The following is a 57,671-nucleotide window of genomic DNA, read 5'->3' as shown; positions in this document are numbered from 1 at the left end:
CAGCAGCCGGACGCTCAAATCGCAATTATCGATGCTGTTGTAGATGCTCCAAACGTAGCTAGCGTATTGTTCAAAGAGCAAGAAGGTGCATTCCTTGCGGGTGTAGCTGCAGCTCTTATGACAGAAACTGGCAAGATCGGTTTCGTTGGCGGAATGGAAATTCCGGTAATCGAGCGTTTTGAAGCTGGATTTCTAGCGGGCGTTGAAGCTGCAGATCCTGCAGTTGAAGTCGATGTACAATATACAGGTGCTTTTGATAAAGCGGAATTAGGTAAAACAACTGCTAACCGCATGTACTCTGCTGGAGCGGATATCGTATTCCACGCAGCTGGCGGAACAGGAAACGGTGTATTCACGGAAGCAAAAGAACGCAAAGAAGCTGATCCAGATACGAACATCTGGGTTATCGGTGTAGATGCTGACCAATACGACGAAGGTCAAGTTGGCGATGCAAACGTAACACTTACTTCAGTTCTTAAAGGTGTAGACCAAGCGGTAATCGATATCTCAACTCAAGCAATGGAAGGAAACTTCCCTGGCGGCGAAACATTGACTTACGGTTTGGCTGAAGACGGTGTTGGCCTTGCGGATTCACGCGGAGCAATCTCAGAAGACGTTATGGCTAAAATTGATGAGTACAAAGAGAAAATCGCAAGCGGCGAAATCGTCGTTCCTGAAACTCTAGAAAACTAAGCATTACTCAATACGGTCATCATAAAGGCCGGTCTTGCCGGCCTTTATGATTTTTTTTCGCCTATTTTTAATGAATTATTAGATGAAAGGCTTTTCTAAGTAAAAGCCTTTCATGTATTAATTTTAAAAATTTTAAGTTACCAGTTTTCGAAGGAGTGAAAACAATGGAATATGTAATCGAGATGCTCAATATTCGCAAAGAATTTGGGACATTCGTTGCCAATGACAATATAACGCTTCAACTCAAAAAAGGCGAAATTCATGCGTTATTGGGAGAGAATGGAGCAGGAAAATCAACTTTAATGAACGTGCTGTTCGGGCTATACCAGCCTGAAGGCGGCGAAATCCGGGTCCGCGGAGAAAAAGTGGACATTTCAGACCCGAACGTAGCAAATGATTTAGGAATCGGCATGGTGCACCAGCACTTTATGCTAGTCGAGAATTTCTCGGTAACAGAAAACATCATCCTGGGCAGTGAACCTACTAAATACGGGGTGACCAACAAAAAAGACGCAGCCAAAAAAGTTCAAGCCCTATCTGAACAATACGGGTTGAATGTCGATCCATATGCAATCATCGAAGATATTTCGGTTGGCATGCAGCAACGTGTCGAAATTTTAAAAACTTTGTACCGCGGTGCAGAAATTTTGATTTTCGATGAGCCGACTGCTTCCTTGACGCCTCAAGAAATTACAGAATTGATCCAAATTATGAAACGCTTGATCGCGGAAGGTAAATCCATCATTTTGATTACGCATAAACTAAAAGAAATCATGGATGTTTCGGATCGCGTAACCGTTATCAGAAAAGGGCAAGGCATAGGAACAGTCATTACGGCTGAGACCAATCCGCAAGAACTGGCTTCATTAATGGTCGGCCGCCAAGTTGAATTTAAAACAGTAAAAAGCCCAGCTTCTCCTAAAGAGAACATTCTAAGCGTCAAAGATTTAGTAGTTGACGATTACCGCGGGGTAGCAAAAGTCAAAAAGCTGAACTTGGATGTCCGTGCAGGTGAAATTGTCGGAATTGCCGGTATAGACGGAAATGGACAGTCGGAATTGATTGAAGCGATCACGGGGCTGCGCAAAGTGAAGAGCGGAACAATTTCGCTTCACGGCAAGAACATTACCGGATTAAAACCGCGTAAAGTAACTGAAGCGGGTGTTGGCCATATTCCTCAGGATCGGCATAAACACGGTTTAGTGTTGGATTTCCCAATCGGGCATAATATTTCATTGCAAACTTATTATCAACAGCCGATTTCAAAAAATGGCATCATCGATTACAACAAGATTGATGAAAAAGCGAAAGCTATTATTGCAGCGTATGATGTCCGTACTCAAGGACCGCATGAACCTGCACGGGCATTATCAGGCGGTAACCAGCAAAAAGCGATTATCGGCCGTGAAGTTGACCGGAATCCGGAATTGTTGATTGCGGCATTGCCGACGCGTGGTTTAGACGTAGGGGCAATCGAGTTTATCCATAGCCGTTTGATTGAACAGCGGGATAATGGAAAAGCAGTCCTTTTGATCTCGTTCGAATTGGACGAAGTCATGAACGTATCCGACCGTATTGCCGTTATCCATGACGGTGAAATTGTGGATACGGTGCTTCCAGAAGAAACGACAGAACAGGAACTGGGCTTGCTGATGGCAGGGCATGCCGTTCGGGGTTCTGAACATAAGGAGGATCAGCATGTCGACTAAAGCAACAAATATACTGGTCCCCGTCATTTCCGTAATTCTCGGTTTAATAGTCGGAGCAATTATCATGTTGGTCAGTGGCTATAATCCGATCGAGGGCTATGCCGCTTTATGGAACGGGATTTTCGGTGACCTATACACAATCGGAGAAACAATCCGCCAAATCACGCCGTATTTACTTGCAGGGCTTGCGGTAGCATTTGCTTTCCGTTCGGGCTTGTTCAATATCGGTGTTGAAGGGCAATTGATCGTTGGATGGTTCGCTGCCGCGTACGTCGGAGTAGCTGTTGAATTGCCAATGATTATCCATTTGCCGCTAGCGATTTTAGCAGCGGCAGCAGCAGGAGCGATTTGGGGATTCATTCCGGGTCTCTTAAAAGCGAAATTCCATGTGCATGAAGTTATCGTAACGATTATGATGAACTATATTGCACTTCATACAACGAATGCGTTGATTAAAACAGTATCTGGCGGCGGAGACCGAACAGAATCCATTTTCGCCAGTGCATCTTTGCGGTCAGAGTTCCTTGAGAACTTGACTGAATTCTCCCGTCTGCATTTCGGCATCGTCATTGCCCTAGTGATGGTTGGGGTGATGTGGTTCATTCTCGAAAAAACCACACTTGGTTTTGAGTTGAAAGCGGTAGGTTTCAACCACAACGCTTCTCAATACGCCGGAATGAATGTAAACAAAAACATCATTTTAGCAATGGTTATTTCAGGGGCATTTGCCGGCCTTGGCGGTGCAATGGAAGCTCTTGGAACGTTCGAATATGTATCTTCTAAAGCTGGATTTACGGGTATCGGTTTTGATGGTATCGCTGTAGCCTTGCTTGGAATGAATACTCCGCTCGGCGTCATTTTCGGAGCAACTCTATTCGGTTCTTTGAAATATGGAGCACTCAACATGCCGAATGCTGCGGGCATTCCGCTTGAAATTGTAGAAATTGTAATTGCCGTGATTATTTTCTTTGTAGCATCAGGGTATATCATTCGTCTATTCCTGCTGCGCGCGGCTAAGAAGAAGGAGGCGAAGTAATATGAGTTTCTTGGAAGTTTTGTATTTCATCGTTCCTTCAGCGATATTTTATGCAGCTCCGCTTATTTTAGTTGCAATCGGCGGTGTGTTTTCCGAGCGATCGGGCGTTATTAATATCGGCCTCGAAGGTTTGATGGTCATTGGCGCATTCGTAGGCATTTTGTTCAACTTATTATTTGCGGATACTTTCGGCAATGCGACTCCTTGGATTGCGTTAATCGCTGCCATGGTTGCAGCGCTCTTGCTTTCATTGGTTCACGCGGTCGCTTCTATTTCTTTCCGTGCGGACCAAACGGTTTCAGGTGTTGCCATCAACTTGCTGGCAATCGCTTTGTCTCTTTACCTTGTTAAGAAGATCTTCGGAAAAGGGCAGACGGATTTCATCACGGAGCGTTTTACGCGCTATGATTTCCCGGTGTTGTCGGACATCCCGTTTATCGGGCCGATGTTCTTCACGAAAATTTATAATACTTCTTTCTTGGCAATCATCATTGCCATCATTGCCTGGTTTGTCATCTATAAAACGCCGTTCGGCTTGCGCCTCCGTTCAGTCGGGGAACATCCAATGGCTGCAGATACGATGGGGATCAATGTAAACAGAATGCGTTATATTGCCGTTATGATTTCAGGTGCACTAGCTGGAATCGGCGGTGCGATCTATGCACAGACGATTTCCGGAGATTTCGGGCATGCAACTATCAATGGACAAGGGTTCATGGCACTCGCTGCAATGATTTTCGGTAAATGGCATCCGCTTGGTGCAATGGGGGCCGCTTTATTCTTTGGTTTAGCCCAAGCATTGAGTATCGCCAGTTCGTCCATTCCTGTTATTCAAGACATCCCGAATGTCTTCTTGCTGATTCTTCCATACGTTTTGACTATTTTTGCTCTAGCTGGCTTCATCGGCCGTGCAAATGCGCCGAAAGCGAACGGAATCCCTTATATCAAAGGGCAGCGCTAATGATAAAAAAGAATCGCCCAAGAGGCGGTTCTTTTTTATTTTGGCCCCAAGGGAATTCTTCATTATTTGCATTTAGTTCCAGGGGTTCGGTATAGTTAGAATAAGAAAGCTGAGAGGGGATTTACTGATGTTTCAATCTATTAATATCGCAAAAGGCGTGAATGTCCACGTAAATGAAACAACTCAATTTAAGACGATAAATTTTTCTTTTAAATTCAAGGATCGCCTAACACCTGAAAAGGCATCTGCCCGTTCCATTTTGGCAAATGTGCTTCAGCACAGCAATGAGGTGTATCCATCTCATACGGCGCTGCGCATGGTGCTGGACGATTTGTACGGCACATCCCTCTACATAGATTCTTCTAAACGGGGCAATGAACACATCGTGACTTTGAATGTAGAAACGGTGAACGACCAGTATTTATCCGAAGAAGGGGTATTGGAAAAAGTCCTGAACTTGATGTATGTCGTTCTGTTCAAGCCGAATATGGAAAACGGGCTTTTCAAAGAATCCATTTTCCTGCGTGAAAAGCAGACGATTAAAGAACGGATTGAGTCAATCTTTGATGAGAAAACCCGCTACGCGCAGCAGCGTATGATGGAACTTGCATTGCCAGGGCATCCTGCTTCCATCCAAGCGAATGGTTCGCTGGAAGAATTGGAAAAAGTGACGAACGATCAGCTGCTGAAAGAATACCAAACATTATTGAACAATAATGAAATTGAAATTTATGTGGTCGGCGACATCAAGCCGGGCATGATTGCTTCCTATATAAAGGAATACTTCCATTTCGAAGACCGCGAACAGGCAGTGGAAGGGCCGTCAACTCAATTGACCTCTCCTGAAACTTCACGGGTTATCGAATACGAAGACATGAAACAAGGGAAATTGCACATGGCTTTCTTTACGCCGATTACTTTCCGCGACGAAAAGTTCCCGGTTATGCAATTGATGAATGGAGTTCTTGGCGGATATGCCCATTCGAAATTATTCGTCAATATCCGAGAGAAAGAAAGCATGGCTTACTATGTTTCAAGTTCGTACGCTTCGCAGTTCGGTTTGATGTTCGTGCTTGCCGGCATTGATTCGAAACTGGAAGGCAAAGCTGTGAAGCTCATACTTGAACAATTGGAAGAAGTGAAAAGAGCCAATATTTCGGACGTAGAACTGGATCAGACGAAAGCGCTTTTGATCAATCAATTAAAAGAAGCTTTGGATTCAGCAAGAGGCCAAATTGACATTTACGATCAATACATGGAACTCGATAAAGCATTTGAACCTGATTATTTGATCTCTAAATGGAATGCTGTGACTAAAGAGGATATTGCCGAAGCGGCTCAACTATTATCATTGGAAATGACGTATTTCCTAGCTGGCAAGGAGGACGATTCAGTTGAATAAAGTTCAATTTGAACAATTAGATGAAACGCTGTACCATGAAAAACTGGCCAACGGGCTTGAAGTATATATTTTGCCGAAAAAAGGGTTTTCAAAGACATTTGCAACGTTCACGACCAAGTATGGTTCAATCGACAATCATTTTGTGCCTTATGGTGAAGAAGAGCCGATTAAAGTGCCGGACGGCATTGCCCATTTCTTAGAGCATAAAATGTTTGAAAAAGAAGACGGCGATATCTTTCAGCAATTCAGTAAACAAGGTGCTTCTGCCAATGCGTTCACTTCCTTTACCCGTACCGCTTATCTGTTCTCTGCGACCGGTCAAATCAATGAAAATGTTGAAACGCTGCTGGATTTTGTCCAAAGCCCATATTTCACGGAGAAAACGGTGGAAAAGGAAAAAGGCATTATCGCACAGGAAATCACGATGTACGACGATCAGCCGGACTGGCGTTTGTATTTCGGCATGATTGAAAACCTGTATAAGAACCACCCGGTGAAAATTGATATTGCCGGGACAGTCGATTCCATCCAGGATATTACAGCGGAACATTTATACACATGCTACAACACGTTCTACCATCCATCTAATATGGTGCTGTTCGTTGTCGGGGCTGTGGATCCGGAGCAAATGATGGAATTCATCAAAGCGAATCAGGACCAAAAGACCTTTGAAGAGCCGAAAGAAATCAAACGGATTTATCCGGAAGAGCCGATTGAAGTGGCGATCAAAGAACGGACGCTTGAAATGAGCGTGCAAAAACCGAAAATCTTTGTCGGCATTAAGCCGGAAGTGCTCGATTACTCCGGAAAAGCGATGCTGAAGCACGAGTTGGCGGCTGAACTAGCTTTCGAATTGCTGTTCGGGCGTACTTCAGACTTCTACCATCATGCTTACGAAAGCAATTTAATCGATGAGTCCTATTCATTTGATTATTCACTCGAAAACGGTTTTGGCTATGCGTTGATCGGTTCTGATACAAACGAACCCGAGAAACTAATAAGAGAAATCAACCATACACTCGATCAAGCAATGGAAAAATGGCCATTCGGACAAGCAGATCTTGACCGGATCCGCCGCAAGAAAATTGGCTTTTTCCTGAGAGCATTAAATTCGCCTGAATTTATCGCTAACCAATTCACGCGGTATGCCTTCAACGATATGAATTTATTTGATGTTGTACCAATGCTCGAAGAAATAGAAGTGCCGGATCTGCAAGCCGCTTTTGCAACAGTGAGCTTAGACAGCCAGCGTTCGACCTTTACCATTGTGCCGCCGAAGAAGGATGGCAAGTGAAACGATTTGCCGTCATAATGGGAGCTTCCGGAGCAATTGGCGAAGCGATCGCCAATCAACTGGCGGGTGATGGCTGGTCACTTTATCTCCACTGGAACTCCACTCCCGTAAATGGGCTTGTGGAAGAACTGAGCAGGAAATTTACAAAGCAGGAGTTTATTGCTGTACAAGCCGATTTCACCCGTACAGACGGGGCGGAGCGGCTGGCAACTCAAGTTTATGATGCCGCTTGCATCATTGTAGCGAGCGGCCATGCCTTGCAGAAAATGTTGATTGATACGGAAGATGCAGAAATGGAAGCTTTGTGGAATGTCCATGTCAAAAATCCGATTTCGGCAATCCGCAGAATTTCACCTTATTTTCATCGCTATCCGGCAACTTATGTCGTCTTTATCTCGTCTATATGGGGGGAGATAGGGGCTGCTCTTGAAACCGTCTATTCTTCTGTAAAAGGGGCGCAATTGGCATTTGTCAAAGCCTATGCCAAAGAAATGGCCGCTTCCGGTACACGGGTAAATGCAATTTCTCCTGGTTTCATTCAAACCAAAATGAATGAGAATTTTACAGAAGAAGAACTCACTATGATACAAGAGGAAATTCCGCTCGGATTAGGGTTGCCTCGCCATGTAGCTGATGCGGTCGACTTTTTAGTGAACGGCAAAGCGGATTATATGACAGGACAAGTTCTCCGGGTAAACGGTGGATGGCATATGTAAGTGGCAGCTTTTTAAATTTTACTTAATTATCCATCTAGTTGCTCCGTTAGCTTCATTAGAGAGGAGTTGTTCCCATAGGTTTTGGGCCAACTCCTTTCTTATTGCCCCTTTTCTTAGTGCAGTAAATCAGCTATCATAAGAGTTAGGAACTTTTTGGTCAAATATTGACAATGAAAGGTCGGATGATGAATGAGAGAATGGTATTTTGAATACGAAATTCAAGTGAATCGTCCGGGTTTATTAGGGGATATAGCTTCTCTCCTTGGTATGCTCAGAGTAAATATCGTTACCATCAATGGCGTAGACCAAGGCAGGCGAGGAATGCTTTTGCGCGCAGAGCATGATGTTCAATTGGAACGCTTCGAACAGATTGTTTCCACTATCGAGACAATTGCAGTGAAGAAATTCCGTGAACCGAAACTCCGTGATATTTTAGCAGTTCGCCATGGCCGTTATATACAAAGAGATGCGGATGATCGCAAGACATTTCGTTTTGTCCGTGATGAGCTCGGATTATTAGTAGATTTTATGGCTGAAATTTTCAAGCAGGAAGGCCATAAATTAGTCGGTTTGCGCGGAATGCCGAGGGTTGGAAAAACGGAATCGATCGTCGCAGCGAGTGTAAGTGCTAATAAAAAATGGATTTTCCTATCTTCAACGATGATCAAGCAGACAGTGAGAAATCAGTTGATGGGAGATGAGCATAACGCGAATAATATCTTCATACTGGACGGCATCGTCACACGCCGTTCCGGAGATGAGCGCCATATGCAGCTGGTTCGAGAAATGATGCGCATGCCAACGATTAAAGTTGTGGAACATCCCGATATGTTTGTCCAGCAATCTGAGTACAGCATCGAAGATTTCGATTATATTATCGAATTGCGCCATCATCCAGAAGAAAAGATTACATATGAAGTGTTGGAAAAAAACCACTTCATGGGCGACCAAAATCAAGCGGATATGTTCGGCGGATTTAACTTTTAAGTGGGCAGGTGATCGTATTGAGTGAATTAGGTACTCGGTTGAAAGAGGCGAGAATCGCCAAAGGGTACAGTTTGGAAGATTTACAGGATGTGACAAAGATACAAAAACGCTATTTAGCGGGAATTGAAGAAGGCAATCATAGCATGATGCCCGGACCTTTTTATGTTCGTGCGTTCATTAAACAATACGCGGAAGCGGTAGGATTGAATTCGGATGAATTGCTCGAGCAGCATAAATCCGAGGTTCCGGTTTCAGTGAAAGAGGAAGTTCGGCCGACGCTTACGCCGCCAACTCCTTCCCGGCGCCAAACTTTAGCAAAAAGTTCTTCTAATGGCCTTGGCGAAATTATGCCAAAAGTGATTGTCGCTTTATTTATTGTTGTCATATTAGCAGTTGTTATTTTCTTTTATAATAATTTGGCAACCAATGATCCATTGGAAGATGCGACAGATGAAGAAGGCGTTCCGTACGAAGAACCTAACGGTGGAGATGAAGAAGCGCCGCCAGCTGAGGAAGAACCGGAAGAAGTCCCGGCTGAAGAGCCAGAGGAACCTGCAGAACCGGAAACCAGCATTTCTGTAGTAGGTACCGAAGGAGAAACGACTACGTTTGCTTGGCAAGGTCCGGCTACACGGGAATTGAAAATTGAAGCGAGCGGCCCGTCTTGGGTGTCGGCTACTGGCCCGAATCAGCAGGAGTTGATGCAGCCAGCACGTACAATGCAGGCGAGCGACAGTGAAACGATAGACGTTTCAGGTGTTGCACAAGTGCGTGTAAGGCTTGGAGCGAGCTCGAATGTTAAACTTACTGTAAATGGCGAACCGATTGAATATACGCAAGACTTGATCACACAAAATATTGTTATTCAATTTACGGACGCAGAATAGCCATCTTTTGATGGCTATTTTTCTTGAGAAAGGAAAGGGGCAAACAAATGAATATTCCAAACCGTATTACGATATCGAGGATATTATTGATCCCGATATTCATGTTGATCATGCTAGTCGATTTTAATTGGGGTACGATGACGTTATTCGGTGCAGAAATGCCGGTTTCTCATTTTATCGGAGGGCTGATTTTCATCATTGCATCATTGACCGACTGGATTGACGGATATTATGCGAGAAAGTACAATCTTGTCACGACCTTCGGCAAATTTTTGGATCCGCTTGCAGATAAACTGCTGGTGTCGGCAGCTTTGATCATCTTAGTGGAGCTTGGCTTCGCTGCATCATGGATTGTCATCCTCATCATCAGCCGTGAGTTTGCTGTTACAGGATTGCGGTTAGTGCTTGCTGGTGAAGGTGAAGTGGTCGCTGCCGGGAGCTTAGGCAAAATTAAAACCACGGCACAGATCCTAGCGATTTCAGCATTATTGCTCCACGATACCATCTTTGTTCTGATGGGTGTGCCATTTGGCGAAATCATGCTCTATATTGCATTGATTTTCACTATATGGTCAGGCTGGGATTATTTCTATGCCAACCGCAAAGGCTTGATGGCTTCTAAATAAGAGTTTTCAAAAAACGTTCAAGGGGTGAAGCTGGATGAATGCTGAAATTATTGCTGTAGGATCTGAACTGCTGCTCGGGCAGATTACAAATTCAAATGCCCGCTTTTTATCGAACCATTTAGCAGAGCTTGGAATTAATGTATATTACCATACGGTAGTCGGGGACAATTCAGAGCGTTTGAAAGAAACAATCAAAATTGCCGAAAGCCGTGCAGATTTAATCATTTTCACTGGCGGCTTAGGACCGACGAAAGATGATTTGACGAAGGAAACGATTGCCCGCCATTTGGGGACAACTTTAGACATGGACCAGGAAGCGCTTGATTCCATTGTGGCTTTTTTCGAACGGGCTGGGAGAGCAATGACGGAAAACAATAAAAAGCAGGCATTGGTTTTAAAAGACAGCGACGTATTGGTCAATAACCACGGAATGGCACCCGGGATGCTTTACAAAACCGAAACGCATACGTATATGCTATTGCCAGGGCCTCCTAAAGAAATGGAGCCGATGTTCCAGTATGAAGCGAAACCGAAACTTGCGAAAATGCTGAACCAAGCTGACGTCATTGTTTCACATGTTTTGCGTTTTTACGGCATCGGAGAAGCGGAACTTGAAGACCGCATCCAAGATATTCTGGAGCAGCAGACGAATCCGACTATCGCTCCGCTTGCTTCTGACGGGGAAGTAACGCTGCGTATTACAGCGAAGACCAATACAGAAGAGCAGGCTTGGAAGTTGATAGAAGAGGCGAAAGCATCTCTTCTTGAGCGTGCAGGCGACTATTTGTACGGTTATGACAACGATTCGCTGGCTTCGAAAGCGATTGAGTTGCTTCGCGAACAGCAGAAGACAATCTCAGCTGCCGAGAGTTTGACTGCCGGGCTATTCCAATCTGAATTGGCTGCTGTAGCAGGAGCCAGTTCAGCGCTCGCTGGCGGCGTCATCACCTATAATGAAGAAATGAAAATCAGCCAATTGGGCATTTCAAGTGAACTGCTTGCCGAGTACGGTGTTGTCAGTGAAGAAACCGCTATTGCGATGGCTGAAGCGGTCCGCATGAAATTCAACACGGACATCAGTGTCAGTTTAACGGGGGCTGCAGGTCCGGACGCTCATGGCGACCAGCCTGCCGGGACTGTATGGGTCGGGATTTCAACAGAAGAAGAAACGAGAGCCTACCGGCTGCAATTGTCCGGGATGCGCAACACGAACCGTCTCAGAGCAGTGAAATTGGCGCTGTCGTATATAATACGAACACTGACTGACGGAAATGCACGCAAAATTTAATTTTGCGTGTTTTTTTATGCTCAAAAAGGGAAAATGAGCTGTATAAGCCGATCAAAAATCATTTTTAAGATGCGAACACGAATAAACGTTCGCATTTTCCTTGCGTATTTCTCAATGAGCAAGTATACTAGAGACAGGTAGAAAAATTGGTTTTAATTAGAGGAGGATTTCTTTTGAGCGATCGTAAAGCAGCGTTAGACATGGCGTTAAAAAGTATAGAAAAGCAGTTCGGTAAAGGATCTGTAATGAAATTAGGCGAGAAAAGCGACCGTAATGTATCATCGGTTTCGAGTGGTTCATTGGCACTTGATACGGCACTAGGAATAGGCGGATATCCGCGCGGGCGTGTTATTGAAATATATGGACCTGAAAGTTCAGGTAAAACGACAGTTTCCCTTCATGCTATCGCAGAAGTTCAAGCGACAGGCGGAACAGCTGCATTTATCGATGCTGAGCATGCATTAGATCCAGTTTATGCAAAAAATCTTGGCGTTAATATTGATGAGCTGCTCTTGTCTCAGCCGGACACAGGGGAGCAAGCATTGGAAATCGCTGAAGCGCTTGTACGAAGCGGCGCTGTTGATATCGTAGTCGTCGATTCTGTTGCGGCATTGGTGCCAAAAGCGGAAATCGAAGGCGAAATGGGCGACTCCCATATGGGGTTGCAGGCACGTTTGATGTCCCAAGCCCTTCGTAAATTGTCAGGCGTTATCAACAAGTCAAACACGATCGTTATTTTCATTAACCAGATTCGTGAAAAGATCGGCGTTATGTTCGGTAACCCGGAAACAACACCAGGCGGACGTGCTTTGAAATTCTATTCATCTGTCCGTTTGGAAGTGCGCCGTGCTGAGGCATTGAAATCAGGTGCTGAAATTATCGGTAACAGAACGAAAATTAAGATTGTGAAAAACAAGGTAGCTCCGCCGTTCCGTACAGCTGAACTCGATATCATGTACGGTAAAGGGATTTCCCGCGAAGGTGAAATCGTGGATATCGGATCAGATCTTGAAATCATCCAGAAGAGTGGATCTTGGTATTCTTATAATGACGAGCGCATTGGACAAGGCCGTGAAAATGTGAAGCAGTTCTTGCTTGCAAATCCGGAAATCCGCAACGAAATTTCAAACAAAATCCGCGAATCTTATGGCATGGCAGCAGCAACTTATACGATTGCCGCCAATAAAGACGAAGAGCCGGAAGAGTTTAATCTTCTGATTGACGAAGAGGAATAAAAAAGAGGATCCGAAGCCGCGAAGCAATATGCTTTGTGGCTTTTCTCTATGCATGCAGATTGCCGGCTCGGCTTCTAGGTGTGCTGAATCCTTATTCTCAATGGGTTGACACTTTATAAGTCCATCTATACAATTAAAATTGTATAATTTACTAATTTTTCAACGATTGAAAAGTGTGACCCGTACTATTAATTGATCTTTTGAAAAAGTAAAAGAATAGCAAGAGGAGGTGTCCGAATGGGGTTTACCGAGATCATCTTCGCTTTGCTTGGTATCATCGTCGGTGTAGTTGTTGGGTATTTTGCATTAAAGAAAGCAAACGATTCCAATATAGCAGGCGCTAAAAATTCTGCGGAGCAAATTGTTGAAGATGCGAAACGAGAAGCTGAAGCGCTGAAGAAAGAAGCTTTATTGGAAGCGAAAGACGAAAATCATAAATTGCGTACTGAAACAGAATCTGAAATTCGGGAACGCCGATTAGAACTTCAAAGACAAGAAAATCGGTTGTTGCAGAGAGAAGAAAATTTAGATCGCAAGGATGATGCATTGAACAAACGAGAAGCGAGTCTTGAACGCAAAGATGAATCGCTTGCAGAAAAACAACAGCATATTGGACAGATGGAAAGCAAAGCTGAAGAACTAGTTCGTCAGCAACAGTCCGAAATGGAACGCATTTCCTCTTTAACCCGCGAAGAAGCGAAATCGATCATCCTCCAGCAAGTTGAAAATGAACTTTCAACGGATATTGCCGTAATGATCAAAGAAACAGAAGCGCGTGCAAAAGAAGAATCGGACAAAAAAGCTAAGAATATCCTGTCGTTGGCAATGCAGCGCTTTGCTGCTGACCATGTAGCCGAAACGACGGTTTCAGTGGTCAACTTGCCGAATGATGAGATGAAAGGCCGAATCATCGGACGTGAAGGAAGAAACATCCGTACACTCGAAACTTTGACAGGCATCGATTTAATCATTGATGATACGCCGGAAGCGGTTATCTTATCCGGCTTTGATCCAATTCGCCGCGAGACTGCTCGATTGGCGCTTGAAAAATTGGTTTCCGATGGCCGTATCCATCCAGCGCGCATCGAAGAAATGGTCGAAAAATCAAGAAGAGAAGTGGATGAGCAAATCCGGGAAATCGGAGAGCAGACGACATTTGATGTCGGCGTCCATAATCTCCATCCTGATTTGATCAAGATCCTTGGCCGTCTCCGTTACCGTACAAGCTATGGACAGAATGTCTTGAAGCATTCTGTAGAAGTAGCGTTCTTGTCCGGATTAATGGCAGCGGAACTTGGTGAAGATGTGACTTTAGCAAGACGCGCCGGTTTATTGCATGACATCGGTAAAGCAATCGACCATGAAGTCGAAGGCAGCCATGTGGAAATCGGAGTCGAATTAGGAACGAAATACAAAGAACATCCAGTGGTCATTAACAGTATTGCTTCCCACCATGGCGATACAGAAGCGACATCCATCATATCGGTGATTGTAGCCGCAGCTGATGCCTTGTCCGCTGCTCGTCCAGGTGCACGGAGCGAAACATTGGAAAACTATATTCGCCGCCTTGAAAAACTTGAAGAGATTTCCGAGTCTTATGAAGGCGTAGAGAAATCATTTGCGATTCAAGCAGGACGCGAAATCCGCATTATGGTTCGTCCGGAACAGATTGATGATATGACTGCGCATCGTTTGGCACGCGACATCCGTAAACGGATTGAAGAAGAACTGGATTACCCAGGCCACATCAAAGTGACCGTCATTCGAGAAACAAGAGCAGTTGAATACGCAAAATAATAGGATAAAGGCTTCGATGAATGTCTATTCAAAGAAGCCTTTTTCTTATGGAAAAAGGTGAATAAAATGAAAGTATTATTTATTGGAGATATTGTGGGTTCAATCGGCAGAGAAGCGCTGGAATCCTATTTGCCGCGCTTGAAAAGAAAATACAACCCGGATGTGGTCATTGCGAACGGTGAGAATGCAGCAGCGGGACGCGGAATTACAAAGGCGATTTATCAAGATTTGCTATTCATGGGCGTCGATATGATCACGATGGGCAACCACACGTGGGACCAAAAAGAGATTTTTGATTTCATTGACGAAGTGGATTACTTGATCCGTCCTGCAAACTTTTCGGACGAAGCACCAGGGCGTGGAATGGCTACGGTGACCAAAAACGGAAAAACGCTTTCGGTAATCAATCTTCATGGCCGTGTATTCTTGCCGCCGCATGAAGATCCCTTCCAAAAAGCGGATGAACTTTTGGCAGAAGCAAAAGCGATCTCTCCATTGGTATTTGTTGATTTCCATGCCGAAGCGACAAGCGAAAAAATCGCAATGGGCTGGCATTTAGATGGCCGGGCTTCAGTAGTAGTCGGTACCCATACGCATGTACAGACAGCGGATGCACGCATTTTGCCGAATGGTACGGCTTATATCTCTGATGTCGGCATGACAGGGCCATATGACGAAATCCTCGGGATGACGAAGGAATCGGTCTTGTACCGATTTAAAACCAATATGCCGACCCGGTTTGAAGTGCCGAAACGGGGACGTTCAGTTGTCAGCGGCTTCTTTACGGAGCTTGACGACGCTACAGGAAAAGCAGTTTCATTCGAACGCGTATATATCAACGAAGACTACCCTTTTAAAGGGTAATCTTCATGGCTTCTTGTCGATTCTCCGACAATTGGTGCGCCTTCCTTGTAGAGTGGTGGGCTTATTCAGTATAATAAGGTATTGATTGAAAGGGATTTTTCATGAATGATGGCCATTTGAGGCTGCCGGAGTCACGGTATTCCCTTTGGCAAACAGAAAAATGAGATTTCAATTTAGTGAAAGTGAAAAATACCAACAATAAAAATATGGCCCTTGAATGGTGGACTTGTTGAAACTATTTACGGCCAAGAAGTGGGTGTCTAGAGAATGGCTTATTCAAAAGAAGAAATTATTGCAAAAGCGCGTGAAGTAGCGGATATGATCGCTGAAACGGAAGAAGTGGAATTCTTCAAACGTGCAGAAGCTCAAATAAACGAAAACCAAAAAGTGCGGGAGAAAATTGCCAGCATGAAGAGTTTGCAAAAACAAGCAGTCAACTTCCAAGCGTACGGCAAAGAACGTGCGTTGAACTTGATCGAAAGCAAAATCCAAAAAATTGAAGAAGAAATCGATGCGGTGCCAATCGTACAAGAGTTCAAACAATCTCAAAGCGATGTTAATGCATTGCTTCAAATGGTGTCGACAGCCATTGCCAATCAAGTGACTAACAACATCATCGTATCAACTGGCGGCGATATTCTTCGCGGCGAAACAGGATCCCAAGTGAAAAACAGCACACCAGGAAACTGCTAATTAGAAAAGCGGAAACGGCCGTTCAGCTCCGAAAGGCATAAGACGGACTTCCGAAGCGGCGTTTTTTGCCGCACAGGAAGAACGGATTATGACCCGAGGAGCTGGCCGTTGGAGTCTGGACAAAGAAAAGCGGAGGTGCCTGCTCAGCTCTGGCAGCCATAAGACAGAACAGCGAAGTGGCGCTCTTTGCCACACAGCTGGGCTGGCTTATGGCCGAAGAGCTAGGCACTGGAGTCTGGACAAAGAAAAGCGGAAACGGCCGTTCAGCTTTTGTAAGCAAAAGCTGGCCGATTTGAAACAAAAGAAATACAGGAAAAAAGCTGAAAGAGCTTGCTCTTTCAGTTTTTTCTTTTCCCCCCATCTTTTTGTTATAATAGAGAAACTACGAAAAGTTCGCGAAAGAGGTATTAAAATGGCACCTACACCGATGATCCAACAATATTTGCAAGTGAAGTCTGAATACCAGGATGCGTTTCTGTTTTTCCGTCTAGGAGATTTTTATGAAATGTTTTATGATGACGCATTGAAAGCTTCTCAATTGCTTGAAATTACATTGACGAGCAGAGGCGGAAACGGCGATGAGCGAATTCCAATGTGCGGCGTACCGCATCATGCAGCACAGAACTATATCGACCAATTGATCCAAAAAGGCCATAAAGTGGCTGTCTGTGAACAAGTGGAAGATCCGAAGTTGACAAAAGGCGTTGTGAAACGAGAAGTGGTGCGTCTTATTACTCCTGGGACGCATACGGAAGGCAAAAGCATTGATTCCAAATCGAATTTGTTTTTAGCGGCAGCCGACCAATTGCCTGATGGATTTGCTTTGTCCTACGTGGATATCAGCACGGGAGAAGCGAGAGCTACATACATAACCGGGACTGAAAAATCTTTGCTTCAGGAACTGCAATCACTCCAAATCCGTGAGTTGGTGGTATCCAACCAATTATTCTTGCTGCTTAACGAAGATGCACAAGATCTCGTGCTATCGATTGAAACGATGGATGAAGTCTACCAGGCAGAGGAACGCCTGCTAGCTGCATGCCCTGAAGATTTGCGGCTCTCCATCTTGCGTTTGCTTTCTTATATTGCACGGACGCAAAAGCAGTCGCTCGAACACATCCAAGCTTTTTCCTATAATGAAAGCGGCCAGCTCCTATCGATCGATTTCCACTCGAAGCGGAACTTGGAATTGCTGCAATCGATTCGCGGAGGCGACACGAAAGGGACCTTGCTTTGGCTGCTGGATGAAACGGTCACGGCAATGGGCAGCCGGAAGCTGAAGCAATGGCTGCATCAGCCGCTTGCTAATAAGCGGCAAATCGAAAGACGCCAATTCATGGTCGAATCTTTGATCGAGAATTATTTTGTGCGTGTTGAACTGCAGGCTTTATTAAAAGAAGTATATGACTTAGAGCGCTTGAGTGGCCGCATCGCTTTTGGCAGTGCAAGCGGGCGCGACCTTGCTCAATTGCGCAGTTCGTTGGAGAAAATCCCAGCGATTATTGCAGAACTTCAAAATTCCGGCGATGATGTGCTGCAGGATTTCAGCCGCAAATTGGATCGCTGCGGAGAAGTATGTGAATTGCTCGATGCCATCAGTGAAAATCCGCCTTTGTCATCTAAAGAAGGCGGCGTTATCCGTGACGGTTACCACGAGAAACTGGATGAATACCGCTACGCTTCACGTAACGGAAAAGATTGGATTGCCCAATTAGAGCAGCAGGAACGCCAGCGGACAGGAATCAAGTCGTTGAAAATCGGCTATAACCGGATATTCGGCTACTATATTGAAATTTCAAAAGCCAATATGCATTTAGCGGACTTGGAACGCTATGAACGCAAACAGACATTGGCAAACGCAGAACGCTATATCACACCTGAATTAAAAGAAAAAGAAAGCTTGATCCTAACGGCAGAAGAAGAAAGTTTGTCGCTGGAATATGAACTATTTGTAAAAATCCGAGAAGAAGTCAAGCAATACATTTCACGTATTCAAGAATTGGCTTCGACATTAAGTGGCCTTGATGTCTTTATGAGCTTCGCGAATGTGGCGGAAAAGTATCGCTTTGTGAAGCCCGACTTCAATAATTCAAGGGAAATTTCCATCATTGAGGGCCGACATCCGGTTGTTGAAAAAATGCTCAATAAACAGCATTATGTGCCAAACGATTGTGTTTTGACCAATGACCAAAATATGCTATTAATTACAGGACCGAATATGTCCGGTAAAAGTACGTATATGCGCCAAGTGGCTTTGACCATTGTCATGGCTCAAATCGGCTCTTATGTGCCGGCAGAATCGGCAAATTTGCCGATCGTCGATCAGATCTTTACGCGCATCGGTGCAGCAGATGATTTAGTTTCCGGGCAAAGTACGTTTATGGTCGAAATGCTTGAGTCGCAATATGCGATCACGCATGCGACTGAACGCAGCCTTCTGTTATTCGATGAAATTGGGCGGGGGACATCCACGTATGACGGCATGGCGCTTGCGCAATCCATGATTGAGTACATTCATGAGAATATTGGGGCAAATACGCTGTTTTCCACCCATTATCATGAATTGACAGCACTCGACCAAACCTTGGATAAATTGAGCAATGTGCACGTGGCGGCTATGGAGCAATCCGGCAAAGTCGTGTTCCTGCATAAAGTGAAAAAAGGGCCAGCTGATAAAAGCTACGGGATCCATGTGGCAGAACTCGCTGAATTGCCGCAGCCGATTCTTTTGCGGGCAAGAGAACTGCTCGTCAGCTTTGAATCGGAAAACAAGAAGCATGTCAGCGAAGTGGAACAATTGTCGTTTTTTGACGATCGTGACACCGAAAGCGAAGAAGTGCTGCAAGCGATATCCGATGCGAATATCGCGGCAATGACACCATTGCAATCGCTTCAGCTCTTGAATGATCTGCAGGTGAAATTAAGCAAGAAGGGGTGAGGATATGGGGATTATTCGATTAATGGACGAGCCGTTATCAAACAAAATAGCAGCGGGTGAAGTGGTCGAAAGGCCCACATCCGTCGTCAAAGAATTGGTTGAAAACGCAATCGACGCTGGAAGTACCGCTATTGAAGTGCTGTTAACCGAAGCAGGGCTGACTTCTATCCAGATCGTGGATAATGGCGCTGGAATGGATTCAGAAGATGCACTATTGTCATTTTCACGCCATGCTACCAGTAAAATTGCAAACGAACATGATTTATTCCGCATTCGAACGCTCGGTTTCCGGGGAGAGGCATTAGCAAGTATCGCTTCCGTTTCAAAAGTGACGCTGCATACGTCAAACGGCGAATCCGGCACATATGTGCATATGGAAGGCGGCCGTTTGATTGAACACCGTGCAGGCGCTCTTCGAAAAGGCACCGATATCCAAATCGACCAATTGTTCTTCAATACGCCGGCGCGTTTGAAATACATGAAAACCTTGCAGACAGAACTGGGACATTCCATAGACCTGATGAACCGTTTCGCTTTAAGCTATCCAGGAATTTCATTTAAACTGTCTCATGACGGCCGGATGATTCTCCAGACTTCCGGCAGCGGTGACATCAAACGGGTGATATCGGATATTTATGGAGTCTCGATTGCCAAGAAAATGATTCCCTTTGAAGGGGAGTCACATGACTACAAAATATCGGGTTATGCGTCCCTTCCGGAAATCACGCGGGCCAATAAAAACTACATTTCGTTATTCGTGAATGGGCGCTGGGTCAAACATTATGCGATTGCGAACACCGTCCATAAGGCGTATCATACGTTTTTGCCGCTGGAGCGGCAGCCTATCGTCGTTATGAATATTGAAGGCGACCCTTATTTGACCGATGTCAATGTGCATCCGGCGAAACAACAGATCCGGCTCAGCAAAGAAAAAGAATTGATGGAATTGATCCATACAACGATACGCGGAACCATTTCTTCAGCCGTCCGGGCGCCGGTCATCGAAAAGCCGAAAGCGCCAAAACAGCTTCCTTCCAAGCAATTGGATATTTGGAAATCTTCGTTTACAGTCAAAGAAGCGATGCAGGAACTGCGTGAAAAAGAAGATCCGGTTATTGCGGAAACTTTGCCTATCTTGGAGCCAGTACATCATCTTCCGGCAGAAGAAAGAAACGCGGTAGAAACCACGCCTTTTGAAACGCCGGAAGAAAAGATGTACGATGAACAGCCTGAAAACTTTCAAGTAGAACCGGAATTTGAAGAAGATACAAGCCCTCAATTTCCGGAACTTGATGTCGTTGGCCAAATTCATGGCACGTATATTGTGGCGCAAAGCGATGATGGTTTTTATTTGATCGACCAGCACGCGGCACAGGAACGGATCAAATATGAGTTCTTTCGGGAAAAAGTCTGCGATATTGATGCTGGAGAACGGCAGGCTCTGCTCTTGCCGCTGACTTTCCACTATAGCCGAGACGAGGCGCTGCGCTTGAAAGACAGTTTGCATGTCTTGGCTGAAAGCGGCGTTTTTTTGGAAGAGTTCGGGGACACTTCGTTTATCGTCCGGGAGCATCCGACTTGGTTTCCTTCGGGATTTGAGCAGGAAGTGATTGAAGATTTAATCGAACAAGTGTTGAATGAACGAAAAGTGGATGTAAAAAAACTGCGGGAAGATGCGGCGATCATGATGAGCTGCAAACGTTCCATCAAGGCGAATCATTACCTTCAAAAGCATGAGATGGAGCGGTTGTTGGCGGATCTTAAGGATGCAGAACAACCATTCACTTGTCCGCATGGCCGTCCAGTCATTATCCACTTTAAAACCTATGATGTGGAAAAAATGTTTAAGCGCGTCATGTAAACGGCTATAGAAAATGAATATTGCCTATCTTGTTTTCGGGAGGGATCATGCATTGAAAATCACGAAGAATTTTATTCGCGCAAGTGATCGAGTGGAAATTTACTACGAAATTTACGAACCGGAAAATCCGGTTGCCCATGTGCACATCATTCATGGCATGGCGGAACATGTCGGTCGTTATGAAGAGTTTGCACGTTTTCTGGCGCAGCATGGTTTTGTTGTATCGGGCCACGACCAACGGGGTCACGGGCGAACGGCAAAACGAAACGGAACACAGGGATTTTTTGGTGAATTTGATGGCTTTAACCGCGTTGTAGAAGATGTTGATGAATTATTAAAAGGCGTACAATCACAAATCGGGCAATTGCCATTGATCCTCTTCGGCCATAGCATGGGCTCTTTCGTCGCAAGACGCTATATTCAATTGCACAGCGAAAAAGTTAGCAAGGTTGTTATATCCGGTACAGGGGGAGATCCTGGGATGGCAGGGAAAGCGGGGCTCGCATTCGCTTTAGCTGCCGCAAGATTTTCCGGAAAAGAAGCCGTCAATCCTACGCTTGGCAAGTTGACTTTTGGCAGTTTCATCAAGCCGTTCAAAGACGAAGGGTCGTTATTTGCCTGGCTTAGCCGAGATAAAGAAGCGGTCGAACAATACGAGAAGGATCCGATGAGCGGACAGCCTTCGACCAATCAATTCTATGTGGATTTGTTCCATGGGTTGAGCTTGATTCATAAAAAAGCGGAGGTCGCTAAAATACGGAAAGACCTGCCGGTGCTCCTGATCAGCGGGGCAGAAGATCCTGTAGGGGACAACGGGAAAGGTTTGTTTTCAACCGCTAAACAATATCAGGAAGCCGGAATGACGAATGTCCAATTGTATTTGGCGGAAGGCGGCCGGCATGAATTGCTTCATGAAACAAATAAGCAACAGCATTTTGATACATTAGTAGAATGGATGAGAAAAGATGATTGATGTAATGGCCATTGTCGGACCGACTGCTTCCGGCAAAACGGCATTAAGTTTGGAAATGGCAAAGCGGCACGACGGGGAAATCATCAACGGCGACTCGATGCAAGTGTACCGCGGGCTGTCGATTGGCACCGCTAAAATCGAGGCGCATGAAATGGATGGCATTGTCCATCATTTGCTCGATATCAAAGACCCAAAAGAGCCTTTTTCCGTTGCGGAATACCAGCAATTAGTCAGAGGGAAGATTGCGGAAATTAGGTCGCGCGGCAAATTCCCCATTATCGTCGGCGGTTCCGGGCTATATGTCCAAGCTGTGCTTTTCGATTACCGCTTCTCTGAACAGCAGGCGGATGAAGAACTTCGCGAGAAACTGGCCGAAGAACTAAAACTGCGTGGCCCTCTGGCGATGCACGAAAAATTGCTTGCGCTTGATCCAGATGCTGATATCCATCCGAATAACACACGCAGAGTGCTGCGTGCCATTGAAATCAATATGGGCGGACAAGCGAAGGAAGAGCGGACCAAAGCATTGTCTCCCATGTATAATGAACTGATCGTCGGCTTGGATATTCCGCGGCCAGTCTTATATGAACGGATTAATGGGCGGGTGGATGCTATGCTCGAAAAAGGGCTCCTAGAAGAAGTGAAAGGCTTATATGACCAGGAAATTCGCGGAGTTCAATCGGTTCAAGCAATTGGCTACAAAGAAATTTATGCTTATTTTGACGGCCAATTGGCCTTAGATGATGCCATCAGCAAAATCAAGCAAAATTCCCGGAAGTACGCTAAACGGCAGTTTACTTATTTTAAAAACAAATTGCCGATCTTTTGGATTGATGCCTTAGAAGAAAATGAAAAAAAACTGGCAGAAATTGAAACGATGATGCAGGAGAAAGAGCGGGACCGTCGAATAGAGCTAATAGCACGGCAAATCACAGAGTAGGGTTTATTCTAAGGGGGATATTCATGAAACCAGTCAATATTCAAGATGTCTATTTAAATCAGCTGCGTAAAAATAATATTTTTGTAACCGTCTTTTTACTAAATGGCTTCCAGTTAAAAGGAACCATTAAATCCTATGATAATTTTACGGTGCTGGTTGAAACGGATGGCAAACAGCAATTGATCTACAAACATGCCATTTCGACGTTCTCGCCTGCCAAGGCTGTGAACATTGAACATCAGGAATAAGCGATCAACCAGCTGGGGCTCAACCCAGCTGGTTTTTTCATTTGACAGAAGCAGAAGGTGAGTATACCCTTTTTAAGTAGCTTAAACTTATACATTTGGCAGGAGGAAATAAAACGTGAAATCCATTACAACAGATGAATTGCAAGAACTCGTCGAAAAAGGCGAAGAAATTTACTTGATAGATGTGCGTGAAGACGAAGAAGTAGCTTATGGCATGGTCCCAGGAGCAAAGCATATTCCACTTGGGCAGCTGCCTGAACGGCTAGATGAGCTAGAGGCTGGTACAGCTGTCCACGTGATCTGCAAAGCTGGCGGCAGAAGTGCAATGGCTTGCGACTTTTTGGAATCGAACGGCATTGAAACAATCAATATTGAAGGCGGCATGATGAACTGGAACGGGGAAGTCATCGCTTAATAAAAAACAAGCCATGCAGCTCTTTGCCGCATGGCTTGTTTTTTTAAGGAAGCTGGATTTTTCTCGATGGCAGCCGCCATTTGTACGTATAAGATAAAATGCGCAGAACGGTGATCACAAGGAATAGGCCGTATAAGACGAAGTCCGAGCGGATCATATCGATGCTGATCAAGATGCCTGCGATGGCAGCCCACAAAGCATAGATTTCCGCTTTCAAGACAAGCGGCTTTCGGCCTGCCAATAAATCACGGATCATTCCACCGCCGGAACCCGTTAAAATTGCGGCGACCATGACAGCGATAATAGGCATATTCAAATCGACTGCATATAACGCACCTTGTACAGCAAATGCTGACAAGCCGATCGCATCGAAGAAATTGCCCCATCTGCTCCATGGCCCGAGTAATTTATGCGGGAAAAGAAAAACGATGGTGATGGAAATGGCGGCCAACTGAAACATCATTTCCTGTTCCCATAAGGCTGAAACAGGAACGCCGATCAGTAAATTGCGGATAGCTCCGCCGCCGAAAGCCGTAACGACTCCGAGAAGGTAAACGCCAAAAATATCATATTCTTCTTCCATTGCGATAATTGCGCCGGAAATGGCAAACGCGATTGTACCGATTGCACTTAAAACTTCCCAAGCCATTGTACTGATCCTCCCTGAAAAACTAACTCTATGAATTGTATCAGAGTTTGACGCAATTTCAAGTTTCGCGCAATAATGGAAATGGCATTAAAAATGAATGGAGATTAACATGCAGACAACAATCAGAACAATCGAAGAAACAATCCAAAAAGAATTGCGGCGTGCAGACGATATCGCCTTCCTGAATCAGAAGAAAGTATTGGATGCTTTCCATCGTCAAAAAGTGAGTGACCATCATTTCAATCCTTCTACAGGGTATGGCTACGATGATGAAGGGCGGGATACTTTAGAAAAAGTCTATGCGGATGTCTTCAAAGCTCAAGCAGCTTTGGTCCGGCCGCAAATCATTTCCGGAACCCACGCAATTACCATTGCGCTTTTCGGCGTGCTGCGACCGGGGGATGAATTGATGTACATCACAGGAAAGCCATACGACACTTTAGACTCCATCGTCTCGGGAGGCGAAAAGGATACGGGTTCTCTCAAGGATTTTGGCATTGGCTATCAGCATATCGATTTAACGATAAGCAATCAGATAGACTGGGCAAATGTTGAAAGCGCTGTTTCAGAAAAAACAAAAGTGGTGGCGATTCAGCGATCACGCGGCTACGATACACGGCCATCCTTTACTGTCGATGAAATTGAAGAGATGGTCCGGCGTGTCAAAGTGATAAAGGAAGATGCCATCATTTTTGTGGACAATTGCTACGGTGAATTTGTGGAAGAGCGGGAACCGATCGAAGTCGGTGCAGATTTGATTGCCGGCTCTTTGATAAAAAATCCGGGAGGCGGCTTGGCAAAAATCGGCGGCTATATTGCCGGAAAAGCAGATTTAGTCGAAAAATGCGGTTACCGAATGACTTCTCCGGGTATAGGAGGGGAGGCAGGAGCTTCGTTGAACGCGTTGCCTGATATGTATCAGGGCTTTTTTATGGCTCCGCATATTGTATCGCAAGCCTTAAAAGGGGCTATCTTCACGTCGGCTCTTTTAGAATCGGTAGGCATGGAAACGACGCCGCATTATTCAGCGCTGCGGACTGATCTCATCCAATCCGTTTCTTTTAAAACGGCAGAGCAAATGATCGCCTTTTGCCAAACAATCCAAAACAGTTCGCCGGTAAATGCGCAATTCAAACCGGAACCGGCTTATATGCCGGGATATGAAGATGATGTTATCATGGCAGCCGGAACATTTGTCCAAGGCTCCAGCATCGAACTCACAGCAGACGGCCCGATTCGGCCCCCTTATACTGCTTTTGTGCAAGGTGGATTAACTTATGAACATGTGAAAATTGCTGTGTTGAATTCAATCACAGCTTTAGAAGAATCCGGTCTTTTATGAGTGTTCCTGCACTTGAAAGAGTGCAGGAATATTTTTATGTCAGAAAACATAACATGGATTTGACAACTTATCTAACGTGTTTTATACTAAAAGAGTAGTAAAACTGAAAAGGGTGAAAACAATGACGAATCGGGTTCGTCGGACGATGCCGCTTCTGCCCATCAGCATTGTGATGCAGCTGACAGAATTGACTGCGCGCCAAATCCGCTATTACGAAGAGCATGGATTAATCAGCCCTGCCCGCACGGAAGGCAATAAACGCATGTTCTCATTGAACGATGTCGATACATTGCTGGAGATTAAAGAATATTTGGATCAAGGCCTTAATATGGCAGGGATCAAAAAAATCTATAATCTGAAAGACCAACCTGAAAATGAAAAGGCTGAACCCAAAAATCTCAGCGATGCAGAATTGCGGAGAATTTTAAGGGAAGAAATGCAGCAACTTCGCTCTTATGAACGCGGCGGGTTAAGACAAGGTGATTTATCTCGTTTCTTCAATTGAGGCGAGTGAATATAAAACTTACATAGGAGAGTGGAAAAGAAAATGAGCAAGTATACAAAAGAAGACATTAAGCGATTAGTAAAAGAAGAAGAAGTCAACTTTATCCGTTTGCAGTTTACAGACATTCTCGGCATAATCAAAAATGTTGAAATTCCGACTTCTCAATTGGACAAAGCACTCGACAACAAAATGATGTTCGATGGATCATCTATCGATGGATTCGTTCGCATCGAAGAATCAGATATGTACCTATTCCCAGACCTAGACACGTGGGTAGTATTCCCATGGATTACAGGCAAAGGGAAAGTAGCACGCCTTATCTGTGATATTTACCGTGCAGATGGAACACCGTTTGAAGGAGATCCGCGCAATAACTTGAAACGCGTTCTCAAAGAAATGGAAGAAATGGGCTTCACGCATTTCAACCTAGGGCCAGAGCCTGAATTCTTCTTGTTCAAATTGGATGCTAGCGGCGAGCCATCCCTTGAATTGAACGACAATGGCGGATACTTTGACTTGGCTCCTATGGACCTTGGTGAAAACTGCCGTCGTGACATCGTATTGGAATTGGAAGAAATGGGCTTTGAAATTGAAGCTTCCCACCATGAAGTGGCTCCAGGACAACACGAAATCGATTTTAAATATGCAGACGCCATCAAAGCTTGCGATGATATCCAAACTTTCAAATTGGTCGTTAAAACAATTGCCCGCAAACACGGGTTGCACGCAACTTTCATGCCGAAACCTCTTTTCGGCGTCAACGGTTCAGGAATGCACATGAACGTTTCTTTGTTCAAAGACAAAGTGAATGCTTTCCTTGATGAAGACGGCGAATTGAAGTTGAGCGAAACAGCGTACCAATTCCTAGCAGGAATTTTAGAGCACGCACAAGGCTTCACTGCTGTTACAAATCCGACAGTCAATTCGTATAAGCGTTTAGTTCCAGGATACGAAGCACCTTGCTATGTTGCTTGGTCTGGCCAAAACCGCAGCCCGTTGATCCGTATTCCGGCTTCCCGCGGATTGTCAACACGCGTTGAAGTCCGTTCAGTCGATCCATCGGCAAATCCTTACCTAGCAATGGCTGTTCTTTTAAGCGCTGGCCTTGACGGCATTAAAAAGAAACTAGAAGCACCAAAACCAGTAGACCGCAATATTTATGCGATGAACAAAAAAGAACGCGAAGCGGTAGGCATTAAAGATCTTCCACCGACATTGTATGCGGCATTGCAAGAGCTGCAAAATGATGAAGTGATGACGAAAGCACTTGGGAGTCACATCCTAAACAATTTCGTTGAAGCGAAAGAAATCGAGTGGGATATGTTCCGTATCGCCGTGCACCCATGGGAGCGCGAGCAATACTTGAAAATGTATTAATGAGATTTGCTGTAAGAGCTTAACCGCTCTTGCAGCTTTTTTAATTTCTCAATTATGCAGGAATAAAATAAGCTGACCGAGAACCTTTCATGAAGGAGGTGAGCCGATGGCTAAATTTGTGATTCAATACTTCTTAGAAAAAGGGCTGGCTGTTGAAAGGACAGTGGAAGCTGCTAGTCGTGATGAGGTAGCTGACATGGCGCTTTCAGAAAAAATTGTCCGTTTTGAAGACAATTTTGGGGAGGTAAATCTTTTTAACAAAGAGGATGTAAAACTAGTGAAAATAAAAAATTATACGGAACCCGTCACAACTTCGCGAAGAGGAGGATAATAAAACGGGGTTAAGGATTAAAAACTCGGAAAGCAGGGTATAAAGAAAATAGGCTTTCTAAATTTAATAATCCGTACTGAATTTTCTTTGTGTAAGTGCAAGGAGGATTTTGTGGGGGTGATTAAATGAAAAAAATTCAAGGGATTGAAAATCTTTTAAAGTACTTGGATTCAAAGGACTGCCCATTGAACGAAGAGCAAATCCGAAATTTAATAACCCAGCGGACTATACCGCATAGCCAACCTTTTGGCGACATGTTGATTTTTGACAAAGGCCATATCGACTGGTGGGTAACTGAACAGAGGAAACAACTCAGCAACTTTACCGAATAAGCTACAATACCCCGCTTCCAGGACTTTCATTAAGTTCCGGCAGTGGGGTGTTGTGTTTTTCAGTAACTTTTTTGAAGGGAATACGTCTTATTAAGCAGTAGAGAATTAATGGAGGAATGGCGTATGCGCTTTTTAAAGTATTTTATTATTTTTGTAATCATCCTAGGTGTTGCTGGAATCGGAGTCTATTATGTCGGAACGAATATTGCTTCTGAAAAAATCGTAGAAGAAGCGGCTTTAGAACTAGAAGACAGCGGGAGAATGGATGAAATCAAGTCGTATGTAGAAAAAGATCCGCAATTAGCAGGCTACCTTGAAGAAGCGAAAGCTGCTGAAGATAAAAACTTGCCGATTAAAACGAAAGGCGAAGCGACTCGTGTATTAATTCAAAAGGTAGGCATCACTGAACTGAAGACGATGCAGTCGGAAGTGCAAAAAGGGACCATGACCCAGCAGGAAGCTATTCAAAAGCTGGAAACCCAATTGAGCGAAGAAGAGATGCTAGCACTGAAAGTTCTCGCATATAAGGAATTATATAAACAACAATAAGCAGAAGGCTATGGTAAACTGGTAACAGAGTGAAAATGACACAGTTAAGGAGGCCTTTATGAAAACATTCCAAGTTGAATTTTACTTTGATCAAGGCAATACCATTGTGCAAAATGTAAAAGGCGCTGATCGAGAATCGGCTTTAAACAAAATCCCGTCGAATGGTACGTATGAAATGGTCGATGAATTAACCGGCAAACTTTATCGGATCACCATCAATCTTATTAAATATATAGTAGTCACTGAAATTTAACGCTAAGGCATCCTCTAGATTAAGGGTGCCTTTTCTATGCGGAAATTACCTGAGGGAGTGGATGGGATGATTTACAAAGGGCCGAGTGCATACAATCAAGAAGATTTTTTAGCCAATTATTTAAAACGGAGAAAACGGGTGGAGAGTCCGAATAACGCGATTGAGAAACCGATACTGATGGAATTGATCCAAACAGCGAGCGGGCAGGATGTGCTAGATTTAGGGTGCGGAGATGCAGTATATGGACTGGAACTGCTCGATATAGGGGCGAAAAGCTATACGGGAATTGAAGGGTCGGCGCAGATGGCTGAACTTGCGAAAACAACAACAGCAGGAACAGGCATTCAAATTATCAACGAATCGCTTGAAGCTTATCAATTCGGCAGTGGAAAATATGATTTAGTGACGTCCCGTTTTGTCATCCATTATCTACAAGACATTGAAGGGTTATTTGCGAAAGTCTACACAGCATTAAAAGAAAAGGGACGCTTCATTTTCAGTATTCAGCATCCGCTGACTACATCTTCTTTTAAGAGCAAAGAACAAAGCGGCAGAAGAGAAGACTGGATTGTGGATGATTATTTTATTGAAGGTGAACGGAATGAACCATGGATTGATAAGACGGTGAGAAAATACCATTGGACAACCGAACATTACATAACGGCTTTGCTGGCTGCTGGATTTCAGTTAAAAGCATTGAGAGAAGGGAAGCCTGAACGGAGCCGCTTTGCGACAGAAGAGGAATACATCAGAAGGACTCGTGTGCCGATCATGTTGATCTTTTCGTGTGAAAAGTGAAATTGATGAAAAAAAGAGCTGAGAAATTCTCAGCTCTTTTCTTAATGAAGTTGGCGGTATACGCCGACTACTTTTCCTAAGATCGAAACTTGTTCGACAATGATTGGATCCATCGATGAGTTTTCTGGCTGTAAGCGGAAAAAGCCTTCTTCTCTGAAAAAACGTTTTACGGTTGCTTCATCTTCGGCAGTCATCGCAACGACAATATCACCATTATTAGCGGTTTGCTGTTGTCTGACGACTACATAGTCTCCGTTCAGGATGCCTGCTTCGATCATACTTTCACCCATGATTTCTAGCATGAAAATGTGGTCGTCTTCTGTGCCGTAAGATTGGGGAAGAGGGAAGTACTCCTCAACATTCTCTATCGCTGTAATCGGCAATCCTGCTGTAACTTTACCAATTAACGGGACATGAAGCACAGGGCTTTTGTCGATCAGTGCTTCTTCAGTACTGATAATTTCGATCGCTCTCGGTTTTGTCGGATCTCGGCGAATCAAGCCTTTGCTTTCTAAGCGCGCTAAGTGCCCATGGACAGTCGAACTTGATGCCAAACCAACTGCTTCTCCGATTTCCCGCACGGAAGGCGGATAGCCTTTAGCCCGTACCTCGTCTTTTATAAATGTCAAAATATCTTCCTGCCGTTTTGATACTTTTTTCAACAGTTTCACCTCTTTTTAGTTGTTCAGTATGTTTTCTACCATAAGTATACCAACTTGGGATATGAAATGCAAACATAGGTTCGAATTTATTTGTTGACAAAAACACCTGTTCGCATTATTATAAGAACATACATTCCGAACACACATTCCTAGGAGGCGGTTCATATGACATTCATCCAAAAAAATTCTTATCTTACAGCATTTTTCCTATTAGTTCTGCTAGTATCTATTTATACGATTTTTTCATACAATAGCAGTGAAGCAACGATGAGCCAAGTGCAAGTCAAAGAAGGCGATACGTTATGGACGCTGGCTGAATCTTTCAGCGGCGATATCCCACATCATGAATGGATAGAGGACATTATGCAGGAAAATGGATTAGAGACCCCAAAAATTATCGTTGGCCAATCGATTAAGATTCCAAGCGATCAACTTAAATATGCCCCAGACGAAACTGTAAAACTGGCGGGTGATGCAGAATGAAGAAATCTGCGTTGATTTATTGCCGCGTCAGCACCACGAAAGACACTCAAGAAACTTCGCTTGAACGGCAAGAAGAGGAATTGCTCAAATTTGCATTTGAGCAATCCTATATTGTGGAAGAAATCTTTTCAGATCAGCATAGCGGCTACGAAATGGACCGCGAAGGCTTATTAGAGATGCTCAATTGCATAAAGACCGGAAAATTTGACGCTGTTTTTATCCAAGATGAAACACGCCTAGGCAGAGGGCATGCTCGTATTGCTTTGCTGCATGTGATGAAAAAATATGGCGTCGAAGTTTATACCTTATCTGACAGAGGGCCAATCGCATTAAACGACATGGATGATATGGTTCTGGAGATTCTGGCTATTGTTGAGGAATACCAGCGGAAAATACATAATGCTAAGATCAAGCGCGGAATGAAGCGGGCGGTCGAAAACGGCTATAAACCTGAAAAGAACTTAAAAGGAAAAGGCAATCCTGAAGGGCGCGAACGGCTGGACCTTCCAATCGAGCAAATTGTCAGTTTGAAAGAAAACGGATTAACTTTCCATGAAATTGCTGTGACATTGCAAGGGTTCGGCTATCAAGCAAGCAAAGCGACCGTCCACCGGCGCTATAAAGAATTCGAAAACTTGAAACAAGGCTAATCTATTGCAGAAACCGCCCTTCTTTTGTACGATATGATAGAAGAAAGGCGGGATTTTATGTTACCACCGGATAAATTGAATCGCATAAATGAACTATCGCGCAAGTCGAAAACGGCTGGATTGTCTATCGAAGAAGCAAAAGAACAATCGCAGCTTCGCCAAGAGTATTTGCAGACATTCCGCAAAACGATGCGCGGCACAATTGAAAATGTAAAAGTCATCGATCCGAACGGCAATGACGTAACACCGGAAAAGGTCAAAAATATTCGAGAGAATAAGTATTTGAATTAATACTTATTCTCTTTTTAATTGTTTAGATTTCCAGCGCTTGTCAAGTCTAAAACGGGCACTTGTGCTTTTCTAGTTGTATTCTTTTCTATTGTTGACTACACTAGAAAAGGATCTATATTTTTTTGTATAAGAGAGGATGTTTTTCATGTCAAACCATGCAGATCAACTTGCAGTAACCACAATAAGAACTCTTTCTATTGACGCTATCGAAAAAGCAAACTCTGGTCATCCAGGATTGCCGATGGGCGCAGCTCCTATGGCTTACTCATTATGGACTAAACATATGAACCATAACCCTAAAAACCCGACTTGGTTCAACCGTGACCGCTTCGTATTATCAGCAGGGCATGGTTCTATGCTTCTATATAGCTTGCTTCACTTAAGCGGATATGGCTTGTCATTAGAAGAAATCAAAAACTTCCGCCAGTGGGATTCAAAAACTCCTGGACATCCGGAATACGGCCATACAGTCGGCGTAGAAGCGACAACTGGCCCGCTTGGACAAGGAATCGGCATGGCAGTCGGTATGGCTATGGCTGAACGCCATTTAGCTGCTACTTACAACAAAGAAAACCTGGACATTGTTGACCATCACACATTCGCTCTTTGCGGAGACGGAGATTTGATGGAAGGAGTTGCCGGTGAAGCGATTTCACTTGCTGGCCACTTGAAACTGAATAAATTGGTTGTTCTTTATGACAGCAATGACATTTCTCTTGATGGCGACTTGGCTATGAGTTTCTCTGAGGATATCAAGAAACGCTTCGAATCCTATGGATGGAATTATTTGCGCGTAGATGACGGCAACGAACTTGACGATCTCTCAGCTAAAATTGCGGAAGCAAAAGAATCATCAGACAAACCGACTATCATTGAAGTGAAAACGGTCATCGGCTATGGTGCCCCTAATAAATCTGGTAAAGCCGATGCGCATGGTTCGCCGCTTGGAGAAGACGAAATGAAACTGGCGAAAGAATACTACAAGTGGACATTCGACCAAGATTTCCACGTGCCAGACGAAGTTTATGAAACGTTCAAACAAGCTACTGAAGAATTAGGCGGCAAAGCCGAAAATGCTTGGAACGAATTATATGCAACATACGAATCACAGTATCCGGAACTTGCAGAGCAATTGCAAAAAGCAATCGCAGGTGAACTTCCAGAAAACTTTGATGCTGAATTCCCGACATATGAAGTGGGCAAAAAGCAGGCAACTCGCGCTTCTTCAGGCGATATGGTCAACGCAATAGCGAAAGCTGTTCCTTCCTTCTTCGGCGGAAGTGCGGATTTAGCAGGATCAAACAAAACGAATATCAAAGGCGGCGGAGATTTCGATGCTGAAAACCCAGCTGGACGCAATATCTGGTTTGGTGTTCGTGAATTCGCAATGGGCGCAGCGTTAAACGGTATGGCCCTTCATGACGGCCTACATGTGTTCGGTGGTACGTTCTTCGTATTCAGCGATTATGTTCGCCCGGCAATCCGTTTAGCTGCATTAATGGGCCTACCGGTAACATTCGTCTTCACTCATGACAGCGTAGCTGTTGGAGAAGACGGACCTACGCACGAACCAGTTGAACATTTAGCTTCTCTTCGTGCAATGCCGAACTTAAGCGTTGTCCGTCCGGCTGATGCGAATGAAACGAAAGCCGCATGGCGTCTAGCATTGACGGCAAAAACAACACCTACTCTATTAGTACTTTCACGCCAGGATCTGCCGGTGCTTGAGAAGAGCGGCGAAATGGCTGAATCCGGAGTTGAAAAAGGGGCATACGTCGTTTCACCAGCAGAAAATCCGCAAGCTTTATTATTGGCGACTGGTTCTGAAGTCAGCTTAGCTGTAGATGCACAGAAGCAATTAGCGGAAGAAGGAATTTCAGTTTCTGTTGTTTCTATGCCATCTTGGGACCGTTTCGAAAAACAGGATAAAGAATACAAACAATCCGTTATTCCGAAAACAGTTAAGAAACGTTTGGCGATTGAAATGGGAACTTCATTCGGTTGGGAAAGATACACAGGCGATGAAGGCGATATCTTAGCAATCGACCATTTTGGCGCAAGTGCTCCAGGAGAACGCATTATGAAGGAATTCGGCTTCACTCCTGAAAATGTTGCGGCTCGCGTTAAACAATTGATCGAAGAATAAGTGCCAAAGAGGAGGGAGTTGCATCCCTTCTCTTTTTTATCTATTTCTGTGTATAGTCACCACTCCGGATTTATAGTATAATCCATTGTGGTGCACTACTTATTTATGCAACACGAAGGAGGTAACTTGAATGTCTACATGGATTTGGATTGTAATCGTTATCGTGGCTTTGCTCGCCGGTGTTGCGCTCGGCTTTTTCATCGCTCGTCAATACATGATGAAGTATTTGCAGGACAACCCGCCGATTAACGAAGAAATGCTGCGAATCATGATGATGCAGATGGGACAAAAACCATCTCAGAAAAAAATCAATCAAATGATGGCTCAAATGAATAAAGCGTCAACTAAACCTGGAAAACCAGCTAAAAAATAAAAAGCGCTCACATTGAGCGCTTTTTTGTTTGGATAAAAGTATTGATAGAACCTGTTTTAAAATAAAAGAAAAGAAAAATCCCTTATGAAATGGTTTTTTCTGTTTCAGAAGCAGCAAAACCATATTCCGTTAAAAATTCGGCTACCGTTTGTTCATAAGCTTCCGGGTTTTTATTGAAAGATTGGGCATGCCCGCCTTCTTCGAAGAATTTCAGTTTTTTATCACCGGGTTTCAAATCATACATTTCCTGTGTCATGGCCGGCAAGATAAAATCGTCTTGCAGGCTATGAATGAATAGAACCGGTTTATTAATCTGCCTAACCGCTTCTCGCGGCGATACGGTGCTGATGGAATAGCCATCTCGCAGTTTTAGGAAAACGCTGGCCACTCGCAAAGCAATCGTTGTTCTAAAAGGCGTCGTCGTTCTCATGACGTGAAGAAGCTGTTCCGAGATATCTGAATAGCCGCAGTCGGATATATAGAAATTAGCCGAGTCTTCCATGCCGGCATAGAGGAGCGTTGTAGCGGCGCCCATTGATTCTCCGTGGATGCCAAAAACGACGTCACCCCCCGCATGCAGTTTCAAAGCAGCGACAACCGCTTTCAGATCGGTTTTTTCATAATGGCCAAAACTGGTGGTTTTCCCGCCAGAATCGCCATGGCGGCGATGGTCATAGACGACCGAATTGTATCCAAGTCGCTCAAACATCCGGGCATATTTAAAGGAATTCACTTTTGATTCCGTTACGCCATGGCAAATGATGACATAGCGATTTGTTTGATGCGGCTCCAAAAAAATCGCTTTGATGGGATAGCCGTTTTCGGAATCGATCCATTTCTCGGTTTTATTGGCAGTTGCGTACCAATGTTCGTCAATTCGTTTTGCCGTGGTTTCACGTTCTAAGATCAATTGGTCATCTTTTATCTGCATATACATAATGCGGTTTGATAAGGCGATGCCAAATACCGTCGTTGTCGCTGCTAAAATACTAGAAGCAGCACCGGTTGCCCACAATAATTTTTTCTTCAAGTAAATCGGCTCCTCACGCTTGGTTCTTATAGAGGCTATAAATCCCGGTTTGGACCGGATTGGATATATGATGCTCGATTTTTTGGACGGCATCGCATAATTGGTCAAGATCGATGCCCGTGTCGACGCCCATGCGATGCAACATATTGACGACGTCCTCAGTCGCGACGTTGCCTGTAGCGCCTGGAGCAAATGGACATCCGCCTATGCCGCCAGCCGAACTGTCAAATCGCGTAACGCCGGCATGCAGAGCAGCATAGATGTTCGCTAATGCCATTTTCCGCGTGTCGTGGAAATGGGCAGCGATGAGCGTATCTGGAAATGCTTCCATGATTTTCTTGAACAGTGCATAACTTTCATTAGGTGCTGCCATACCAATCGTATCGGCAACACTCAACTCATCGACGCCCCAATCGACAAATTGCTGACAGAGGGCAAGCGTTGCTTCTGGATCAATCGCCCCTTCAAAAGGGCAATAGAAAGCTGTAGAAATGCAGGCTCTGACGAAAATGCCTTGCTCTTTTAGCATCGAGACAAGCGGTCTTAAAGCATCCATGCTTTCTGAAGTGGTCTTATTGATATTCTTTTTATTGAACGAATTGGAAACGCCGACAAATACGGCAATGGCTTTAGCCCCGGAATCCAAAGCTGCTTGAATTCCTTTTTCGTTTGGCGCTAACACAAATTGACGGCCTTGTTTTTGCGTGTTTGCCAAAATGTCTTTTGCATCTGCCATCTGTGGAACCCATTTCGGCGATACGAAAGAAGTGAGTTCCATTTCTTGAATGCCGGAATTTTGGAGCCCTTCGATAAATTGCAGTTTAAAGTCCGTTGCCACGATGCGCCCTTCGTTTTGAAGTCCATCGCGCGGACCAACCTCGATAATTGTTGCATTTTTTGGTAAACTGAACATAGTATCCCCCCTACCTATCATTGTATAGAGAATGGGGATAAAAGAGCAACCAGTAAACGCCAACAAGGGGGAAATCATGTGTCACAAGAAATCGTAATTGTCAGCGCCGTCCGTACGGCAATCGGGTCGTTCCAAGGGGCATTGAAAGACGTGCCTGCAACAGAGTTAGGAGCCATCGTCATTAAAGAGGCTGTAGAAAAAGCGGGAATCTCTGCAGATCAAATTTCCGAAGTCATCATGGGCAATGTACTGCAGGCGGGACTTGGGCAAAATCCAGCTAGACAAGCTTCGATCAAAGCGGGCTTGCCTGAAACCGTGCCAGCGATGACAATCAATAAGGTCTGCGGATCTGGTTTGAAAGCGGTGCATTTAGCTTACCAGGCAATTTATGCGGGGGATGCAGAAATTGTAGTGGCCGGCGGAATGGAAAATATGAGCCAAGCTCCTTATTTATTGCAAAATGCCCGAAGCGGGTTCCGAATGGGCGATCAAAAAGTCATTGACAGCATGATTGTTGATGGATTGACTTGTGCGTTCAACGATTACCACATGGGCATTACAGCTGAAAACCTTTGTGATCGCTACGGCATTACGCGCGAAGAGCAAGATGAATTCTCAGCCCGTTCTCAGGCACGTGCAGCAGCAGCCATCGATGCTGGACGCTTTGACGATGAAATTGTGCCTGTGGAAATTCCACAACGCAAAGGGGAGCCGGTCATTTTCAAGACCGACGAATACGTAAAACGTGATTCCACTGCTGAGAAATTAGGCAAATTGCGTCCAGCCTTTAAAAAAGACGGCAGTGTAACTGCTGGAAATGCATCGGGCATCAACGACGGAGCAGCAGCAGTGGTCGTAATGTCAAAAGCAAAAGCGGAAGAATTGGGCTTAACGCCGCTTGCAGTCATTGCGGCAAATGGAAATGCAGGAGTAGACCCTGCAGTCATGGGCATCGGTCCTGTGCAAGCAGTTAAAAATGCATTAAAGAAAGCGGATATGGAGTTAGCGGACATTGAATTGATTGAAGCGAATGAAGCATTTGCTGCCCAGTCAATTGCAGTGGATCGTGAACTCGCGTTCAATCACGATATTTTAAATGTGAACGGCGGTGCGATTGCACTTGGCCACCCAATCGGTGCCAGTGGTGCACGTGTCTTCGTATCCTTGCTTCATGAAATGAAGAAGCGCGATGCGAAAACAGGTCTTGCCACTTTATGCATCGGCGGCGGACAAGGCGTTGCAACCATCGTAAAACGTCCTTAAGGAGAGAACAGCATGGCGAAGAAAAGAGAAGAGACATTGAGCAATTTACCGGAAGACATTTTGGCGAAATTAAAAGAAACCAAAAAAGAACTGGTGAAAGAAGAACAAAAACGTGCAGAGGAAAAACATGCACAGGAGCTGTTTGAGCGAAAAGAACGCGAAAAGAATTTGTCGTTCGCTGAACTTCTTGAACGGCACGGGGACAAAGGAAATAAATTTTAAATTGTTTAAGGAACTTTCTGTTCCCCGTTGGGGGCGGAAAGTTCCTTTTTTCTTGTATTGAAGAAGGCTAAATTAAAGCAGCATGCAGAAAAGCCAGTCAAAAGAAGAGCCGGAATTTGGAGAAAACTAATAGAAATCACAATTGAAGCGCTTACACTATAAAAAGACTGAAAAAAGTTGAAAAAAGTTCACAGAAAAGACTGAGAATTTAAAGAAATATGTTACGATGGGGAGAAATAATTTTAGTGGAGATGGTGTTGCATATGACAAAAAGAATGACTGCAGAAAAAGAACGCGAAATAAAAGTCCCTAAAGTAACGGTTGAAGATATCGTCATTGCCAATCAGGCATTAAAAGACGTTGTCCTTAAAACGCCGCTGCAAAAAAACGAAATTCTTTCGGCCAGATACGGCTGCAACGTTTTTTTGAAACGGGAAGACCTGCAAGTGGTCCGTTCGTTTAAACTGCGCGGAGCTTATAATTTCATCTGCAGCCTCAACGAAGAAGAGCGGCGTCTTGGTGTTGTCTGTGCCAGTGCTGGGAACCATGCGCAGGGAGTGGCTTATTCATGCTTCAAGCTGGGCATTGAAGGCAAGATTTTCATGCCCTTGACTACACCGCGCCAAAAAGTTTCCCAGGTGGAGCGGTTCGGCGGAGATAAAGTTTCAGTTGTATTGATTGGCGATACTTTCGATGATTCTTATACTTCCGCGATGAACTATTGCACTTCTGAAAACAAAGTATTCGTCCATCCTTTCGACAATGAAAAAATCATTGCAGGGCAAGGGACAGTGGCGATGGAAATCTTGAATGATATGCAAGCACCGGTAGATTATTTATTTTGTGCCATCGGCGGAGGCGGCTTAGCTTCCGGGATGGGCTCTTATTTAAAAGGGGTTAGCCCATCGACGAAACTTGTCGGAGTAGAGCCTGAAGGAGCACAAGGAATGCGGACATCAATGGACCGCGGACATGTGACTCGGCTAGAAGAAATTGACACATTTGTAGACGGAGCGGCCGTCAAACAAGTCGGCGAGCTGACTTTGCAGATCTGCCAAAACGTGGTGGATCAGGTTTCAATCATTCCGGAAGGGCGCGTATGCACGACCATCTTGCAGCTTTACAATGAAAATGCCATTGTTGTGGAGCCGGCCGGTGCCCTTGCAATTGCCGCACTTGAACAGCATCAAGAGGAGATCAGAGGGAAGAACGTTGTTTGTGTAATCAGCGGCGGCAATAACGATATCGAGCGTATGCAGGAAATCAAAGAACGTTCGCTGATCCATGAAGGCTTAAAGCATAATTTCATTGTCACATTCCCGCAGCGGGCCGGAGCGCTCCGGAAGTTTATGGAGCAAGTACTCGGTGAAAATGACGATATCACCCATTTTGAATACACAAAACGCACGAATCGTGAAGCGGGTCCGGTAGTGGTGGGCATTGAATTGCAGTCAAAAGAAGATTATTTCCCGCTCGTCCAGCGGATGGCTGAACAAGGCTTTCCTTTTGTTGAAATCAATCATGATCCATTGCTATTCAATCTATTAATTTAATCGCACGCAAGCTGAACTCGTGAAAGTTTGGCTTGCGTGTTTTTTTATTGGCTGAAATTGTTTATAGCCGTTCGAGAGAAGGAAAATGAAAGAGGTAAAGACCAAACTGAGGAGGGACGGTATGTTTGAACATAAAGCTGGAACCTATGTTGTCGACTTGCTGAAAGAATGGGGAGTCGACCATCTATACGGCATGCCCGGAGATTCCATAAATGAGTTTATGGAAGAGTTGAGGAAAGAAGAGTCTATTCGTTTCATCCAAATTCGCCATGAAGAAACCGGTGCGCTCGCAGCCGCCGCTTATTCGAAACTCACTGGCAAAATTGGTGTCTGCATGTCGATTGCCGGTCCTGGTGCGGTCCATTTGCAAAACGGCCTGTACGATGCCAAAAAAGATAAAACACCTGTTCTTGCGATTGTGGGGCAAGTGGAAAGCGAAAAAGTGGGCACGGACAACTTCCAAGAACTCCAACTTGAATCCATGTTTGAAGACGCAGCTGTCTACAACCGCCGTGTCCACCGGGCTGAACAATTGCCGGATATGCTAAACCAAGCGATCCGAACGGCTTACGCTGAAAAAGGGCCAGCCGTGCTGATTGTTTCAGACGATTTGTTCAGCACAAAAATTAAGCGGGAGAAAGAACTCAGTTCGGCAGTCTACTCGATGCCGAAAACAAGAGGCTCTGAGGAAGATTTGCAGAAAGCTTCAGACTTAGTCGCGGCTTCGAATAAGCCGATCATTCTGGCGGGAAAAGGGGCAAAACAAGCAGTGCCGGAATTGCTGGCGTTAGCAGAGAAAATTAAAGCCCCACTCATTGCTTCGCTGCCGTCAAAAGGGATGATTCCAGAAAACCATCCTCATTATCTTGGCCAATTGGGCCAGCTCGGAACAGAACCCGCAAAAGAAGCAATGAAAGGAGCGGATTTGTTGATTTTAGCGGGCACCTCGTATCCTTACCGTGATTATTTGCCAGACGATGCCCCTGCGATCCAAATTGATATCGAACCGCGTGTCTTAGGCAAATACTATCCTTCGACCGTTGGAATCGTATCGGACGCGAAATTCGCACTAGCTTGGCTAGCACAGCATAGCAGTGAAAAAGAAGGGCATTATTTGGAGGAGTTCCAAGAAAAACAACGAAAATGGAATGAAAAGCTGCAAGAAGATATGCGTCAGCAAACGGAAACATTGCAGCCTCAACAGGTACTCGCAGAAATCCAACATGTCTTGGAGAAAGATGCCATAATTTCTTTAGATGTGGGGAGTGTGACCATATGGGCTGCGCGCTATTTAAAACTGGATGGCCAAGCACTGATCACTTCCGCCTGGTTAGCAACGATGGGCTGTGCACTGCCAGGGGCAATTGCTGCAAAAATTGCCTATCCTGATAAACAAGTGATGGGTATTGTCGGAGATGGTGGATTCTCAATGGGTATGCAAGATTTCGTGACGGCAGTGAAATATCGTCTGCCGATGACGCTTGTTGTATTTAATAATCAAAAAATCCAATTGATTGAACATGAACAACAGGAAATTGGCAATGAGCCAACCAATGTAGAACTTGGCAATATCGATTTTGCCGCTTTTGCCACTGCCTGCGGAGGAGTAGGCTTTACTGCAAAAACAAAAGCGGAACTGAAAGAGGCATTAGCGAAAGCGAAAGGCTCATCTAAACCTGTAGTCATTGATGTTTTTGTGGAAGATGTATCACCAGAAACAAAATAACTAGCCAAAATGCATGAAGAGAGGAAGAAATCCATGGAACAAAAGATCAAAGCATTCGGATTCTACCAACCGGGAGATCGGACAAAACCGCCGGAATTCGTTTCCGAAAACATGCCAAAGCCTTCTGTCACTGGAAAAGATTTATTAGTGGAAGTAAAAGCGATTTCTGTCAATCCGACAGATTTGCGGACACGAGATGCAAAAAAGGACGATGATGATTCGTTTACGATTGTAGGGAGGGATGTTGCGGGCATCGTGGTGGAAACTGGAGAAGACTGTGAATTGTTTGGAGTCGGCGATGAAGTATTTTACGCTGGAACCAATAATCGACCGGGTGGCCATAGTGAACTGCATGTAGTGGATGAGAGGATTGTCGGCAAAAAACCGAAACGATTGGATTTTGCTCATGCGGCCGCTCTGCCGTTAACGAGTTTGACGGCATGGGAAGCCTTATTTGACCGACTAGGGGTCTCGCACGAGGCGGATGAAAATAAGGATAAAACCATTTTAATTATTGGTGCAGCAGGTGGAGTAGGATCAATTGCTGTTCAAATTGCGAAATTGGCAGGACTGAAAGTGATCGGCACTGCTTCACGGCGAGAGACTTCGGATTGGGCAAAAGAGCATGGCGCAGATATGGTCATCAATCACCACGAGGAATTGATGCCTCAACTCAAAGAGCAAGGATTAAAAGCAGTGGACTACATCTTTTGCCTTTCTGACCCAGATGGGCATATGGCGAATATGGCAGAAGTGATAGCTCCGCAAGGAAAAATTTGTTCCATTTTGCCGCTGCAAAAACCGCTCGACATGCAGCTTTTTGCAAAAAGCGCCACTTTTGCCTATGAGTTGATGTATACACGCTCTGTTTACCAAACGGCAGATATGGCAGATCAGCATATAGCCTTGAATCGTATTAGCGAATGGGCAGATGAAGGCTCAATCGTTTCAACAATGACCAATCAGTTGAAGCCGCTCAATGCCAATACGTTAAAAAAGGCTTATGAACAATTATTAACAAACCGGACAATTGGCAAGATTGTGGTTGAAGGCCCATTTGAAGGATAAATTATGCAGCCTGTGAATTACACGGGCTGCATTTTAATTGGAAAAGCCTTTGACAAATATTTTTAATTATTGTACAGTGTCTTATGGACGAACAATAACGAAATAATTATATTTATTATTCGTATTTAGGAGTGTATAAGATGGAAAATGTATTTGATTACGAAGATATTCAATTAATTCCTGCAAAAGCGGTGGTAAATAGCCGTTCAGAATGCGACACATCTGTTGAATTCGGAGGACGTACTTTTAAATTGCCGGTCGTACCTGCAAATATGCAGACGATCATTGACGAAAAGATTGCCATCAACCTTGCAGAAAATAATTATTTTTATATTATGCACCGTTTCCAGCCTGAAACAAGACTAGGTTTTGTGAAAGATATGCAAGGACGCGGTTTATATGCATCGATTAGCGTTGGCGTTAAGCCCGAAGAATATGAATTTGTGGAGCAGTTGGCAGCTCAACAGCTTGTTCCGGAATACATCACGATTGATGTTGCCCACGGGCATGCAAACTCAGTGATTGAAATGATTCAATACATAAAAAAACGATTGCCTGCGAGTTTTGTCATCGCCGGGAATGTAGGGACGCCTGAAGCAGTACGTGAGCTCGAACATGCTGGAGCTGACGCTACAAAAGTCGGAATTGGCCCTGGGAAAGTTTGCATCACGAAGATCAAAACAGGCTTTGGAACGGGCGGTTGGCAATTGGCGGCGCTTCGCTGGTGTGCGAAAGCGGCAACTAAACCGATAATTGCCGACGGGGGTATCCGCACGCACGGAGATATTGCGAAATCAGTGCGTTTTGGCGCGTCAATGGTGATGATCGGTTCCTTGTTTGCTGGCCATGAAGAATCACCTGGACAAACAGTTGAGACCGACGGCAAACTCTACAAAGAGTATTTTGGATCAGCTTCAGAATTTCAAAAAGGCGAGAAGAAAAACGTTGAAGGCAAGAAAATGTTCGTAGAGTATAGAGGATCTTTACAGGATACTTTAGTCGAAATGGAGCAAGATCTGCAATCAGCTATCTCATACGCCGGAGGAGATAAACTGAGTGCTATCCGCACGGTAGATTATGTCATTGTAAAAAATTCTATTTTCAATGGCGATAAAGTATATTAATCGCCTTATCGGAATGTAAATAGGTTCTGGTTGATAAGCATGGCCAGGGGCAACTAAATAGTTTCTTTAAGAAAAGGCAGCCTTAAACGGCTGTCTTTTTTTATGCATCATATTTAAGGAAAACTTGAATAAGGTTAAAATTGAAATAGAGTAAGAATAGTTTAAATATTCTTTCAATAAGTATTGATTTCTAATGAAAGCGCTTTTATAATGAATGTAATAACATATGTTACGCATTAGAACATATGTAAAAGAATGGAGGGGTTCTTTTGTGGGGATGGTTTATAGCTGTATTTGCGGGAGTATGGCTGCTTCAAATCATGATGACGAAAATTCAAATGAAAAACTATCAGCTGACCATTAAAAAGATGAGCAAACGGCCATCAGGCTATCTAGGAGTAGGAATCCAGAAACAAAAATTAGGGATAGGTGTAATTGCTGTAGTAGTTGTAGATAATAGCGGGGTAATTCTTGAAAGCCAATTAATGAAGGGCGTTACGGTCTTTAGCCGATTTGAACCTTATACAGATTATGACGGTTTTCATATGGAAGAGATTAAAAAGAAAGTAGAAGATGAATCAGTCGCGCAAGCATTTAAAATGGCATTCGAAAAAATTGAAAGTCAAATGGAAAAGAAAACCATTATGGCTATATAAGGAGGAAAGGTAATGGGCTTTTTAGATTCAATCATGAACTTTTTAGTTAAACTCGCTGAAGGCTTTATCGGGATGTTCCAAGCGGGGGCTGATACGTTTACCGGCTTGGTTACAGGAATCATCCCATTGCTTATTGTATTGATTACGGCTATCAACGCACTGATCCGGATGATTGGTGAAGAACGGATCAACCGGCTAGCACGCCGAAGCACGAAAAATATCATTCTGCGCTACACTCTGTTCCCGGTTTTGGCAGTTTTCTTTTTGACAAATCCGATGGCTTATACGTTTGGGAAATTTCTCCCGGAAAAACAAAAACCGGCTTTTTACGACTCAGCTGTATCCTTTGTCCATCCAATTACTGGTTTGTTCCCTCACGCAAATCCAGCTGAATTGTTTGTATACCTGGGCATTTCTGCAGGAATCACCACATTAGGATTATCGCTTGGACCGTTGGCAATCCGCTTTTTCCTAGTTGGGATCATTGTTATCTTGATTCGCGGAATCGTGACAGAAATTATTACGGTTCGCATGATGAAAGCGAAAGGCATGGAAGTATAAAGTTTAAAGAAGCGTTCAATTGAAAAGGGGGCTAGGAACATGACAAATACGCATGCACCATTGAATTTCAAAGCGATTTCAGTCACGAAAGGCCGAGGCGGCTGGGGCGGGCCATTGACTATTCGGCCAAACGAAGAGCAGCGTTACATCGTTTCAGTCACTGGAGGCGGAATACATCCGGTTGCTGAAGAAATTGCACGTTTGACTGGAGCGGAAGCCGTCGACGGTTTTAAAGCATCTTATGCAAAAGAAACGATGGCTTGCGTCATTATTGACTGCGGCGGCACAGCTCGCTGCGGCGTGTATCCGAAAATGGGCATATTGACAATTAATGTTAACCCTACCTCGCCTTCAGGGCCGTTGATGAAATTCATAAATGAAGAAAACTTCGTTTCGGGTGTAACAGTATCTGATATCAGTGCCGTAGCAGCCCCTTATGAAGATCCAGATCAAGTGAAAAAAGCGGTCGATGAAGTGGAAGCGCCAGCTGTTCAAAAAACGCCGCAGGAAATCAAAGAAGAAGCAAAACGAAAAGCCGCCGAAACCTATAAACAGCCGAAGAAAATGAATATTATTGAAAAAGTTGGGCGCGGCGCAGGAAAAGTAGTAGGTGTACTTTACCAAGCGGGGCGTGAAACCGTTGATCAAGTACTGAAAAATATCCTGCCGTTCATGGCTTTTGTCAGTATGTTGATCGGGATCATCACATTTACCGGAATAGGAGATCTCATTGCGAACTTTGTCTCACCGCTTGCCGGCAATATTTTCGGTTTACTCATTCTCTCCGTTATTTGCGCCTTGCCGATCCTTTCGCCGCTGTTGGGTCCAGGAGCCGTCATTGCCCAAGTAGTAGGGGTCTTGGTCGGTGTTGAAATCGGCCGCGGAAATATACCGCCAGCTTTGGCGCTTCCGGCATTATTTGCGATCAACCCGCAAGTTGGGGCAGATTTTGTACCGGTTGGTTTGACGCTTGGAGAAGCGGAGCCGGAAACGATTGAAGTCGGAGTTCCGGCAGTATTGATTTCACGGATGATTACAGGGCCGCTTGCGGTAGTCATCGCCTATCTATTCAGTTTTGGCTTGTACAGTTAATTTAAAGGGGGCAACTAGGTGGAGAATGTCATGATAAAAAAATACGAAGCTAAAATTATTGAAATTGGTGAAGAAGTGGAGATTTTCTCAGAAGAAAATATGATGGTCATTTTTAACGATACTGTGCCGATCGAATTAAGATCATTTGGTGTCATTCATGAAAAGGTTCGTCTTCTAGAGGAGATTGAAAGCGGAGACGTTCTTGAAATTGCTGGTGAAACATACAATATTTTATTTGTTGGAAGCAAAGTGAACGAGACGTTAAAAGAAATCGGACATTGTACGATTTCGTTCAATGGAGAAACGTCGGCTGATTTACCGGGGACGATGTGTGTAGAGAAAAAAGCAATGCCCAAAACGACAGTAGGAGCACTAATTCAGATTTATAAAGCCTGACAAAGAGGAGACTGAAAAATGCTTGGGATAAACAGGAAACTTCAAGAGTTAGAGCAGAAAGGAACCATCATAAAAGTCGGCCTCGTAGGTGCAGGGCAAATGGGAAGAGGCATGGTATCGCAAATAGAGAGCATGGCAGGCATGCGTGTCGTTATTACAGCTGACATTCAACTGGAGAATGTGACAAATGCTTATGCAAAATCAGGCGTTGCCGTTTCTGATATTATCAAAACAGATCAGACAGCAGAAGCTTCAGAAGCTGTCAAAGCCGGTAAAGTGGTAGCGACGACAGATGCGAGGCTTGTCACTGAACTCCCAGAAGTGGACGTTGTAGTCGATGCCACAGGCGTTCCGGATATCGGAGCTAAAATTGCATGGGACGCCATTCTGAATAAAAAACACATCGTTATGTTGAATGTGGAAGCAGATGTTACCATCGGACCATTGCTGAAGAAAATGGCGGATGCGAGCGGCGTTGTGTACACGGGAACAGCTGGCGACGAACCGGGTGCCATTATGGAGCTCTATGATTTTGCAGATGCGCTCGGCTTCGAGGTAGTGGCACTTGGAAAAGGAAAAAACAATCCGCTTAATCTAGCAGCAAATCCAGATACGGCTGCTGAAGAAGCTGCGAGAAAAGGCGCGAGTCCCAAAATGCTTGCCTCTTTCCAAGATGGTACAAAAACCATGGTAGAAATGACGGCTGTCGCAAATGCCACAGGCTTTCTTCCGGATAAGCCAGGAATGCATGGCTTTGTCAGTGACGTAAAAGGCCTTCCGGAACTTTTCAAATTGAAAGAGCTAGGCGGAAAAGTGGGCCATAAAAAAGTTGTCGAGTATATCAATGGAATTGCGCCGGGCGTCTTTGCAATCATTGCATCAGAAAAAGATGAAGTAAATCACGAAATGCATTATTTGAGCATGGGTGAAGGCCCGAATTACGTGCTTTATCGCCCTTACCACCTTACCAGCTTGGAAACGCCGATCTCCATTGCGAGAGCGTTCCTTTACAATGAAGCGACCATCGCGCCTTGGAAAGGGCTGCAGGCGGAGACTGTGGCGGTAGCCAAAACAGACTTGGATGAAGGCCAATTTTTAGACAGTATTGGCGGGTTTACAGTTTACGGCAGCATTCTATCGGCACAAGAAGCAAAAGGCAAAAATGCCTTGCCGATGGGATTAGTGGACCGGAATGTCCAATTGAAGCGCGCTATTAAAAAAGGGGAATTTATTGCGTATGAGGATGTCGTTCAGACAAAGGAATCGACGATTTGGCGGCTGCGCCGGATGCAAGATGATATGTTAGCGGAAAAAGAGCAAAAGGTACACCCGATCAATGTCTGAAACCGACGGAGAGATCAATTTGAAAATTGATCCTATTCGGCCTGTAGAGAAGGCAAACAACGGAGCGAGAAGGTGTTCAAATATGAAAGTGAAAAAGATGGAAGCTGGTTTATACTGTACGAATTGCAAAGAAGAAGTCGATCATGAGGTCACGTACATCAATAGCGATATGAAAACCATAAAATGTTTGCAATGCGGCCGGACGAAAGAATTGAAAGTGGATTTGAAAAAAGAGTTTTACAAAGAAATAGTTGAGCGCATTGCAACTAAACCGAAGCGGGTGACGAAAGAGTCTAAGGAGGGGCTTGGCCACCTTTTATTTTCTCTTCCGGTTCGCACCATTAAAAAACCGTACCGGATATTAAAAGACGTTAACTCGTCGAGAAAAGTGATGCAGACTTACAAAATGAAAAAGAACAAAAAATAATGTGCTCCTATAAAATGCTGGACTGCTCCTAATGAGAGTGGTTCAGCCTTTTTACTGCTTGACTAATTAACTGAAAAGTCTTAATATATTACATATGTAACAATGGTGAACATATGTAAAAGGGAGGTATGAAAATGAACCAGCTAATAAATTTTCCATCAGGCGTTGAAGGAAAAGATTTAACGGCTTTACTTAAGCAGATGTGGCTCATCCGGTACTTTGAAGAAAAAGTGGATGAGTTTTTTGCGAAAGGGATGATTCACGGAACGACCCATTTAGCAGTAGGGCAGGAAGCCTCAGCCGTTGGATCAATTGCTGTATTAGAAGATCGGGATAAGATTACCAGTACGCACAGAGGCCATGGCCACTGCATTGCCAAAGGGGCAGAAGTCAACCGGATGATGGCTGAATTGTTCGGACGCACCACGGGATATTGCAAAGGGAAAGGCGGCTCAATGCATATTGCGGATGTTGAAAGGGGCAATTTAGGGGCAAATGGAATTGTTGGAGGTGGATTTTCGATAGCTGCCGGTGCTGCATTGACTTCGCAGCTGAAAAAAGAAGGCTATGTGGTGCTATGTTTTTTTGGAGATGGGGCTTCGAATGAGGGAAGTTTTCATGAAGCGGTCAATTTGGCATCAATCTGGAAGTTGCCGGTAGTGTTCATTTGCGAAAACAATCAATATGGCATGTCAGGTCCTGCAAAAGAAATGATGAATGTCGAAGACGTGGCAAAGCGCGCTGAAGCTTATGGGATTCCAGGGAAAGTTGTTGACGGCAATGATGTATTGGATGTTATGAACGGTGTGGGCGAGGCTGTGGAACGGGCACGGAACGGAGAAGGGCCGTCCATAGTGGAAGCCAAAACCTACCGCTGGAAAGGCCATTCTAAGAGCGATGCGAAAAAGTATCGGACCCGGGAAGAAGAACAGGAATGGCGGACAAAAGATCCGATTGCGAGGCTCCTAGGAGTATTGATCGAAGAAGGATTACTGACCGAAGAGAGTGCAGACCAAATAAAAAACGAAGCGAAAAAGGAAATAGAGGATTCGGTGGAATTTGCAAAAAGTAGCCCAATGCCGACACACGATGATTTGATGGAAGACATTTACGCATAAGACGGAGCAAAGGGGAGTGGATGGGTTGAGAGAGCTAACGTATTTAGAGGCAGTGAGAGAAGCGATGAGCCAAGAAATGCGCGAAAACGATGATGTCTTCATTTTAGGTGAAGACATTGGCGTATACGGCGGTGCTTTTGGCGTTACACGCGGAATGATTGAAGAATTTGGACCGGAACGGATTCGCAATACGCCCATTTCAGAAGCAGCAATTTCTGGTACGGCAGTTGGAGCGGCGTTAACCGGTATGCGGCCAATTCTTGAACTTCAATTCTCTGATTTTATTACGATTGCAATGGACAATATGGTCAACCAAGCGGCAAAAATCCGCTATATGTACGGCGGCAAAGGAAAAGTGCCAATGGTGCTTCGCACGCCGGCTGGATCTGGAACAGGAGCAGCAGCGCAGCACTCTCAAAGTTTAGAAGCGTGGATGGCACATGTGCCCGGTTTAAAAGTAGTTCAGCCTTCAACCGCATATGATGCGAAAGGTTTGCTGAAAGCGGCGATTGACGACGATAATCCCGTGATTTTTTATGAACATAAACTTTGTTATAAAACGAAGTCGGATGTGCCGGAAGAGCAGTATTCCATCCCTTTGGGCAAAGCGGATATTAAACGCGAAGGAAGAGACGTTACGATCGTCGCTACCGCCATTATGGTCCATAAAGCGCTTGAAGCAGCTACAGAACTTGAAAAAGATGGCATCAGTGTCGAGATAATCGATCCTAGAACCTTGGTGCCGCTTGATACGGAAACGATTATTGGGTCTGTGAAAAAAACGAGCCGCCTTGTTGTGGTTCACGAAGCGGTAAAACGGGGCGGATTCGGTGGGGAAATTGCCAGCATAATCGCAGAAAGTGAAGCATTTGACTATTTGGACGCTCCGATTAAACGATTAGGCGGCAAAGCTGTGCCCATACCCTATAATCCGGATCTTGAAAAAGCTGCAGTCCCTGGAGTGGACGATATTGTCTTAGCAGTAAAAGAAGTGTTGAATCGATTGTAGGGAAGGAGGAGCAACCCGATGGCGAAAGAAATCTTCATGCCGAAACTGAGCAGCACCATGGAAGTGGGAACTTTGCTGCAATGGTTTAAAAACGAAGGGGATTCCGTTGAAGTGGGAGATCCACTGTTTGAAATCATGACCGACAAAATCAATATCGAAGTGGAATCTTACGAGGAAGGCATCTTGCTGAAAAAGTATTTTGCCGAAGAGGATGAAATTCCGATAAATCATGTAATCGGGTATATCGGAGAGGCGGGTGAACATGTTCCGGAGGCTCCTCCCGGAGAATCGGGTGCCGCGTTGCAAGACGATCAGAGTGACTCCCGGCAGCCGGCAAAGCGCGACTTGGAAGAAATAGAGATCAGTGAAACAACTACGATAAATGAAACCGGCGACAGCGGCAATGAAAATTCACAATCAGAAAAAATTCGGGCTACGCCTGCAGCACGCAGAGTAGCTAAAGAACATAATATCGTGCTTTCCGAAGTTCCTGGATCCGGGCCTAAAGGGCGGATCCACCAAAAGGATGTCGGAGACTTTTTGCAAGCTGCACCAAAAGCAACTCCGCTTGCTAAAAAAGTGGCAGGAGCGGAAAGAATCGATTTGCACACCATAAATGGTTCGGGTCCTCGTGGAAAAATATACCGGACAGATGTTGAAAAAATGAGGCAGCCTTCAACCGCTCTTGAAACCGGCGGCAGACGGATGAAAATGGAAGGGATCCGAAAAGTTGTCGCAGAGCGCATGCTGCAGAGTAAAACGACAGCACCGCATGTCACATTGACGACAGAAGTGGACATGTCGGAAGCGATCCATTTGCGCAAGCAATTGCTGGAAACTATCGAAAAGCAGACGGGCTTTCGGCTTTCCTACAACGAAATTATTTTGAAAGCGGTCGCCGCCTGTTTAAAGCTCCATAGAAATTTAAATGTTTCATTAGAAGGCAATGAAATCATCTTCCATGAAGAAATCAATTTAGGAATAGCTGTAGCTGTGGAAAATGGATTGCTTGTACCGGTAGTAAAAAATGCCGATCAAAAAGGCCTTTCGGAATTGACTGCAGAATGCAAACGTTTAGGAATGGCGGCTCGAAGCAGCAACTTAAAGCCCCAGGAAATGTCGGAAGGCACATTCACCATCAGTAATCTGGGCATGTATGCCATCGATGCTTTTACCCCGGTCATCAACCAGCCGGAATCCGCTATTTTGGGTGTAGGGCGAATCAATGAAAAGCCAGTCGGACGAAACGGTGCCATCGAACTTCGGCCGATGATGGTTCTCAGCCTGTCTTTCGATCACCGCGTCATTGACGGTGCTCCAGCTGCAGCCTTTTTAACAGACTTGAAAGAAGTGCTCGAACAGCCCTTTAAATTATTGGTTTAAGGAGTAGATTCCATTGGAAAATTATGAAGTTGTAGTACTTGGCGGCGGCCCTGGAGGATATGTGGCAGCCATACGGGCAGCTAAACTTGGTAAAAAGGTGGCGCTTATCGAAGCGCGTGAGCTTGGAGGTACTTGTTTAAACCGCGGATGCATTCCATCAAAAACTTTGCTTCGACACGCAGAAGTGATTGAAACCATCGAAAAAGCGAAAGAGTGGGGTATTGAAACAGGACCTGTAACTTTTTCACTTGGTAAAATGCTTGCTCGCAAAGATGCGATCATTATGCAACTGAGAAGCGGTATCGCCTATTTGTTAAAAAGAGGTGAAATCAAAGTTTACGACGGTATCGGTGAAGTGAGGAAGGACCGGACAATCGCTATCCGGAAGCAGGGTCAGGAAGAGCGCATCAGTGGCGACAGCATTATTCTCGCTACTGGATCAAAACCGCTTATTCCGCCGATTCCTGGCATTGAAAGTGCAGCCTGTTTTACGAGTGACACCATTTTTGATATCGAGAAAATACCAGCGTCTATAGTGATCGTAGGAGGCGGCATCATCGGAGTCGAATTGGCCAGTATTTTTGCCAGTCTGCAGGTTCGGGTTCACCTTATCGAGATGGGCGAAAGGATTGTGGCGAGTGAGGAACCGGAAGCTTCTGAAGTGCTCATGAAGTCTTTGAAAAAGAAAGGGATTACAGTTCTGACGAATACAAAAGTAGCACGGATTGAACAGCGCGAATCCAATCAGTTTGTGGAAATAGTAAAAGAAAATGGCGATTACGAAATAGTAGAAACAGAGGCGATTTTGATAGCCGCCGGAAGAATCGCAAATACCTCTTCATTTTCTGAGTTGAATTTAAAGATGAATGGGCCATTTGTAAAAGTGGACAATCGGATGGCTGCAAGCGAACCTGGAATTTACGCTATTGGAGATATTGTGGAAGGATGGCAGCTTGCCCATATAGCAAGTGCGGAAGGATTAGTAGCTGCTGCGAATGCTGCCGGTGAAAAAGAATCTATGGATTATTCGATTGTGCCGAGATGTGTGTATACGAGTCCGGAAATTGCCAGTGTAGGCATGACAGAAGGAGAAGCAAATCGGCAAGGGATTGACTATAAAGTAATCAGAATCGACCATTCGAGCAACGGGAAAGCGTTGGCGCAAGATGAAAAAGAAGACTTTACCAAGCTTATTGCAGGCAGAAGGTACGGAGAGATTTTGGGAGTTTTGATGGTAGGTCCGCATGTAACGGAAATGATAGCAGAAGCTTCTGCTTTTATACGATTAGAAGGGACTGTTGAAGAACTGGCTTCAATGATTCATGCCCACCCCACTGTATCTGAAAGCGTATATGAAGCAGCGGCTTCATGGCTTGAAAAGGGCGTTCACCATTAATTGCCAGAAGTGGCCATTGCGTCCTATAATAGAGCAAGATGAGGCAACGAGTAATCCCTTGCCTTGAAAGGAGTTAGCAGAATTGCTTTTGAAAATGAAAGCGGTTCACATGTTAATCCATTCGCTTTTTAAGTTTTATTAAAATGAGAAGGTGCATTGATGATGAATTGGGACGAACGCAGGCAAATTGTAAAAGTATCGAGGCTCTATTATTTTGACGGGCTGACACAGGCAGAAATCGCAAAAAAAATGGGGGTTTCCCGCCCGGTGATCTCTAAATTGTTGAACAAAGCGCGTGAAAATGGCGTAGTTGAAATTTATATCAAAGACGAAAATGCACATACAGTCGAATTAGAACGCCGGCTTGAAAAGAAATACCAATTGAAAGAAGCGATTGTGGTTCCAGCTGCAGGGAGAGATCCTGAAATGATTAAGCATTCTTTAGGAAAAGCGGCGTCTTTTTACATATCCAAGAACCTTAACGGAAAAAAGTCGTTGGGCATTTCCTGGGGGAGCACATTGGCTAAGTTTGTTCAGGAATATCCATACGAGCAGCATCAACAGCTGAAAATTATTCCGCTAGTTGGAGGGATGGGAAGAAGGCTAGTTGAAATTCATTCGAACCTGCTCGCCTATCAGCTTTCCCAAAAAATGAATACCGATTGTTCATACCTCTATGCTCCGGCCATGGTTGAAACGATTGAATTGAAACGGCGCTTAATCGAATCGGAGGATATTGCCATGGTTCTGGAAGAAGGGCGAAATGTCGATATGGCAGTAGTGGGAATCGGCAATCCCTACGAAGGTTCGACGATGGCTACGATGCAATATTTAACAAAAGACGATTTAGAATCCTTGAGAGAAGCGGGGGCGATAGGGGATATCGGTTCACGTTTTTATGATCACTCTGGCAATGAAATCAAACACCCGTTAAACGAATTGGTCATCGGCCTGGATATTAATGAATACAAAAAAATCCCGGAAGTAATTGGCATTGTAGAAGGCTCGCATAAAGTGGAAAGCATACGAGCTGCCCTAAAAGGCAATTACTTAAATGTATTGGTGATTGATGATGTAACAGCTGATTTGATTACGTAAAAAAGCAAGGCCATCCTAAATAGGTGGCCTTGCTTTTGCTTTAACGATTTGACAGAGGCTGGCCAGGTGGCAGGTTTTCCATCGTATAGCCTATACCAGTTAAAGCAAGCATCGCAATGGATGCAAATTTTTCATTGATCCAGAGTCCTTGAACTTTCGGGACGTATTGAGGAAATTCAGCTTCTATCCCAGATGTTTGCGGGTAAAAAAAGCTGACGCCTTGAGCTGCCCAATACATCGAAGGCAGCATTGCGGAAAGCTGAATGTCTTGGTGTGAATCAAATGTTTTACGGCTAAGAAAGTATAAACTGGCGGAACCGAGAAACGCGCCAAGTGTAATTGACATGGCATCATGGAATTTCGCATGAGGCGGCCAATCAGGATTCTTCATATGAGTCTTGTTCATATCCGCTATAAAGCCTCCGAGCACTGTAAATGCCGCTACACTGCCAAGAATGATTTTTCCAGTTGAGAGTGTTTTTTTCTTAGGTCCGTGGTAGATGATAGGCGCCTTAGAGTACGTTGCTGGAAAAGTTCTGCCTGCTTCAGCCATTCGCCGTCCCTCCAATTTGATAATTATTGAGTTAACTGGCCATTTAAAAACTATATTCCCGAATTTTCGGATGTAAACAACTAATTCGCGGTAAAAACAAAACACGCAGCCCTTTAAAAAGCACTGCGTGTTTTGCATTTTAAAGCAGTTAATTCATATCATTCAATTTGTAAAGGAAGATCGCGTAATCGCCGCGTGTGATCGGATCAATTGTTCCAAAGGTAGTGGCCGTTTTCCCATTAGTAATCTGATACTCAACTAATGCAGCAACTGCGTCGCGGTAACGTCCACCCACATCTGTAAATGCCGTATCTTTAGTAATGGCATTCATACGGTACGCTCTTGTCAACATAATCGCCATTTCGCCGCGCGTAATCAAATCGTTCGAACCGAATTCCGTAGCTGATTTTCCGTTGATGATGCCTTCAGCTTTCAAAGCATTTACGTACTCGATGCCTCGTTTCGGCACATCTTTAAATCCTGATGGCTCGTCATCTAAATTCAACTTAAGTGCTTTTGCTAACATAATGGCAGCATCCACGCGTTTAATTGAGTCTCCTGTACCAAACTTGTTGTTGGAGTAGCCTTTTGTGATATCCTCTTGGATTAAGTACATTACAGAAGGCATGTATTTCTCTGCTACATCGGTAAAGGTAACGGGTGCCGGAACCGGGCCAGGATCTGGAGCAGGACCAGGGTCAGGAGTTGAACCGCCACCGCCAGGATTTCCAGGGTTGGTGCCAGGATCAGGAGTTGAACCGCCACCGCCAGGATTTCCAGGGTTGGTGCCAGGGTCAGGAGTTGAACCGCCGCCACCAGGATTGCCCGGATCTGTTGGTGTTTCAGGATCAGGCTCGGGAGTCGGTGTTACCGGTCCAGTTTCAGTGCCTGTTGTGAATTCATAAATATCTGATCTGAATTCGCTGCTTTCCGTATAGGCATTCATGTACCAGAAATATTTTGTTTTTGGTTCAAGGTTTTTCCATTCGATAGAAGCTTTTCCTTTTTCCAGCTCCTCATCTACGCCAATCTCTTTTTCTTTATAAATTTCAGCGGATACATAATCGGTCGAGACTTCTTTTTTGTTTTTGGCGATCGCTTCTTGATTCGGTTCCCAATCGACTAGATCGTATTTGCCTGTGAAGGAATCTTCAGGTTCATAGTGGTCAATGTCTCCGGTGATGGCAGAAATCGCCGTAAATTCAATTTCCTCTGTTTCAGGTTTGAAATCAACGAATCGAAGATAACCGTCGCCGCCTTCACCTACGCCTTGATAATTCCCCATTACTTGCAATACTTCCCGCTCTGAACCATCGTCGTTCGTCAATTTAGAGATTTTCTTTTTAGCTCCATTAAAATGACCGGAAAGAACGAGTTTCACGTTTTCATTTGGGACAACCACTTTGTTATAGACGACTGTAGGAATTCCAGGATCAAGGCTGCCGTTATGCGCAAGATATTGATGCATATTCAGTACAGCGTTTTTCTCCGCATGCTCTGCCAACACACGGTTTGCCCATTCAATTGTTTCCGGTTTATCCTCTAATCCGAATCCAAGATACAGGAAGATGAATTCATGGCCATTCAAGGTCATCAAATCATAATGGTTTTGATTATTATTCATGTTCTCACCGTACCAGTACTTTCCTTCGAACCGGTCAGCACCGGCATATTTATGGAAATAAGTGTAGTCGATGCGCATATCGGACTTATGCTGGACATCATGGTTTCCAGCTAATACGCCGTATGGAATTTTGGCAGCATCCATTCGGTCTAGGTTTTTCTTGGCGACAGCCCATTCTTCTTCGCTGTCCGGGGTATCCACCAAGTCTCCTGTATTAATCACATATTCGAAGCGGTCTTTGTTGTATTGATCAATGATGAAGTCTGTGACTTTGTCCCAATTTTCCGGGAAGAGCCTTGCGTAGAACTGAGTATCTGTAAACCATAGTAAGGAAAATTTCTCTTTAGAGGGAACGGCGTTCTTTAGTTCATTTTGTACTTTAACCAAGATTTTCCCTGCATCCATAAATTTCATATCTGAAACCTTAATAGAGAAATTGATTTCGCTTCCATTAGTATCCGATTTCTTTTCCTCGACTTTAGACCATTCGGTTTTGGAGTGGTCCCAGACAGAGATGGAAAGAGTTGATCCCGGCAAGGTTTTTCCTTGCCAATTGATTTCTGCTGATCCGCCCTTTTCAAGTTTGCCGGCATCAACTTCAAAAGTCTGGAAAGAATCTCCCTGATCTGAGGTCGTCGTGAAATATTTGTCGTCATCTGCAGCTAGTTCAGTTTTGTTTTCAGCAGTCGCCTCTTTTTCTTCACCTGCTATATTTGCCTTTGCTTTAATGCCGCCAGTTGAAAAATCCTTGAAATCACCCTCCATGAATTCAACAGCCTCTACCAGGTCGCCGTCACTTACAACAGTTTCTAATGTAGTGTTGCGATAAATATCGGTAGAGGCATTCGCAGGCGATACTTCTGTAAATGTTGAATCGGCAGCTAAAGTTGGCATTGGGGCAATAAGGCTAAAAGTCATTGCGGCAGCAGCTGCATAGGTAAAGAATTTTTTCGTCATAATCCATCCTCCTTATAGTGATCCGTCAATTTAGAAAAAAGCATCAATAAGCTGTAAATAATTGATAAGTTTATTTTGAATATTCAAATAACTTATTGTTTTTGATAATAACATAAAAGAGCGTATAAAAGCCTATTAAAAATTAAAATAGTTAGTTAATTTAGGGTAAAATGATTCTTTTGAATTAGTTAAAATGGCATTAATGACAAAAAAATAACTTTTTCAAGAGGAAATTAATTGAAATGGTGGAAAGAAAGAAAAACCATCGACATAAAATGTCGATGGTTGCGGTGAGTCTAATGTGGAAGTTTTATCTTAGCCATAATACGACCCATAGATTTTATCGATTTTTCTTTCGAACTCTTGGAGGTGGACAAATCGTGCTTCTCTTAATAATTCCGCTCCTTGATTGAAAAGCAGCAAAACAGGTGCTGTAAAGATTGAAAGTTCACCAGCAAGTTCTGGCTGATCCGTTATATCAACCGTTTTCGTTTGTATTTTCGGAAAATCATTCAATACTTCCTCAACCTGAGGAAGCAGTGCATGGCAAACACTTCAGGACGGGCTTAGGATATAAAGAAAATTCAAGCCGGGCTGTTTAATGAAATTTGAAGTTTCTTCTGCTGAAATAAGTTTTTCCATTTGCTGCACCTCCCGTATCGTCTTCTTAAGCATTTTCCCTATCTCACTTTAAACTATGCATTTATGCAGTTTAGAGGTCAAGAGAAGGGGAATCTTGATGACAATAGCTTTATAAAAATTTTTTCTCCTATTGAACAGGCGAGCGTAAACACTTTTTTTATTTCATGCCACGCATAAAATTCAGTGCAAATCGGCAGATCATGCTTCTGAAA

58 protein-coding genes (1 of these 58 cut by a window edge) are annotated in these 57,671 nt (G+C 44.4%); 51 read left to right on the top strand and 7 right to left on the bottom strand.

Going from position 1 to position 57,671, the window contains the following annotated elements:
* The 21 genes from NFU07_RS02670 to NFU07_RS02570 form a co-directional block, all read left to right on the top strand.
* Positions 1-693, top strand: the 3' portion of a protein-coding gene (locus tag NFU07_RS02670) for a BMP family lipoprotein (RefSeq protein WP_251474313.1). Its footprint begins 390 nt before the window's first position; the window shows 693 of its 1,083 coding nt (coding positions 391-1,083); its start codon lies off the left edge, out of view; the stop codon is at positions 691-693.
* 164 nt (positions 694-857) lie between these two features.
* Positions 858-2,402 carry an ABC transporter ATP-binding protein gene (locus NFU07_RS02665; RefSeq protein WP_251474309.1) on the top strand — a complete coding sequence of 515 codons (1,545 nt, stop codon included), beginning with the start codon at positions 858-860 and terminating at the stop codon, positions 2,400-2,402.
* Positions 2,392-3,438 (top strand): ABC transporter permease, encoded by a 1,047-nt coding sequence (locus tag NFU07_RS02660; protein ID WP_251474307.1) that lies wholly within the window; start codon positions 2,392-2,394, stop codon positions 3,436-3,438. Before NFU07_RS02665 ends, NFU07_RS02660 begins: the two co-directional genes overlap by 11 nt.
* 1 nt (position 3,439) lies before the next feature.
* Positions 3,440-4,399: an ABC transporter permease gene (locus tag NFU07_RS02655; protein ID WP_251474304.1), complete on the top strand. Its 960-nt coding sequence runs from the start codon at positions 3,440-3,442 to the stop codon at positions 4,397-4,399.
* Between the two features lie 127 nt (positions 4,400-4,526).
* Positions 4,527-5,801, top strand: a complete 1,275-nt coding sequence (gene yfmF, locus NFU07_RS02650; protein WP_251474302.1) for an EF-P 5-aminopentanol modification-associated protein YfmF — start codon at positions 4,527-4,529, stop codon at positions 5,799-5,801.
* A complete protein-coding gene (gene yfmH, locus NFU07_RS02645) occupies positions 5,794-7,095 on the top strand; it encodes an EF-P 5-aminopentanol modification-associated protein YfmH (protein ID WP_251474299.1) in 1,302 nt (433 codons plus the stop codon). The genes yfmF and yfmH overlap by 8 nt, the downstream gene beginning before the upstream one ends.
* Positions 7,092-7,811, top strand: a complete 720-nt coding sequence (ymfI, locus tag NFU07_RS02640) for an elongation factor P 5-aminopentanone reductase (protein WP_251474297.1) — start codon at positions 7,092-7,094, stop codon at positions 7,809-7,811. Before yfmH ends, ymfI begins: the two co-directional genes overlap by 4 nt.
* A gap of 189 nt (positions 7,812-8,000) precedes the next feature.
* Complete coding sequence (locus NFU07_RS02635) at positions 8,001-8,798, top strand: YmfK family protein (RefSeq protein ID WP_251474295.1); 798 nt, start codon at positions 8,001-8,003, stop codon at positions 8,796-8,798.
* A gap of 17 nt (positions 8,799-8,815) precedes the next feature.
* Entirely contained in the window at positions 8,816-9,685 is an 870-nt protein-coding gene (locus NFU07_RS02630; protein ID WP_251474293.1) for a helix-turn-helix domain-containing protein, read from the top strand.
* 47 nt (positions 9,686-9,732) lie between these two features.
* A complete protein-coding gene (gene pgsA / locus NFU07_RS02625; protein ID WP_251474280.1) occupies positions 9,733-10,311 on the top strand; it encodes a CDP-diacylglycerol--glycerol-3-phosphate 3-phosphatidyltransferase in 579 nt (192 codons plus the stop codon).
* A gap of 34 nt (positions 10,312-10,345) precedes the next feature.
* On the top strand, positions 10,346-11,599 hold the full coding sequence (locus NFU07_RS02620) for a competence/damage-inducible protein A (protein WP_251474264.1): 1,254 nt from the start codon (positions 10,346-10,348) through the stop codon (positions 11,597-11,599).
* A gap of 173 nt (positions 11,600-11,772) precedes the next feature.
* Complete coding sequence (gene recA / locus NFU07_RS02615) at positions 11,773-12,834, top strand: recombinase RecA (protein WP_285835926.1); 1,062 nt, start codon at positions 11,773-11,775, stop codon at positions 12,832-12,834.
* Between the two features lie 237 nt (positions 12,835-13,071).
* Positions 13,072-14,631, top strand: coding sequence for a ribonuclease Y (gene rny, locus NFU07_RS02610; protein WP_251474258.1), 1,560 nt, complete (start codon positions 13,072-13,074; stop codon positions 14,629-14,631).
* Positions 14,632-14,697: 66 nt separating this feature from the next.
* Positions 14,698-15,495: a TIGR00282 family metallophosphoesterase gene (locus NFU07_RS02605; RefSeq protein WP_251474253.1), complete on the top strand. Its 798-nt coding sequence runs from the start codon at positions 14,698-14,700 to the stop codon at positions 15,493-15,495.
* A gap of 267 nt (positions 15,496-15,762) precedes the next feature.
* Positions 15,763-16,188, top strand: coding sequence for a YlbF/YmcA family competence regulator (locus NFU07_RS02600; RefSeq protein ID WP_251474250.1), 426 nt, complete (start codon positions 15,763-15,765; stop codon positions 16,186-16,188).
* Positions 16,189-16,600: 412 nt separating this feature from the next.
* On the top strand, positions 16,601-19,126 hold the full coding sequence (gene mutS, locus NFU07_RS02595; RefSeq protein ID WP_251474248.1) for a DNA mismatch repair protein MutS: 2,526 nt from the start codon (positions 16,601-16,603) through the stop codon (positions 19,124-19,126).
* 4 nt (positions 19,127-19,130) lie between these two features.
* Positions 19,131-20,987: a DNA mismatch repair endonuclease MutL gene (gene mutL, locus NFU07_RS02590; protein WP_251474228.1), complete on the top strand. Its 1,857-nt coding sequence runs from the start codon at positions 19,131-19,133 to the stop codon at positions 20,985-20,987.
* 52 nt (positions 20,988-21,039) lie between these two features.
* A complete protein-coding gene (locus NFU07_RS02585) occupies positions 21,040-21,960 on the top strand; it encodes an alpha/beta hydrolase (RefSeq protein ID WP_251474226.1) in 921 nt (306 codons plus the stop codon).
* A complete protein-coding gene (gene miaA / locus NFU07_RS02580; RefSeq protein ID WP_251474223.1) occupies positions 21,953-22,900 on the top strand; it encodes a tRNA (adenosine(37)-N6)-dimethylallyltransferase MiaA in 948 nt (315 codons plus the stop codon). The genes NFU07_RS02585 and miaA overlap by 8 nt, the downstream gene beginning before the upstream one ends.
* A gap of 23 nt (positions 22,901-22,923) precedes the next feature.
* Positions 22,924-23,148, top strand: coding sequence for an RNA chaperone Hfq (gene hfq, locus NFU07_RS02575; RefSeq protein ID WP_235199312.1), 225 nt, complete (start codon positions 22,924-22,926; stop codon positions 23,146-23,148).
* Positions 23,149-23,263: 115 nt separating this feature from the next.
* On the top strand, positions 23,264-23,563 hold the full coding sequence (locus NFU07_RS02570) for a rhodanese-like domain-containing protein (RefSeq protein WP_251474220.1): 300 nt from the start codon (positions 23,264-23,266) through the stop codon (positions 23,561-23,563).
* A gap of 43 nt (positions 23,564-23,606) precedes the next feature.
* Here the strand turns inward: NFU07_RS02570 and NFU07_RS02565 are convergent, their stop codons facing one another.
* Positions 23,607-24,212 (bottom strand): trimeric intracellular cation channel family protein, encoded by a 606-nt coding sequence (locus NFU07_RS02565; RefSeq protein ID WP_251474217.1) that lies wholly within the window; start codon positions 24,210-24,212, stop codon positions 23,607-23,609.
* A 109-nt stretch (positions 24,213-24,321) separates the two neighbouring features.
* Here NFU07_RS02565 and NFU07_RS02560 point away from each other — a divergent pair, with 109 nt between their 5' ends.
* From NFU07_RS02560 to NFU07_RS02525, 8 genes are all read left to right on the top strand, one after another.
* Positions 24,322-25,554: a methionine gamma-lyase family protein gene (locus tag NFU07_RS02560; protein ID WP_251474214.1), complete on the top strand. Its 1,233-nt coding sequence runs from the start codon at positions 24,322-24,324 to the stop codon at positions 25,552-25,554.
* Between the two features lie 121 nt (positions 25,555-25,675).
* On the top strand, positions 25,676-26,059 hold the full coding sequence (locus tag NFU07_RS02555; protein WP_251474212.1) for a MerR family transcriptional regulator: 384 nt from the start codon (positions 25,676-25,678) through the stop codon (positions 26,057-26,059).
* Between the two features lie 42 nt (positions 26,060-26,101).
* Positions 26,102-27,436: a type I glutamate--ammonia ligase gene (glnA, locus tag NFU07_RS02550; RefSeq protein WP_251474202.1), complete on the top strand. Its 1,335-nt coding sequence runs from the start codon at positions 26,102-26,104 to the stop codon at positions 27,434-27,436.
* 106 nt (positions 27,437-27,542) lie between these two features.
* A complete protein-coding gene (locus tag NFU07_RS02545) occupies positions 27,543-27,767 on the top strand; it encodes a hypothetical protein (RefSeq protein WP_235196538.1) in 225 nt (74 codons plus the stop codon).
* A gap of 125 nt (positions 27,768-27,892) precedes the next feature.
* Entirely contained in the window at positions 27,893-28,099 is a 207-nt protein-coding gene (locus NFU07_RS02540; RefSeq protein ID WP_251474194.1) for a hypothetical protein, read from the top strand.
* Between the two features lie 123 nt (positions 28,100-28,222).
* On the top strand, positions 28,223-28,648 hold the full coding sequence (locus NFU07_RS02535; RefSeq protein WP_251474191.1) for a hypothetical protein: 426 nt from the start codon (positions 28,223-28,225) through the stop codon (positions 28,646-28,648).
* Between the two features lie 58 nt (positions 28,649-28,706).
* A complete protein-coding gene (locus NFU07_RS02530) occupies positions 28,707-28,901 on the top strand; it encodes a hypothetical protein (protein WP_251474189.1) in 195 nt (64 codons plus the stop codon).
* A 36-nt stretch (positions 28,902-28,937) separates the two neighbouring features.
* Positions 28,938-29,699, top strand: coding sequence for a class I SAM-dependent methyltransferase (locus NFU07_RS02525; RefSeq protein ID WP_251474186.1), 762 nt, complete (start codon positions 28,938-28,940; stop codon positions 29,697-29,699).
* Positions 29,700-29,740: 41 nt separating this feature from the next.
* Here the strand turns inward: NFU07_RS02525 and lexA are convergent, their stop codons facing one another.
* A complete protein-coding gene (gene lexA / locus NFU07_RS02520; RefSeq protein WP_235196532.1) occupies positions 29,741-30,361 on the bottom strand; it encodes a transcriptional repressor LexA in 621 nt (206 codons plus the stop codon).
* A gap of 165 nt (positions 30,362-30,526) precedes the next feature.
* Here lexA and yneA point away from each other — a divergent pair, with 165 nt between their 5' ends.
* The 5 genes from yneA to NFU07_RS02495 all read left to right on the top strand — a co-directional run bounded on the left by yneA (position 30,527) and on the right by NFU07_RS02495 (position 34,304).
* Positions 30,527-30,844: a cell division suppressor protein YneA gene (gene yneA / locus NFU07_RS02515; protein ID WP_246807493.1), complete on the top strand. Its 318-nt coding sequence runs from the start codon at positions 30,527-30,529 to the stop codon at positions 30,842-30,844.
* Positions 30,841-31,494 (top strand): YneB family resolvase-like protein, encoded by a 654-nt coding sequence (locus NFU07_RS02510; RefSeq protein WP_251474183.1) that lies wholly within the window; start codon positions 30,841-30,843, stop codon positions 31,492-31,494. The genes yneA and NFU07_RS02510 overlap by 4 nt, the downstream gene beginning before the upstream one ends.
* 57 nt (positions 31,495-31,551) lie before the next feature.
* The gene (locus NFU07_RS02505) at positions 31,552-31,785 is read left to right on the top strand and encodes a DUF896 domain-containing protein (protein ID WP_251474180.1); all 234 of its coding nucleotides are present in this window, start codon (positions 31,552-31,554) and stop codon (positions 31,783-31,785) included.
* A gap of 145 nt (positions 31,786-31,930) precedes the next feature.
* The gene (gene tkt / locus NFU07_RS02500) at positions 31,931-33,931 is read left to right on the top strand and encodes a transketolase (RefSeq protein ID WP_251474177.1); all 2,001 of its coding nucleotides are present in this window, start codon (positions 31,931-31,933) and stop codon (positions 33,929-33,931) included.
* 130 nt (positions 33,932-34,061) lie between these two features.
* Complete coding sequence (locus NFU07_RS02495) at positions 34,062-34,304, top strand: YneF family protein (RefSeq protein ID WP_052651337.1); 243 nt, start codon at positions 34,062-34,064, stop codon at positions 34,302-34,304.
* A gap of 82 nt (positions 34,305-34,386) precedes the next feature.
* Here NFU07_RS02495 and NFU07_RS02490 read toward each other — a convergent pair whose 3' ends face one another.
* Positions 34,387-35,334 carry an alpha/beta hydrolase gene (locus NFU07_RS02490; RefSeq protein WP_251474160.1) on the bottom strand — a complete coding sequence of 316 codons (948 nt, stop codon included), beginning with the start codon at positions 35,332-35,334 and terminating at the stop codon, positions 34,387-34,389.
* A 13-nt stretch (positions 35,335-35,347) separates the two neighbouring features.
* Entirely contained in the window at positions 35,348-36,247 is a 900-nt protein-coding gene (locus tag NFU07_RS02485; RefSeq protein WP_251474158.1) for a hydroxymethylglutaryl-CoA lyase, read from the bottom strand.
* 78 nt (positions 36,248-36,325) lie between these two features.
* Between NFU07_RS02485 and NFU07_RS02480 the strand changes: the two genes are divergently transcribed.
* The 17 genes from NFU07_RS02480 (at position 36,326) to NFU07_RS02400 (ending at position 53,683) form a co-directional block, all read left to right on the top strand.
* Positions 36,326-37,510: an acetyl-CoA C-acetyltransferase gene (locus NFU07_RS02480; protein WP_251474156.1), complete on the top strand. Its 1,185-nt coding sequence runs from the start codon at positions 36,326-36,328 to the stop codon at positions 37,508-37,510.
* Between the two features lie 12 nt (positions 37,511-37,522).
* Entirely contained in the window at positions 37,523-37,732 is a 210-nt protein-coding gene (locus tag NFU07_RS02475; RefSeq protein WP_251474154.1) for a YqkE family protein, read from the top strand.
* A gap of 263 nt (positions 37,733-37,995) precedes the next feature.
* The gene (gene ilvA / locus NFU07_RS02470; RefSeq protein ID WP_251474151.1) at positions 37,996-39,285 is read left to right on the top strand and encodes a threonine ammonia-lyase IlvA; all 1,290 of its coding nucleotides are present in this window, start codon (positions 37,996-37,998) and stop codon (positions 39,283-39,285) included.
* Between the two features lie 121 nt (positions 39,286-39,406).
* A complete protein-coding gene (locus tag NFU07_RS02465; protein ID WP_251474149.1) occupies positions 39,407-41,011 on the top strand; it encodes a pyruvate oxidase in 1,605 nt (534 codons plus the stop codon).
* A 33-nt stretch (positions 41,012-41,044) separates the two neighbouring features.
* On the top strand, positions 41,045-42,079 hold the full coding sequence (locus tag NFU07_RS02460; RefSeq protein ID WP_251474147.1) for a zinc-binding alcohol dehydrogenase family protein: 1,035 nt from the start codon (positions 41,045-41,047) through the stop codon (positions 42,077-42,079).
* 140 nt (positions 42,080-42,219) lie between these two features.
* Positions 42,220-43,203 (top strand): GMP reductase, encoded by a 984-nt coding sequence (gene guaC / locus NFU07_RS02455; protein WP_251474144.1) that lies wholly within the window; start codon positions 42,220-42,222, stop codon positions 43,201-43,203.
* A gap of 269 nt (positions 43,204-43,472) precedes the next feature.
* A complete protein-coding gene (locus NFU07_RS02450) occupies positions 43,473-43,859 on the top strand; it encodes a transcriptional regulator GutM (protein WP_251474141.1) in 387 nt (128 codons plus the stop codon).
* A 33-nt stretch (positions 43,860-43,892) separates the two neighbouring features.
* The gene (gene srlA, locus NFU07_RS02445) at positions 43,893-44,420 is read left to right on the top strand and encodes a PTS glucitol/sorbitol transporter subunit IIC (RefSeq protein WP_235199311.1); all 528 of its coding nucleotides are present in this window, start codon (positions 43,893-43,895) and stop codon (positions 44,418-44,420) included.
* A gap of 39 nt (positions 44,421-44,459) precedes the next feature.
* Positions 44,460-45,512, top strand: a complete 1,053-nt coding sequence (gene srlE, locus NFU07_RS02440; protein ID WP_251474137.1) for a PTS glucitol/sorbitol transporter subunit IIB — start codon at positions 44,460-44,462, stop codon at positions 45,510-45,512.
* A gap of 18 nt (positions 45,513-45,530) precedes the next feature.
* Positions 45,531-45,908 carry a PTS glucitol/sorbitol transporter subunit IIA gene (locus NFU07_RS02435; RefSeq protein ID WP_251474134.1) on the top strand — a complete coding sequence of 126 codons (378 nt, stop codon included), beginning with the start codon at positions 45,531-45,533 and terminating at the stop codon, positions 45,906-45,908.
* An 18-nt stretch (positions 45,909-45,926) separates the two neighbouring features.
* Complete coding sequence (locus tag NFU07_RS02430; protein ID WP_251474119.1) at positions 45,927-47,252, top strand: NAD(P)H-dependent oxidoreductase; 1,326 nt, start codon at positions 45,927-45,929, stop codon at positions 47,250-47,252.
* Positions 47,253-47,334: 82 nt separating this feature from the next.
* Positions 47,335-47,679, top strand: a complete 345-nt coding sequence (locus NFU07_RS02425; protein ID WP_251474116.1) for a bh protein — start codon at positions 47,335-47,337, stop codon at positions 47,677-47,679.
* Positions 47,680-47,813: 134 nt separating this feature from the next.
* Entirely contained in the window at positions 47,814-48,797 is a 984-nt protein-coding gene (locus tag NFU07_RS02420) for a thiamine pyrophosphate-dependent dehydrogenase E1 component subunit alpha (RefSeq protein WP_251474111.1), read from the top strand.
* 25 nt (positions 48,798-48,822) lie between these two features.
* Positions 48,823-49,806, top strand: coding sequence for an alpha-ketoacid dehydrogenase subunit beta (locus NFU07_RS02415; protein ID WP_285835925.1), 984 nt, complete (start codon positions 48,823-48,825; stop codon positions 49,804-49,806).
* 18 nt (positions 49,807-49,824) lie between these two features.
* On the top strand, positions 49,825-51,189 hold the full coding sequence (locus NFU07_RS02410) for a dihydrolipoamide acetyltransferase family protein (RefSeq protein WP_251474108.1): 1,365 nt from the start codon (positions 49,825-49,827) through the stop codon (positions 51,187-51,189).
* 13 nt (positions 51,190-51,202) lie between these two features.
* Positions 51,203-52,585, top strand: a complete 1,383-nt coding sequence (lpdA, locus tag NFU07_RS02405) for a dihydrolipoyl dehydrogenase (RefSeq protein ID WP_251474104.1) — start codon at positions 51,203-51,205, stop codon at positions 52,583-52,585.
* A 159-nt stretch (positions 52,586-52,744) separates the two neighbouring features.
* Positions 52,745-53,683: a sugar-binding transcriptional regulator gene (locus NFU07_RS02400; RefSeq protein ID WP_251474101.1), complete on the top strand. Its 939-nt coding sequence runs from the start codon at positions 52,745-52,747 to the stop codon at positions 53,681-53,683.
* Positions 53,684-53,723: 40 nt separating this feature from the next.
* On the opposite strand, the gene NFU07_RS02395 is transcribed toward NFU07_RS02400, so the two are convergent.
* The 3 genes from NFU07_RS02395 to NFU07_RS02385 form a co-directional block, all read right to left on the bottom strand.
* A complete protein-coding gene (locus NFU07_RS02395; RefSeq protein ID WP_251474098.1) occupies positions 53,724-54,236 on the bottom strand; it encodes a DUF6640 family protein in 513 nt (170 codons plus the stop codon).
* Between the two features lie 148 nt (positions 54,237-54,384).
* The gene (locus NFU07_RS02390) at positions 54,385-56,817 is read right to left on the bottom strand and encodes an S-layer homology domain-containing protein (protein ID WP_251474095.1); all 2,433 of its coding nucleotides are present in this window, start codon (positions 56,815-56,817) and stop codon (positions 54,385-54,387) included.
* Between the two features lie 315 nt (positions 56,818-57,132).
* Positions 57,133-57,357, bottom strand: coding sequence for a thioredoxin family protein (locus tag NFU07_RS02385; protein ID WP_285835947.1), 225 nt, complete (start codon positions 57,355-57,357; stop codon positions 57,133-57,135).
* Positions 57,358-57,671 lie beyond the last annotated feature (314 nt).

Origin of the sequence: Planococcus sp. NCCP-2050 (assembly GCF_023708025.1) — a bacterium.
Classification (GTDB): domain Bacteria; phylum Bacillota; class Bacilli; order Bacillales_A; family Planococcaceae; genus Planococcus.
Note: the sequence above shows the minus strand (reverse complement) of the source record. Positions and strands in the feature narration are given on the sequence as shown.

Bases quoted from the DNA above. Each gene is read 5' to 3' on its own strand.
- NFU07_RS02665 (WP_251474309.1), top strand. From the start codon at position 858: ATGGAATATGTAATCGAGATGCTCAATATTCGCAAAGAATTTGGGACA.
- NFU07_RS02660 (WP_251474307.1), top strand. From the start codon at position 2,392: ATGTCGACTAAAGCAACAAATATACTGGTCCCCGTCATTTCCGTAATT.
- NFU07_RS02655 (WP_251474304.1), top strand. From the start codon at position 3,440: ATGAGTTTCTTGGAAGTTTTGTATTTCATCGTTCCTTCAGCGATATTT.
- yfmF (WP_251474302.1), top strand. From the start codon at position 4,527: ATGTTTCAATCTATTAATATCGCAAAAGGCGTGAATGTCCACGTAAAT.
- NFU07_RS02635 (WP_251474295.1), top strand. From the start codon at position 8,001: ATGAGAGAATGGTATTTTGAATACGAAATTCAAGTGAATCGTCCGGGT.
- pgsA (WP_251474280.1), top strand. From the start codon at position 9,733: ATGAATATTCCAAACCGTATTACGATATCGAGGATATTATTGATCCCG.
- NFU07_RS02620 (WP_251474264.1), top strand. From the start codon at position 10,346: ATGAATGCTGAAATTATTGCTGTAGGATCTGAACTGCTGCTCGGGCAG.
- rny (WP_251474258.1), top strand. From the start codon at position 13,072: ATGGGGTTTACCGAGATCATCTTCGCTTTGCTTGGTATCATCGTCGGT.
- NFU07_RS02605 (WP_251474253.1), top strand. From the start codon at position 14,698: ATGAAAGTATTATTTATTGGAGATATTGTGGGTTCAATCGGCAGAGAA.
- NFU07_RS02600 (WP_251474250.1), top strand. From the start codon at position 15,763: ATGGCTTATTCAAAAGAAGAAATTATTGCAAAAGCGCGTGAAGTAGCG.
- mutS (WP_251474248.1), top strand. From the start codon at position 16,601: ATGGCACCTACACCGATGATCCAACAATATTTGCAAGTGAAGTCTGAA.
- mutL (WP_251474228.1), top strand. From the start codon at position 19,131: ATGGGGATTATTCGATTAATGGACGAGCCGTTATCAAACAAAATAGCA.
- miaA (WP_251474223.1), top strand. From the start codon at position 21,953: ATGATTGATGTAATGGCCATTGTCGGACCGACTGCTTCCGGCAAAACG.
- hfq (WP_235199312.1), top strand. From the start codon at position 22,924: ATGAAACCAGTCAATATTCAAGATGTCTATTTAAATCAGCTGCGTAAA.
- NFU07_RS02565 (WP_251474217.1), bottom strand. From the start codon at position 24,212: ATGGCTTGGGAAGTTTTAAGTGCAATCGGTACAATCGCGTTTGCCATT.
- NFU07_RS02560 (WP_251474214.1), top strand. From the start codon at position 24,322: ATGCAGACAACAATCAGAACAATCGAAGAAACAATCCAAAAAGAATTG.
- NFU07_RS02555 (WP_251474212.1), top strand. From the start codon at position 25,676: ATGACGAATCGGGTTCGTCGGACGATGCCGCTTCTGCCCATCAGCATT.
- glnA (WP_251474202.1), top strand. From the start codon at position 26,102: ATGAGCAAGTATACAAAAGAAGACATTAAGCGATTAGTAAAAGAAGAA.
- NFU07_RS02545 (WP_235196538.1), top strand. From the start codon at position 27,543: ATGGCTAAATTTGTGATTCAATACTTCTTAGAAAAAGGGCTGGCTGTT.
- NFU07_RS02540 (WP_251474194.1), top strand. From the start codon at position 27,893: ATGAAAAAAATTCAAGGGATTGAAAATCTTTTAAAGTACTTGGATTCA.
- NFU07_RS02535 (WP_251474191.1), top strand. From the start codon at position 28,223: ATGCGCTTTTTAAAGTATTTTATTATTTTTGTAATCATCCTAGGTGTT.
- NFU07_RS02530 (WP_251474189.1), top strand. From the start codon at position 28,707: ATGAAAACATTCCAAGTTGAATTTTACTTTGATCAAGGCAATACCATT.
- NFU07_RS02525 (WP_251474186.1), top strand. From the start codon at position 28,938: ATGCGGAAATTACCTGAGGGAGTGGATGGGATGATTTACAAAGGGCCG.
- yneA (WP_246807493.1), top strand. From the start codon at position 30,527: ATGACATTCATCCAAAAAAATTCTTATCTTACAGCATTTTTCCTATTA.
- NFU07_RS02510 (WP_251474183.1), top strand. From the start codon at position 30,841: ATGAAGAAATCTGCGTTGATTTATTGCCGCGTCAGCACCACGAAAGAC.
- NFU07_RS02505 (WP_251474180.1), top strand. From the start codon at position 31,552: ATGTTACCACCGGATAAATTGAATCGCATAAATGAACTATCGCGCAAG.
- tkt (WP_251474177.1), top strand. From the start codon at position 31,931: ATGTCAAACCATGCAGATCAACTTGCAGTAACCACAATAAGAACTCTT.
- NFU07_RS02495 (WP_052651337.1), top strand. From the start codon at position 34,062: ATGTCTACATGGATTTGGATTGTAATCGTTATCGTGGCTTTGCTCGCC.
- NFU07_RS02485 (WP_251474158.1), bottom strand. From the start codon at position 36,247: ATGTTCAGTTTACCAAAAAATGCAACAATTATCGAGGTTGGTCCGCGC.
- NFU07_RS02475 (WP_251474154.1), top strand. From the start codon at position 37,523: ATGGCGAAGAAAAGAGAAGAGACATTGAGCAATTTACCGGAAGACATT.
- ilvA (WP_251474151.1), top strand. From the start codon at position 37,996: ATGACAAAAAGAATGACTGCAGAAAAAGAACGCGAAATAAAAGTCCCT.
- NFU07_RS02465 (WP_251474149.1), top strand. From the start codon at position 39,407: ATGTTTGAACATAAAGCTGGAACCTATGTTGTCGACTTGCTGAAAGAA.
- NFU07_RS02460 (WP_251474147.1), top strand. From the start codon at position 41,045: ATGGAACAAAAGATCAAAGCATTCGGATTCTACCAACCGGGAGATCGG.
- guaC (WP_251474144.1), top strand. From the start codon at position 42,220: ATGGAAAATGTATTTGATTACGAAGATATTCAATTAATTCCTGCAAAA.
- srlA (WP_235199311.1), top strand. From the start codon at position 43,893: ATGAACTTTTTAGTTAAACTCGCTGAAGGCTTTATCGGGATGTTCCAA.
- srlE (WP_251474137.1), top strand. From the start codon at position 44,460: ATGACAAATACGCATGCACCATTGAATTTCAAAGCGATTTCAGTCACG.
- NFU07_RS02430 (WP_251474119.1), top strand. From the start codon at position 45,927: ATGCTTGGGATAAACAGGAAACTTCAAGAGTTAGAGCAGAAAGGAACC.
- NFU07_RS02425 (WP_251474116.1), top strand. From the start codon at position 47,335: ATGAAAGTGAAAAAGATGGAAGCTGGTTTATACTGTACGAATTGCAAA.
- NFU07_RS02420 (WP_251474111.1), top strand. From the start codon at position 47,814: ATGAACCAGCTAATAAATTTTCCATCAGGCGTTGAAGGAAAAGATTTA.
- NFU07_RS02410 (WP_251474108.1), top strand. From the start codon at position 49,825: ATGGCGAAAGAAATCTTCATGCCGAAACTGAGCAGCACCATGGAAGTG.
- NFU07_RS02400 (WP_251474101.1), top strand. From the start codon at position 52,745: ATGATGAATTGGGACGAACGCAGGCAAATTGTAAAAGTATCGAGGCTC.
- NFU07_RS02395 (WP_251474098.1), bottom strand. From the start codon at position 54,236: ATGGCTGAAGCAGGCAGAACTTTTCCAGCAACGTACTCTAAGGCGCCT.
- NFU07_RS02390 (WP_251474095.1), bottom strand. From the start codon at position 56,817: ATGACGAAAAAATTCTTTACCTATGCAGCTGCTGCCGCAATGACTTTT.